The following is a 43657-nucleotide window of genomic DNA, read 5'->3' on the forward strand; positions in this document are numbered from 1 at the left end:
GTGCCTTTTTACTTTCACACAAACATTCTTCTTTGGCCCTTATCTTAGTCCCGTGGCCTTTCGGCAATATCGATGAGATACGACCTTTGGACACTGCAACATCACATATTTCCGCCCTCTCGCGATCTCCATCCAGTACTACAGCATCCCTAAAAACTATGTCAGCTTCTAAGCAACTTGCGACATCTGGGCTGTAAGTCGTCATTCTTCCCACCTTCCAAGATATTGCTCTTGTTCGGGAGTCATCCCTTCCAGTCTAATACCTAAAGCTTCTAGCTTATAGGAAGCCACTGCCCTGTCTATCTCGGAAGGAACTGGGTAAAGTCCCGGTTCGAGATCGTTCTCATGAATATAAAGAACCGATAATAGCTGAAGTGCAAAGGATAGATCCATGATTTCGATGGGATGGCCATCTCCACCGGCAAGGTTTACCAGCCTTCCCTCGACCAACAGATGCAAAGATCTCCCATCATGGGTCGTGTATGTCGTTACGCCGGGGCGCGTTATTGACTTTTTAGCCGCTATTTCACCCAAATCTATACAGGATATCTCGACGTCGAAGTGACCTGCATTTGCCAAAATTGCTCCATTTTTCATGACGGCAAAATGCTCTTTTCTGATCACATTAATGTTTCCCGTGGTAGTTACGAATATGTCCCCTGTTCGGGCTGCAGTAGCCATGTCGGTTACGTTGAAACCATCCATATAAGCCTCTAAAGCTCTATGGGGATCCGATTCGACAATCGTCACTCGCGCTCCAAGCCCCGATGCCCTGGAGGCTACCCCCCTGCCGCACCATCCGTACCCGCATACGACGACTTCCTTTCCGGCAATCAACATATTGGTCAGCCTGCATATTGCATCCCATACAGATTGGCCTGTTCCGTATCGGTTATCAAAGAGATGTTTGCTCAACGCATCATTGACCGCTAGCATGGGAAAAGCCAGGATCCCCTCATTTGACATCGCCTTCAGCCTCTTAATTCCCGTAGTTGTCTCCTCGCAACCGCCCTTTATATAAGGCAGGAGATCGGATCGCTCCTTGTGAATAAGCGTCACCAAATCTCCTCCATCATCTATTAGTATTTGTGGAGACCAGGCAAGCAGGGCATGCAGGTTACCATAATATTCGTCCCTTGTCATTCCGTGCCAGCTGTAAACCCTTATGCCGTTGGCGACCAGCGCTGCGCAAATATCGTCCTGTGTTGACAGGGGATTGCTCCCGGCAGCCATGACTTCGGCACCTAAAGCCTTAAGAGCCCTCAGAAGACACGCGGTCTTCGCCTCAAGATGCAGGCAGGCAGCAACCTTGACACCGTTTAAGTGGCGTTCTGGTTTAAATTTCTCTTGAAGAAGCTTTAAAACAGGCATAAAATTCCACGCCCATGCAATCTTTATTTTGCCTTGGTCTGCCAAAGCTGGATTTGCTATTCGGTATTCCTCCATAATATTTATCCGCCTCCCAGATTTGTTATTTCGTTGCAGATTCTAACGTCCCTTTCTTCATTTTCCAATCGACTCTTCGGCCTTCTTTATATCTTCCAAACACAAAGATTTGGAAGCCGCTTCAAGTATCGATCTTTCATAAGGTTTCTCTAGTATACCAACTTCTGTTACTATGCCAGAAATCATGTCGTTTGGAGTAATGTCGAAGGCAGGATTCCATACGGAAATATCATCGAGGAAGATTTTTGCACCGCCAAAGGAACGCACCTCTTCGGGTTTTCTTTCTTCTATCGGTATGGCTTCCCCATCGACCAAGTCCATATCTATGGTGCTCCTTGGAGCTGCCACATAAAAAGGAATTCCGTGATGACGACATAAAAGGGCCAGATTATAGGTACCTATCTTATTTGCCGTATCGCCATTTGATGCTATTCTGTCAGCACCCACTATTACAAGATCCACTCCACCCTTCTTCATCAAAAAGGCTGCCATGTTGTCGCATATCACAGTTACATCCAGACCTTCCGTCCATAGCTCCCAAGCCGACAACCTGGCTCCTTGGAGCAAAGGCCTTGTTTCGTCACAGTAAACCCTTACATCTTTTCCTATAGCCTTGCCCATTTTTATGATTCCAAGAGCTGTGCCCACAGCGCCAGTGGCAAGGGATCCTGCATTACAATGCGTTAGAACATTACATCGTTCAGGCAAAAGGTTTTGACCGTAAAAGGCGATTAAGTTCTCTATCTGTATTTCTTCTTGATGAATTTTGTTAGCTGTTTCAAGCAAATGATCTTTTAGCTTTGCTTCGACCGATTCGCTGCTCGAGCATTTGCAATCTGTCGCCTTTAAAAAACTTGCCGTTGCCTCCTCCATTTTCTTAAGAGCCCAAAACAGATTCACTGCAGTGGGTCTGGTCTTGGAAAGGCGCTCAATAGCACTTTGAACCCCACAAATTCCCCCTTCGGCAGCCAGAACCACTCCATAACCTGCTGCTATCCCTATTGCCGGTGCCCCTCTAACTATCATGTCTTCAATGGCTTCGGCAACATCTATGTAGTTTACGCATTTAACGTAAGATATTTCAAACGGTATTTTTCTTTGATCCAATAGATATAATGAGCCGTTCTCCCACTTTATTGGCTCGGGCGTTGACAATTGAAGTCACTCCTTGTTTTTAAATTGTTATTCTTCTTTAAAATAGATGGATATTATCTCAGCATTGGCCCTTCCGTCTATCATGCAGAGGGAAACTTCATCTCCAATTGCAACCTGAGATAGAGAGACAACTGTTTCGCCATCTTTGGAAAGGCAAGTTATCCACCCTCTAGAAAGACATTTTAAAGGTGACAAAGCGTCCAAAGAAGCCGCTGCGTGAGTCAGTCGCTCTTTCAAAGAGGATATAATCTTGTTCAAGTTCATTGAAAGATTTTGGGTAAGCCGCGCTATCTCAATACCGGCGGGATGAAGATAGAGGTTTTTAAGTATGTTTTGTAATCTAGCCAACTGTCTTTCGCACAAATTAGATTCCTGTTGGCATTTATGTAAAACAAGAGAGAACAGCCTGGCCTTCATGTGCCTTATTTGTTTATAAAGCTCTATGCGATCGGGAAAGACGTTTTCTGCGGCCGCCGAAGGCGTAGGAGCACGCATATCGGCAGCTAAATCGGACAACGTCCAGTCGATTTCATGACCTACCCCTGTGACGACCGGAAAAGGGCAGGCCCTAATGCTTCGCACTACTCTCTCGTCATCGAAGGGAGTCAGATCGTCCCGGCTTCCTCCTCCTCTGACCAAAAGCAGGATATCCAGCTCTTTCGTTGCAGCCAATTGCATTGCCCTAACTATATCCTGTGGGGCTTCTATTCCCTGTACCAACGTAGGAAACACGTATATTCGACATTGAGGAAAACGTTTTTTTGCGACCTTAATGACATCCTTTACAGCAGCACCAGTTTGCGAGGTCACAACTCCAACCTTGTTCGGATAAGGAGGCAACTTTCTTTTGACTCGAGGATCAAACAAGCCTTCCTTCTCCAGCCTTTTTTTCAATTCTTCCTTTGCCCTTGTTTGAGCTCCCTTTCCCAGAGGAAGGATATTTCGAGCATATAACTGATATGCACCTTGAGGTGGATAAAGACCAATGTACCCCTGCACTATCACCTCATCGCCTGCCTGAGGCCAAAGGGGAATATAGTTAGCATTGCTTTTAAACATCACGCAAGATAATCTGGATTGTTTGCTCCCGATCGAAAAATATACGTGGCCGCTATTATGTCTTTTGATTTCGATTATTTCTCCTTTAACGGCAACGTTCCGGAGAATCGGATCCTTTTCGATCAGATCCTTTATATAAAATGTTAGTTCATCTACAGTTATTACATTAGATGTCTTTGGCAAATTGTTAAGCAGAGGCATTTCCCTCGACATCTTTGCCATCTCCTTCGACTTCGGCAATGGATCTAACAATCTTGCCCAATACGCCGTTAACAAAACGTCCCGAATCCTCAGTCCCAAAGCGTTTAGCCAATTCTATAGCTTCCGAAATGGCTACGGGTATGGGAACGACCTTGCTATAGACGCCCTCGAACAATGCCAATCTTATAGCCTCAAGATCGACGGTAACCATTCGTTCAGGTCGCCATCCAATTATATGCATCCTTATTAAATTATCAATTTCAACCCTCTTTTCCCATATCTCCTTGACAAGCCAAATTGCATAATTCACGACCTCTTCCGATTCTCCATCGAAAGGAAAAAGTGCCATGGCTTCGTCGGGCGTTTGGTCATTTCTAAAATCTAGTGCATACAACAATTGTAAAGCTATTTCTCTCGCTCTTCGACGTTGCTGTTGAAGCAAAGACAAGCTATCTTGCCTCCCGTCTTAGTGTCTTCTGTCCATAATAGATGAAAAAAGATCGCTTAATTTACCGCTTATTACTAAACCGGCAATTCCCCATCCTATGAAACCGAATAAAATACAAAGGCCCAGGCCTTTTAAACCAAGTTGCGATATACCTGCTATGATTGCAACCACAGATCCCCAAAAAATTGGATATTTTCTGAGCCTATTCATCAATGCAGGGGCATCGAAGCTTTCTTCTTTAGACGTCCATGAAATCTTTACTTTCAAGCCCAGAGGGGCAAAAAGGTTAACAAGTTTATCCTGCAGCTCCTTCTTAACTGCGAGATCTCCGGAATGCGGAGAGACTACGATGACGTTAGCAACATTGTCATCTCCTTGCAACGTAGCCTCTCTTGCTTTATATTCCGGCGGCATTACAGTATTTGCCAAGGAAGTAATGGCCTCTTTCGATAGCCAGAGTTCCCCTAATTTGCCCCTACGCCACAGATATTCCATATCTTATATGGCTCCTTTTAAATATTTAATTTAATCTGCAAATCCAAGTACCCTGTATCGAAGTTGTTGCTATTGTATACTATCCCCATATTGATCCAGTTGCTTATTTTCCGCAAAATGGATTCCCTGCACATGGACATTCACTGCTTTAACGATATAACCAGTATAATTTTCGATCTGGTTTTTTATGGCCTCTTGCACGTCCCAAGCTATATCAGGGATTCTTAATCCATACTTGACCGATATATACGTATCAACCACTACCTCGTTTGGAGTGCCTTCTTCGATGGTTATCTTAACTCCGCTAGTTGGCCTTCGCCCCAAGCGCAGATTAGCCACCAATCCAGAACTGGCGGGCAAAACGCCGGAGACGCTTTTTAGAGCCTCAATAGCCATTTGTGATATTACCTCTTCCGCAATAACTACTTCGCCCTGGGGTTGCGCTTCCTCCAAAACTGGCTCTTCCTGAGCCGTTTCTTCTTCAATTTCATACTCATTGACATTCTGAATTTCGTCATCGTATGAGTCTTTATCGGTGCCTTCCTGCAATTCGCTTAAATATTTCTCTCTTTCTTCGTCCATAACTATATCCCTCCTTATTTATTTAACCCATCAGGGTCGATCGAAAGGCCGCAATTGGGACATATTAGGAATTCGTTTTCATCAAGAAGCATTGGATTAAACATGAACACCTGCTCACATCCGGGACAGCTCATCGATTCATAATAATCAGGCTCCACGTCTTCCGCATCTGCATCTTCTTCAAAGTATTCATATAAGGCATCAACTGCTTCCTCTAAATTATTCAAATCCATATCGAACTCGGAACAAAGGGATGTAAGTTTTTCGATCTTTTCATCTTGATTTTTAATTTTTACGTGTAAAGATTCTATTTCATTCAAAAGAGCATCGAGCAGATCTATCCAAGCTTTTTTTACGTCTTTACATGTCTCCGGCACGGAGATTTCCGATAACAACATTTGCATTCTTCGAGCCTTTTCTTCTAAATTCAAGGCTATACCCCCTTGCTCTTATCGCGTTCCAAATATTCGCCTGTACGGGTATCTATAAGCACGACATCTCCAACCTCGACAAACATTGGAACAGTAACAGTCAGACCAGTCTCCAGAGTCGCCGGCTTTCCTCCCCCTGAAACGGTATCGCCCTTATAACCTGGAGGAGTATCGACAACTTTCAAGGCGACAGTATTCGGAAGATCCACTCCAACTACATTGCCTTCATAAAGCCTCAATGTAACCTCTAAATTATCGCTCAAATACATCGCCTTGTCACCAAGCAGTGTGGAAGGAATATATATCTGATCGTAATTTTCCAAATCCATGAAGACGTAGTTATCTCCTTCTTTATATATGTATTGGGCCTCCCTTTCGTCAAAGACAACCCTCTCAAACCTTTCTCCAGCTCTAAAAGAGGTTTCGATTATCGTTCCGGAATATATGTTTTTAAGCTTCGTCCTGACGATTGCCCCTCCTCGGCCCATTTTATGATGCTGATAGTCTACAATTTCCCAAATGCTGTCTTCCCACTTTATCATCATTCCCTGTCTAAAGCTATTGGTGTCTACAATTTGTGCCATACGCTATCCTCCTAATGTTCGGTTTAGAGTTTTATTAATTTTATCTTATATGTGTTTTACGCATTGTCAAGATATAATAATCTATAACAACTCTCTGATGATTGCACTTACCTTCTCTATGCTAAAATCATCCCTATCTATTTGCTCAACCACCTTTCCTTTTTTAAATATCACAATTCCGTTAGGAGTTCCTGCTATTCCCACGTCGGCCTCCTTGGCTTCCCGCGGTCCGTTTACCTCGCATCCCATAACGGCAACGATCAAACCATCCGGAAGCCCCTTTAATAAGGGGCTTATGTCTTCCACAATTTTAGCTACATCTAAATGCTTTCTTCCGCACGTAGGACACGAAATGATCTCTACTCCCTTTTTTCTCAATCCCAGGGACCTAAGCAAGGCGTAACCGGCCTTTGCTTCTTCTACGGCCGGAGCGGACAAACTTATCCTCATCGTGTCCCCAAGGCCTTGCGTCAGAAGCAATGCCATACCTGCAGCCGATTTGACCAACCCATCGGGCATTACTCCAGCTTCCGTGATCCCGATATGAAGGGGGTATTTGGGAAAATGCTTGGAAAGCAATAAATTTGCGTTGACCGTTTCGGTTATGGATGTGGATTTACAAGAAAGAATGATATCTTCAAATCCCATGTCCTCAAGCATTTGAAGCTGCTCCTTAACGGCCAAAAAAAGAGCTTTAGCCTTATTTCCGTAAGACTGTCTCATTTGGACATTGCTTAACGAACCGCTGTTCGATCCTATCCTTATAACGGCTTTTCTCTCCCTTGCCAAGTTGACTATATCAACGAGGCCCTCCTTCGGCATATTTCCAGGGTTAATCCTAATAGCCATACAACCGGTCTCAAGCGCTGCAAGAGCTAGCTTGAAATCGAAATGAATATCAGCCATTATCGGCACTTTCGAGAATTGCAAAATATCCCTAAGGTATGGAAGGCAATTAATATTAGGGAAAGCCACGCGAAGAAGTTCACACCCCTCTTCAGCCAGCGAATCTATCTCCTTTCTACATGCTTCTACATCGGTAATCGGAGTTTTGAGCATACTCTCCACTCGGACGGGAAAACCGCTCCCTATGATTAGGTTTCCTATAGCAACCCTCTTCCGTAGTGTTGACATTTGGATCACCTGCTAAATATCCTAGTTATGTCTTGCCATGTAATTAATGCTATTAAGGCGAGAAGCACCATCATTCCTATAAAGTGTACTTTTTGTTCGATGTATTCGGGAACTTTCTTACGAAAGATCATTTCGATGGTGACGAAAAGCAACCTACCACCATCAAGAGCCGGAAAGGGAATTAGGTTGAATAAACCCAAGTTTAAGTTGATTATTCCCAGGAAAAATAAAAATGTCCATACTCCGCTTTTTGCTGCCTCGCCCGCCATTTCCGCTATCCCAACTGGCCCGGTAACATCTATCTTCTGCCCGCCAAATACCCAATTTACAAGGGCGCTGAAAATGTTTTTCGTCATCTCCCATAAATATTTTAGCGAGTATTGAATGGCGGAGAGCCCTTCGTATTTTATCTGCCCAGGTTTTATCCCCAATATATAAGCTCCGGTGACAGGATCGGGTTTTAGCAATACATTCCGAAAGACGAGCCGTCCCACTTCCGGGCGCTCCACTTCGATCGTTACCGGATTGTCTGCGTTGCTCTTTAAAGTTGTGGCCATTTCCAACCAAGTTGTAACTTTTTTGTCGTTTATAGACGTTATCGTATCTCCCGGTAGAAGCCCTATCGACTCTGCAGGATAACCGGGCATGAGCTCGCCGATTCTGGCGTGTTCCATGTCTAGCACTCCATGGCCCCAGAGGAAGAGGGTGGCAATAACAATTGCGAGTAAAATGTTGATTATGGATCCGGCCGCCAAAATAAGCCATCTTCGTGCGGGGCTTTTGGCGCTAAAGCTCCTTTCAGGATCTTCAACTTCTCCCTCCACAGCCTCTCCCATCCCAGCTAACCGCACAAAACCGCCTATGGGAAATACCCTTATAGACCAGAGCGTTTCCCCTTTTCTTTTTCTATATATCGCAGGGCCCATGCCAAAGGCAAATTCATGGACCTGAACTCCCAGCAACCTGGCCGAAATAAAGTGTCCAAATTCATGGGAAACTACGCACACACCTATTACTATTATGAAAGAAACAAGGGCAAACATTAAATTTTTATCTCCTTTCGCTAAAAAGGCGACATAGTTCTCTAGCTATACGTCGACCAAATTCAACAAGAGAAATCGCTTCTTCCAAGCCGTTTAAATTTGACGGTCCATTATAAGACAAAAGAGCTTTTTCCAACAGAGGGAAAATATCAACTATAGAAATTTTTCCTTTTACAAAGGCTTCAACGGCAACTTCATCGGCGCCGACAATTATGGGCGGATAGGCATTCCCCATCTGCAACGCCCTCCTTGCCAGGGAGTAACATGGAAATTTATTTTCATCCAGTCGTAAAAAATCCAATTTCCATTTCTCAGTGATGGCCAATCTATGGAATAGATGCCCTATCTTTAAACGTTTTGGGTATGAAAGGGCAAAGGATATTGGAATCCTCATATCGGGCTCACTTAAAAACATCTTCACACTCCCGTCGCTAAACCTCACACAGCCGTGTGCAAGGGAGTCGGGCTGAACTACTGCATTTATCTTTTCGATTGGCAGGGCAAAAAGATAACTTGCCTCCATTACCTCAAATCCTTTGTTAAGTAACGTGGCACTATCTACGGTAATCTTCGAGCCCATGCTCCAAGTAGGGTGTTTTAATGCCCTTGAGGGTGTGGCCAGCTTCATTTCTTCATAGGAAGAGTGCAGAAAGGGACCTCCGGAGGCCGTTAGTATAATCTCCTCGATCTCATTCAAGTCTTCTCCAAGCAAGCACTGCCAAACTGCATTATGTTCGCTGTCTATGGGACGCAGGGGATCTGCAAGGGATGCTTTTTCCATTATCCAGGGACCGGCGACTATCAAGCTTTCTTTATTGGCCAATGATACTTCTATCTTTCGATCTAAAGATGCCGATAAAGCTGCTATGGCTTCCGTTCCGGAAGAAGCAAAAACAATGTGATCCATCCCTTCATCTATAAGCTGCATCAGTCCTTCATGTCCAACTAAAACCTTTACGCTTTCGTCATATAAAGCGAAATTCGATGCAGCGACATCGTCGTAGATCACTACGTATTTAGGCTTAAATTCATCGACAAGTTTTTTAAGCTCCTTGATATTAGACCTCACTGCCAAGGCTCTGACGTCAAACTCTTCCGGAAACCGTCTGCAAACATCTAATGTAGCCCTTCCAATGGATCCCGTAGCACCAATGACAGCTAATCTTTTTTGGCTCAATTTAATATCACCTCAAAGGCCAGAAAGATCAATGTTGAGTTAATCAAAATGCTGTCAAACCTATCCAAGAAACCTCCATGTCCAGGTATGAGAGAGCCGCTGTCTTTAGCACCCGCCTCTCTCTTGAAAAGGGATTCGAAAAGATCCCCTACTTGACCCGCAACGCCAACCATTGCCCCCAACAAAATCCACGGCACAGGGGGTATTTTATAATAATATGAAATGATAGCAGCACATAAAATGCTTCCCGAAAGACCTCCTATGAACCCCTCCAGTGTCTTTTTAGGGCTTATGTAAGGAGCAAAAGGTGTTCTTCCGAATTTACTGCCAATTAAGTAAGCAAACACATCGCAGCTCCAGGTGCATAAAAAAAGAGAAAACAATAATTGTATACCTATAGGCCTCTGTCTAAGTAGGACCAGGAAAGACCATGGAAGGACAACCAACATGAGGCCGCTTAACACTCCCCCTACGTTTAAGAGTGCATAGCTTTTATTTATAGTGATTTTCCTGATTAATTCGATAGCCAACACGACGTACGATTGTAAAATGAGCAATAATGTAAGGGCCGTAAAGGAACACCCTTTATAGGCCAAATATATCGCTATCGCTCCTGCGATCAAGCCTATGCCCTTGGATATATGAGAGAAACTGGAGAAAAGTCCGTAATATTCCCATAAAGAAACCAAGGCGATCGCTGAGGCTATCAGAAGCCAAAAAATCCCACCGATATGGATTCCCCCAAGTATGCAAGCAACTATTACGATGCCACTAATTGCGCGTTTTTTTAGTTCTCCCATTTATGATCTGATTCCTCCGTAACGTCTCTCTCTCCTCTGATATTCTTCGACAGCTTCACGTAATTTGCCCTCATCGAATTCAGGCCAAAGGCAATCGGTAAAATAAAGTTCGCTATAAGAAGACTGCCAAAGCCAGAAATTGCTCAACCTCTTCTCTCCGCTAGTCCTAATTATTAAATCAGGATCGGGAACATCGGGAAGGTAAAGATAGCCTCTAAAACACTCCTCATCGATCTCCAAGACATCGTCGCAGTCTGTTTTGGCAGCCAAAATTTTATTTACGGCATCTATGATTTCCTGCCTTCCGCCGTAATTTAAGCACAGGATGAGATCCAGTTTATCTCCTACTTCCGTCTCTTTCTCGGCCCAAAGGGCCAAATCCCTCAGATCCTCCGGAAGTTTATCTATGCGTCCGGAAAAGCGAAGGCGAATGTTTTCTTCTACAAGCCTTTTGACCTTGCATTTAATGTAATATCTGAAAAGCCCAAATAGGCCTAAAACCTCTCCCTTGGGACGTCTCCAATTTTCAGTAGAAAAAGCAAAAAGGGACAGATACCGTATACCCATTTCAATAGCAGCCATTACAGTCTTCTCCACGGCCTTTACTCCTGCGTAGTGCCCCATTATCCTGGGTAAATGCCGCTGTTTCGCCCACCGCCCGTTGCCATCCATAATTATGGCAACATGAGAAGGCATTATTGCTTCGCCGCTTGCCTTATCTCGTCCCACCGAGCTTTTACCTCCTGGATATCTTGCCACGTCAAATGCCTAGGACTGCCGACCTTGCGCGATTGATTTCTGAGCAGGTAGCTGGGATGAAACATTGGCATAAGTTTAATCCCATACCAATCGAACCACTTTCCCCTAAGCTGTGTAATCCCTTCGTGCGTAGTCTTAAGCAACCACTTGGTTGGCGTATTCCCTAAAGTAACCAAAATTTTCGGCTGTACTAAGGAAATTTGAGCAAAAAGATAATCGTTACATGCCGAACACTCCTCAACTGTGGGAACTCTGTTTTGGGGAGGCCTGCACTTGACGACGTTTGTGATATAAACTTCACTCCTATCGATGCCTGCTGCAGCGAAGATCTGATTCAACAACTGTCCGGCCTTTCCAACGAAAGGCAAGCCCTGTAAATCTTCGTCAGCTCCAGGCCCTTCTCCGACGAACATCAGTTCGGTTTTTTTCGATCCCTCCCCGAATACGCTTTGAGTCCTGTTTTCCGAGAGAGGACATTTTCTACATTCCTTGACTTTTTCTTCAAGAATTTTCCAAGTTTCGTCTACTTTTTTGTCGATCTCCTTCCCAGATAAAAGATAGAGAGTTTCAGACATCGCTTTTCCTCCATCCTTCGATCAAAATGTCAATTTCACCCAAATCCAATCCAGTCAAAAATGGCAAAACCGAAAAAATTCTACGTTGCACCTTTCGGCCGACTTCAATGAATTTGTATTTGCCAATAGACACAACTAAAGAGACGTTTAGGGATACCTTTCCATCGTTGTCAGACTTTACTCTTACCTCTTTAACTTCACACACCTGTGCTCCAAGAGAGGCCACTCGTCTAACAATTTGTTCTATAGCTAAAGGCCCTACCTCGACTTCTCCATAGTAACTAAAAGGAGGTCTGACTATCGTTTTCTCCGCGTCATCCGATCCTCGCATATGAGAGGACCAAAAGGTCTTAAGTCGACCCACCACCTTGCCCGCGAAATTTCTTCTCACCTGGACATACGTTACTGGAATAACATGTTGTCGTTTTACACGACGTTCCCTTAAGGCCTGTTCAATTTCCTCCTTTGTGGCGATTTCCTCGATGTAGATATAACGCTCTGGATTGGGCAACGAAAGTTGTTTGCTAATTTTTAAAGCCATGCCAGGCGATGTAGCGACAATCAATATGGTGCCGGGTGCAGATTTTTCCAGGACCCTTACGACCTGATCCCTATGATCGGAAAACTCGAACAAAGCCCTTCTAATCGCTCTGACCTGATTTTGTTCGGTCTTGGCACTTTTACCGCACAATATTTTCCCATTTTTTATTAAAAGCCCGTCATCAATTATGTACTCTGCCCCGAATTGTCTCGCTATAAAGTGCGCTCTCTGGCTTTTGCCAGTCCCTGCGGGACCTATAAAGGCAAGTACTTTAAACTCTGTCGCCAAGTCTTCTCATCAACTTTCTTAAAGTACTTATAAATTGTTCGTTTTCCTCAGGTAACCCGATAGACACGCGTAAATACCCCTGCAGACCCAAATCACTTGCTGGACGAACAATTATGCCCTCTTTCAAAAGTTCGTTAAACATCTTTTGCTCGTCATTGACTTTTATCAGAATAAAGTTTGTAACCGTTTCTCTAACCTCCATGCCCATATTTACAAGGGCACGTGTAACTTTTTCCTTTTCAAGCAAAGTCAACTCCCGGATCTTCTCAACGTAATTGTCTTCTTTTAAGGCTGCAATGGCAGCAGCTTGAGCTATAGAGTTGACGTCGAAAACGCGCCTTACCTTAGCGTAGGCATTCGTGATGGGTTTGGGGACGATACCATATCCGACTCTCAACCCGGCCAAACCGAAAATCTTGGAAAAGGTCCTCAGTATCACGACATTTCCAATTTCGTGAAAAAGCTCTATGCCAGAAAGATATTCGGGGTCTGTAACGAATTCAGCATATGCTTCGTCCACTACCAGCAAAATGTTCCGTCTATTAAGGAATGAAGAAAGAACCAGCATATCATTCCGCGGTAAGAAAAGGCCTGTAGGGTTATTGGGATCGCATAATACCAACAATTTTGTTTTCTCCGTACAGGCTTCCATGATATCGGTGACGCTAATTCTCATATCGTGGTCTACGGGAACTTCTACACAATTAGCTCCACATGCCGATGCAGCTAACTTGTAAAGGGGGTATGTCGGTTTGGAGATTACAATTTCGTCATCTTCCTCGAGCAGTGCTTGAAAAAGCGCGAAGGTAACGCCCTCGGTGCCAGCGCCGACAATTACTTCCTGCACGGAAACGCCTAATTTTCTGGCAATTGCCTTTCTAAGGGAATAAGCCTCAGCGTCTGGATATCTGTTTAGCATTTTAGAAGCTTCGTCGATTGCACTTAGAACGCTATCCGGAAGAGGCCACGGGTTCTCGTTAGAACAAAGTCTCACTACGCGAGTTAAACCCAATTCACGCTTTAATTCCTCTATCGACTTTCCTGGTTTATAGGGTTCAACGTCGGCAATTGACCTACGAATGAAATTTTCTAACCACATGATAACATCTCCTACCGTTTTGCTTTTTATTGTTTTCTCTCTTTAATTTTATCCTTTCCCTCATGGACCTCTGCGCCGAGAAGGATCAATTTTTCGGCCATATTCTCATAACCCCTGTAGAGATGATGAACATCGTAAACAACGGTTTCACCCTCGGCCGCCAACCCTGCGAGAACTAAAGCCGCTCCTCCACGCAAGTCTGTTGCATATACCTCAGCGCCAATTAACGAAGATTGCCCGTGTATAATAGCGGTATTACCTTGGAGTTCAATTTGAGCACCCATCTTTTGCAGTTCGCTGGCGTGGAGAAAGCGGGATTCAAAAATAGTTTCATAAATTACACTCGTACCCTCTGCCAGTGAAAGCAAGGCCATCATCTGCGGTTGCAGATCCGTGGAAAAGCCCGGATAGGGCATAGTCTTAACCGTAAGACCCCTTGGACGGTCTGGAGAGTTGACTCGCAATTCGTTTTCTTTGTTTATCACTTCTATTCCGGCTTCATCAAGCTTAGCCAGGAGAGCGTTTAGGTGTTCGGCAATCACACCTTTTACAGTGACATCTCCTCGGGTAATTGCCCCAGCCAAAAGGTATGTTGCCGCTTCAATACGATCAGGTATAATATCGATGGTTGCGGGGTTCAATTCCTTTTGCCCTCTGACGCGCAATATCCCGGTACCCTCTCCTTCTATGGCAGCACCCATGGACTTTAAAGCTCTGACAAGGTTGTCAATTTCGGGCTCCCTTGCGGCGTTTTCGATCAGCGTTTCCCCTTTTGCCAAAACAGCCGCCATGAGAAGATTTTCAGTGGCACCGACGGAAGGAAAATCGAGATAAATCCTTGCTCCAACCAATTTATCGGCCCTGGCAATTACTGCTCCTTTATCAAGCTCTATTTGCGCACCCATCTTAGAAAGACCCTTAAAGTGCAGGTCCATGGGTCTGCTACCTATAGCGCACCCGCCCGGAAGGGGCAAAATCACTCTTCCACATCGAGCAAGTAGAGGGCCCAAGACCAAAGAGGAAGCTCTCATCTTTCTGACAAGAGATGACGGTGTTTCCCAAGCTGGTTCGCCTTCAATTTCTATCGTCATCGTATGATCGTCGCGTTTGATAACTGCTCCTAAACTGACGAGCAAATCGCTCATCGTTTGCACGTCCAGCAATTTGGGCACATTTCGAAGATGCACTTCACCATTATCCAACAAAAGCGCGGCAGCCATGACCGGCAGGGCCGCATTTTTTGAACCCTGGACCTTTACCTTCCCTTTAAGAGGGGTTCCCCCATTTATCTTCAAAAAACCGGATTCTTGATTAGTCTTCACTTTCTCTCACTCCCTAAATCAATACTTACCAGTTTTTATGTAATTACTCAAGACATCAACTATGATTTCGGCTGCTCTTCCCTCTCCGAAAGGAGAGCCCGCTTTTGCAAGAATGCTTGCTTTGAATTTATCATCCCGCAATATTTTAAGCGATAGCTCGATAATTTTGGACGGTTCCCTGCCGGCCAGCACCGCGGTCCCCGAGCTCACCGCTTCAGGCCTTTCCGTAACATCCCTAAGAATTATTACGGGCTTTTTAAGGGTCGTCGCTTCCTCTTGGATACCACCGCTATCAGTCAATATCAAAGAGCTTCTATCCATTGTCCACACAAAATCATCGTATTCCATTGCATCGCATAAAATCACTCTCGAATGGCATCCCAAATATTTTTGCCATATTTCACGAACCAAGGGATTTTTATGCATTGGTACGACAACATAAAGTTCCGGCAAATCATCTAATATCTTCGTTAAAGCTTTACAAATAGCTTCGAGAGGTTCACCCCATGATTCTCTTCTGTGAACGGTGGCAAGTAACATCGGAGCACCGGTCGGCAATTTGTCCAATGAAAACTTTGGGGGCCTTGCGGCCTTTTTTACAGCCATAAGAGCATCCACCACTGTATTCCCTGTAACCCATATTCTCGATGGATCGCAGCCATCGTTGATGAGGTTCTCCCTTGCCAATTTCGTTGGGGCAAACCAAAATGTAGCGAGCTTATCGGTCATTACCCTATTGGCTTCCTCAGGGAACGGCAAATACATATTGCCGCTTCTGAGTCCCGCTTCGACGTGGCCTATTTTAACTTTTCTGTAAAAAGCCGCTAGGGCCGATGCAAAAGTTGTCGTAGTATCTCCGTGCACCAAAACGACTTCCGGTCTTATATCATCTAGGACCTCCCCCACCTTCGTCAGCACAGATGACGTGATGTAATCTAGGCTTTGTTTTTCCTTCATGATGGATAAATTACAATTTGGCACAATATTGAACACTTTTAATGCTTGAGTTAAAAGGTCTGTATGCTGTCCTGTTGCCAGAACATAATAGGGCATATCACGCTCTTTCAATTTCATTATAACAGGAGCCATCTTTATGGCTTCCGGACGAGTGCCTATTATACAGCAAATTAAAGACATTGCGACAACCTCCATGCACAAGAGATACTCCGACTAAAAATACCGGGTTAAAAAAACCTTATGCTTATAAACAGCATTGCTAAATGGAAAGACACCATTAAGACTAACACAAAAGGAGGCGTGAACCCTCTCCGATGGAGACGATGATGTATATGCCCCTTATCGGGGCAAAAGGGAGAGACACCTTTCACAGTTCTTCGCAGTATAGCAAAGCACATGTCAATAAAGGGAATACCCCCGGCAAAGGCCAAAAATAAGCAAAGAGGTATAAAGGATTGTGTCAAAGGTGTATACGAAAATATCGAATACAATAAAATAGAGGCATGAAAAAACCCAAGAAGCGTACTGCCCCCATCCCCTAAAAAAGTCCTTGCTTCGGGGAAATTCCAAGGGAGGATCCCAATAGCGATGCCAAAGCCAAAAGCCCAAAAGATATTGTGGAAGACGACCATAAACATGCATGAACTTGCCGCGAATATGACCAAAACCAAACCATTCATGCCGTCGATCATATTATATGCACTTATCATGGCGGCAATCCACAAAGATGCGGTAAGCCAACCCCATAGGGGAAAATTGCCACTTTTGTACAGAGGAATTAAAGCTACTATTGAAGCAGTAATATGGACTAAAAGCCTAACTTTTGGAGATAGGCTTCTCATATCGTCCAGATATCCGACTAAAAATGTCGCGCTGGCACACCACGCAAAAAACGAAGGATCAAATTCAAAATGATCCCTCGCAAACAAAAGAAACAGAAGCAGACCGCTCCATAAGACGATGCCCCCACCGCGTGGCGTAACTTCTTTGTGGAGCTTTCTGGATTCGGGCATATCCAAAATACGATATCTAAAAGAGAGGGGAATGGAGATCTTTGTAATCCCCCATCCCCACATAAAGGACAAAAAAGCATAGAGGACCATTTCACTGCTCATAATGCAATTATCAGTTATTTTGTTCCGAATAAACGATCACCGGCATCGCCCAATCCGGGCAATATATAGCCGTGTTCGTCCAAGCGATCATCCAACGCAGCCATGTAGATGTCGACATCCGGATGAGCTTCCTTTACTTTCTGCAGACCTTCGGGTGCACCTATCAGACATACCAATGAAACTTTTTTACCTCCCCTTCTTTTTACTAAATCGATCGCCAAAACAGAAGAACCTCCAGTGGCCAGCATAGGATCGACAATGAGAATGTCCCTCTCTTCTATATCACCGGGCAACTTGCAATAATATTCAACAGGTTGAAGCGTCGCTGGATCTCTATATACCCCGATATGGCCTACTTTTGCGTTGGGTATCAGCTTAAGAATGCCTTGAACCATCCCGAGCCCTGCCCTTAAAACGGGTACAACTGCCATTTTTTTACCGGAAATAGTCTTGGCACGTGTCTTCGCCAGAGGTGTTTCGACCTCTATCTCCTCGACAGGAAGATCTCTTGTTATTTCATAAACCATTAAACCGGCTATTTCTTCTACTAACTCCCTGAACTCTTTAACGCTTGTCGAGGTATTCCTAATAATTCCTAATTTATGCTGTATCAGCGGATGATCCATTATCACCAGTCGCCCCTTCGAATGGCTACCCTTTCCCTCGATATCCTTGTTTTCATAGGCCCTTATTTTTTCAATGCGCCTAAAATGCCGACCGCCTTCAAAGGGTGTATCAAGCCACACTTCTACCATTTCCATTGCCTGCTCGACGCTTACAACCCTTCCTCCAAGGACGAGGATATTAGCATTATTATGGAGGCGACTCATCTTAGCCATAAAGCTGTCGGTACAAAGAGCGGCATATGCTCCCCGTACTTTATTTGCAGCTATTGACATGCCTATGCCGGTTCCACAGGACAATATTCCACGATCGCACTTGCCGGCAGCAACCATTTCGGCTGCCTTTATCCCGATATCAGAATAATCTACAGGCTCATCGTCTGAACCGACACCCAAATCGATAACATCTATATCCCTTTTAAAAAGATATTCCTTAGCTGCGTTCTTCAAAGCACATCCCGCATGATCGGCTCCGAGGACTATTTTCACGTTATAACCCCCTTGAGAATATTTCGCCTAAAATCTTTCCCGCTACTGTATATGGATCGATACTACGAGAGGCAAGAGATCGGATCAGATTGTCATCACAATTTTCTTTCCATTTCTCTTCAACTACTTTCGCGATTTCTCTTCTTAAGATTTCTTCAACTTCCATCTTTATTCTCGATATAAATCTCTTTTTGCCTTCTTCGCTCTCGGATAAATATTTTTTATGGTCCGCTAAAGCTTTACAGAGAGCATCTATACCTTCTCCCCTTTCCGCCACGGTCTTTACAATTGGCGGTCTCCATGCTTTACTGCCATAAAGGTCAAGCATTATGTTAACTTCGGCTTCCAGCCTGTCGGCACCGTCGCGATCTGCCTTATTGATCACAAATATATCCGCAATTTCCATTATACCCGCCTTCATAACCTGAACATCGTCGCCCATACCCGGAACGAGGAGCAGGCAAACCGTATCCGCTATCTTTACTATATCAACCTCAGATTGTCCCACTCCCACGGTCTCGATAAAGATGACGTCCTTGCCACAGGCATCCAGTATCATGGCAGCTTCATAGGCTGCCCTGCTCAGACCCCCTAACGATCCCCTTGTGCCCATGCTCCGGATAAAGACATCGGTCTCAAGGGCATGACTTTGCATCCTTAGCCTATCGCCCAATATTGCACCGCCGCTAAAGGGACTCGTAGGATCCACTGCTATAACACCGATCTTTTTCTCCATTCTTTTTAGGTTATCTATCAACTTGTCCAGCAAGGTGCTCTTGCCTGCACCCGGGCTTCCCGTAACTCCAATTATATGAGCTTTCCCCGTATGGGCATATAAATTAGCCATTATCTGGCTAGCAAAGGGCGATTCGTTTTCAACAAGCGAGATCAGTCGCGCAATAGCTCTATGATCTCCCTCTAAAGCCTTCTCGACAAGATGATCCATTGATAAACCTCCAATCAATCTTATTGACAATTTATTTTTAGTTAATAATCCGATAAAAGTCTATTGGGGTCCAATCCCTGAAGGGAATGCCTCCTACATTACCAAAGCCTGCCAATAACGGCTCAAAGGTCATCTCTTTGAACAATGCATTTCTTTCAGGCAACATTACAAGCAGCTCTCCCTGAAGACCAATTTGTTCTATCGATTTCTCCCTTTGAAAGGGATAAAAATAAATTTTGCCTCCCGATACATAGGAAAGCATTATCAAACTCAGCGGCAAAGGGCCATCTTTCATAAGTAAATCCACCGCAATCCCTTCCCTCAAACAAAACCCAGCCAACATTAACACAAAATCATCACTTATTCCAGAAACGATGGGGTTTTGCTCGATGACGAGCCTTGAAGGCCAGGCATCATTTGTATGATAAATCCCCCTCATAAATTTTTCGTAATCCCCTAACTCAGTAACATTGACTACGCTCCCCATTTTAACGTGGGTTGTCTTTTCCCACTTGGTGGGAAGAATCATTTCCCCAAATGCGGCCGCTAAAAACGGTGGATCTTCTCCGTATTTATCTAGAACAGGCACATTTAAACCTGCTTTAAAGCGAATGACGCTTAAGTCTGCGACGCCTTTGCTTTTATTGATAAAATTTGCAAAAGCCATAAGGTCAGTCAATTCCGGTGTTATCCGTATCGAATAATGACAACAACTCCTTTTCGGGAAAATCTTGATGAAGAGCATTATCTAATATTTATTATAGATATTCCGGCAAAGGCGTAAAAACCCATGATCGCCGATGCGGCCAAAGTGAACCCCAGAAGGACACGTAAGTAAAAAACCCATAAAGTACCGCCGGGCCATTTCTTTGAAGTTATATTGTTTATAATCCTTGCTATCATCAAAGAGACCATAAAAAGAGCCAATGCTAATAGGGCTTGAACGTTTACATCCGGAATAGAGTCAAACATAGTATAAATATACACCTCTGCTTTTTAAAGTTTTAAGGTTGTCCCTTTGAATGCTTCTCATAAATCAGCTTTATAATAGCATTTCCCATGAAAATTCTGTCGGGCCTTGAATAAGTACAGGCAATAATGACAAAGGAAAAGAGTAGCGATGATGACGATCAAGAAAATTATAATCTGGCGTGCAAGGCTATCGCGATGTTTTCTCGCTTTTTCCTTCATTATCCCATCACCCTATAAAAATAGAGGGAGCTTTTCTCCCTCTATTTTACAATAATCTTAATTATAAATTAAAATTACGACCACGTTTGGGGGTACTTCATGACATATAACAATATATTACATAAATACAACAACCATGTCAGCCTGCTTTAATTTAAAAGACCTTCAAGGTTCTCATCGGAATCGGCCGATTTATTTTTGTTTATCTGCCTTAGAACCTCAACCGCTATCTCTAAAGCTCTCTTGCCATCAGCAATACCGACCATCGGCTGTCTTCCTTCCTTGACACAAGATATGAAATGTTGCAATTCCATCTTCAGAGGTTCGTGTTTCGGGAAGACGGGATGCTCAATTACCTCCATTAATCCCATGCCATTATTCCTAATGCATCTATGAATGGAAACATCTTGAGTTTCGTAGTTTAAGGTTATGTAACGCTCTCTTTCCATAATCTCCAACGTCCTTAGCCTCTTTTCGGAAGCCCTGCTGACCAGTATATGAGATATTGCCCCATTCTTAAACGTAAGATGAGCCGAGGCTATGTCTTCATGCTCTGTAAAGACGGATCTTCCATAGGCCGAAATTTCGCTTATCTCACTACCAACCAACGATAAAATTATATCAATGTCATGGATCATCAAATCTAAAACAACGCCGACATCCGCAACCCTGGAAGAAAAGGGACCCAGCCTTCTAGTTTGAATATAAAGAGGAGGTTTACAAATTCCCCTGACGTACTGAACTGCGCTGTTAAAGCGCTCAATATGTCCTACTTGTAAAACGAGGTTTTTTTGAGCTGCCAATTTGAGCAACTCCTCTGCCTCATCGACTGTCTTCGTAACAGGTTTTTCTATGAGCACGTGAATGCCTCTTTCCATTACCTTTTTGGCCACTTCGTAATGAGCAACCGTAGGCACAACAATGCTCAAAGCATCTGGGCGAGCTTTCTCCAGGAATTCATCTAAATCACTAAAATAAGGCACTTGTAACATCTCGCCAACGGAGACAGCTCTCTGATCGTCTATGTCCATAACCCCGGCAAGCCTGGTTTCCAGCAACTCCGAATATATTCTGGCGTGGTGATATCCCAGATGTCCCACCCCAATGACGCCTACCCGCAACGCATTCATGATCTTCACCTCTTAAATCGCATATACACTTAATATTTAAAATTCCTCTTAATTATTATCACTTGATATGAACTATTTTGGCATTCCTTAAAGATCAGATCTCAAAATCTTTTTTATCGCCCCTATAAGGTAGAGGCTGCCGCAAATCGCGATATAACTGGAATGGCCATTAACTGCTTCGCACAGAGCCGTATTTAATTCTGGTTCGTCCCCTATAAAGGCTTTGGTAAAGATATTTCTTGCTATATCCGCCAAAGCATGTGAAGACTCGCTTCTGTCCAGTTGAGGCACCTGTGTGCATACAATCTTCTCGATGGGCAGATTGCATAGTTTCTTTAATGTTTCCCGGATATCTTTGTCCTTCATCATTGCCGTCACAAAGGTAATATTTTCATGAGGACACAAAACTTGTTTAAGCGATTGCGCAAAGACTGCCATTCCTTCCGGGTTGTGCGCACCATCCAGTATTAATACTTTTCCATTTTTTAACCTTATAATTTCAAAGCGGCCGGGCCATGAAACAGAGAGCAATCCCGATCTGATCGTTTTATCGGATATTCCTGGAAAGACATCTTTTAAAAGAAGAGCCACAAAGACAGCTAATGCTGTATTGCTGATTTGATAAGCAGCTGTAAGCTTCGTTTCAAGGGAATCGAAAAAGTATCCCTTGGATGTCCAAAAGTCATAAATAACGCCATCCAAAGAAAAATGTGCGGGTTTGACTAAACATTCTCTTGAGAAAATGTGTCCCTCGGAAATCATCTTTGCGCAGCTATCAATAAACAGTTTTTCCAGACCGAAGTCTCCACCCACATAGATTGCCCTTTTCCCTGGCCTGATTACGGAAAACTTCTCCTTCGCTATTTGGGAAATAGTGTCTCCTAAAAAATTCGTATGATCCAGCGAAATAGAGGTAATCACTGAAAGTATAACTTCTCCCAGAAGATTCGTGGCATCGAGCCTTCCACCCATTCCTGCTTCTACAACGGCTACATCGACCTTTTCTTCGGATAAAATTAAGAAAGCCACGGCCGTCATAAGCTCAAAAGCAGTCGGAGGCGTCTCGGCGATGAAATTTTCCCTTAGCACCAATTTTACCTTTTGCCATGTTTCCATCCACCTTTGCGGACTTACAATCTTGCCTTCAATTTTCAGGCGCTCGCCCATGTGCAACAGGTGAGGGCTAGTATATAGCGCAGTTTTAAGACCCGATGAAGACAAGATACTCGCAATAGTCGATGCAGTAGAGCCTTTGCCGTTAGTACCGACTATATGAATGGCCTTGAAAGCTCTTTGAGGATTACCCAGCAAACCGAGGCACTTAGCCATCCGAGATAAGCCCGGGCGAATGCCCGGGCTTGCACTATTTAAAATGTCTTGTTCCAAAAGGTCAAAGGCTTCGGCATTTTCTTTATCGACCATCCGCTTCCTCCGAGCTGCGCTCAAGAGATGCAATATTATCGTCGATCCTCTTCATGCGTTCCCTGGCCTTCTTTAACCTATTTTGCTCCTTTTCGACAACTTCCTGCGGCGCCTTCTGCAGGAAGGACTCATTAGAAAGCTTCGAAAGGCTTTTTTGTTCCTCCAAAAGCAACCCTTCTTTTTCTTTTCGCAATCTCTCTATTTCCGAAGAAATGTCAATAATATCGCCCACGATCAGATAGACATTACACCAGGGCAATACAGAAACCAGTGAGCCACCAGGCCTCCTCGACTCGAAACTTATCTCTCCTACCTTGGACATCAATCTAATTATATCTTCATTTTCAGCTAACACTTCAAGAACAGATCTATCCGTTGGATTGATCATTAAGTGAGGAACCACGACCTGGGGTGTGAGGTTAGCCTCGGCTCTCAGGTTTCTTATCGAACGTATGGTTTCCTGAAGGACAAAAATATTCTTTTCTAACGACTTCTTTGTCGTATCATCGAACATCTCCTCCGTACCGGGCCAAGGCTCTTCTTCGATTGACATTTGACTGAAACCGAAGGAATGCCACAACTCTTCAGTTATGAAGGGAATAAAGGGATGGAGAAGCAGGAGAACCTTTTTGAAAACATAATAAAGCACCTTTTGCGAAGCGATCTTTCTTTTGCTCCCCTCGTCTCCCTTTAAAGCCGGTTTCGACATCTCTATGTACCAGTCACAGAGCTCTCCCCACACGAAGTCATAAAGTATTTTGCTTGCTTCGCCGAAAAAATATCCTTCTATCAAGTCTGTAACTTCTTTAGTCACCTGATTAACGCGCATGACGATCCATCTATCGTGAAGCCTCAAAGAATCGTCGAATTCCATGGTCCGACTTTCATCAAAATCGCCCAAATTCATCAAAGCAAAACGGGCAGCATTCCAAATCTTATTCATGAAATGCCTGCAGGATTCGATCTTCTGGGTGCTCAAAAATATATCACGGCCTTGTACTGTCAACGATGATAAGGTAAATCTCAAGGAATCAGCCCCATATTTATTTATTATGTCTACAGGATCTATGACGTTGCCTTTGGATTTGCTCATTTTTTGACCCTTTTCATCACGGACCAAAGCGTGAATATAAACGTCTTTGAAGGGCACGTCATCCATAAATTTAAGGCCCATCATTATCATTCTTGCCACCCAGAAAAATATTATGTCAAAGCCGGTAACCAACAATGAAGTCGGATAAAAATATGTGAGCTCTGGAGTTTGTTCAGGCCACCCCATAGTGGAAAAGGGCCAAAGAGCGCTCGAAAACCATGTATCTAAAACATCTTCGTCCTGCACAATGGCTCTTGAGCCACAATTTTCGCACTCCACCGGATCAATTTCCGACACTGTTATGTGATTGCAGTCCAGACAGGTCCAAGCCGGTATTCTATGCCCCCACCACAACTGTCTCGAGATACACCAGTCGCGTATATTCTCCATCCACTGATAATAAGTATTCACCCAGCGCTCAGGTATCCAACGAATTTTGCCTTCTTTTACGACCTCAATGGCCCTTTTTGCCAAAGGCTCGGTGCGGACGAACCACTGTTCCGAAAGATAGGGCTCTAAAATTGTATTGCATCTATAACAATGACCGACGGCATGCTCGTATTCCTCGATCTTTATCAACAAACCTGCAGCCTCTATGTCTCTTACGATTGCTTCTCTGGCATCAAATCTGTTCATTCCTTTATAACGACCGGCATTTTCATTCATGAAACCATCGGCATTTATTACCTGGATTGGTTCCAGATCATGCCGCTGCCCTACCAAAAAGTCGTTGGGGTCGTGGGCAGGCGTTATCTTAACCATTCCGGTTCCAAAGGATGGATCGACCATCTGGTCCTTTATTACGGGCACAATTCTGTCTACTATGGGAACTCTAACCTTTTTTCCAATGTACTTTGCGTTATTTGAATCATCAGGATGAACTGCTATGGCGACATCTCCTAAAATTGTCTCCGGACGTGTAGTAGCAACGACCAGAAATCCATCTTTTTCCACAAAGGGGTAAGCTACGTAATAGAGCTTCCCCTTTTCCGTTGTATGTTCTACCTCCAGATCCGAAAGTGCCGTGTGACAGCGAGGGCACCAATTTATGATATATTTGCCCTTGTATATAAGCCCTTCTTTATACAAACGGACGAATACAGCCCTGACAGCTTTAGATAAACCTTCATCCATTGTGAAGCGCTCTCTATCCCAGTCGCAAGAGGCACCAAGTCTTTTTAATTGCGAGATGATTCTGCCGCCATATTCGGATTTCCATTCCCATACCTTCTCCAGAAAGGCCTCTCTGGTCATATCCTTTCTATCTATACCCTTTTTGGCCAATTCTCTCTCCACAACATTTTGCGTGGCAATGCCGGCGTGGTCCGTCCCCGGTATCCACATCACGTTAAACCCCTTCATTCGCTTGTAGCGACATACAATGTCCTGTAGGGTATTGTTCAATGCATGCCCCATGTGAAGCGAGCCTGTAACATTGGGCGGTGGTATCACTATGCTGAAGGGTTCTTTGGTTTCGTCGACTTCAGCATGGAATAATCCGCGATCCTGCCACCAGTCATACCATTTTCGCTCCAGTTCTTCGGGTTCGTATTCCTTCGAAACAAGTTTGTCGTCGACAGGCATTTATTTAGTCTCCCCCTATAGGTTCGAGTTTACGATGTGTCATCGCACGAATTTCTCTAAGCCACTTCCTCATCCCTTGATATGTAAATAGGAGATGCTCCTTCTAAAACGCACTCGCCTGTAATCTTCACCTTAGCTACTTCGCCTGCAATATTGGGTAATTCATACATAATATCAAGCATGAGGTTTTCCATTATTGACCTTAATCCTCTAGCTCCCGTTTTTCTCTCTTGAGCTTGATGGGCAATCGCTTTTAGGGCAGCTTCGGTAAACTCCAACTCCACGCCTTCATAGCTGAAAAGCTCTTGATATTGCTTTACCAGGGAATTTTTGGGTTCCAACAGGATATGCACCAAAGATTCTTCGTGCAGGCCCTCGAGAGGGACGATTACGGGAATTCTCCCTATGAATTCAGGAATAAACCCATACATCATCAGATCTTCGGGCTGGACTTCCTTCAAAATTTTCCAAGAGGCTTCCACTTTCTTGCCTATAATATCTCCACCGAAACCTATAACTCTTTTGTTGATCCTCTTGGCTATTATGTTTTCGATTCCATCAAAGGCACCGCCACAAATGAATAGGATGTTGGATGTATCGACTTGAATGAAATCTTGGTAGGGATGCTTTCTGCCACCCTTTGGAGGAACATTCGATACCGTTCCTTCCAAAAGGCGAAGAAGGCCTTGCTGCACGCCCTCTCCTGAGACGTCTCTAGTTATCGATGGAGAATAGCTCTTGCGGGCAATTTTATCTATCTCGTCTATGTAGACAATCCCTCTTTCAGCCAGCGCTACATCGTAATCGCAGCTTTGCAACAACCTCACTAATATGTTTTCCACGTCCTCACCAACATAGCCCGCCTCTGTCAAAGTAGTAGCATCAGCAATAGCAAAGGGCACATTCAGCATTTGAGCCAAAGTTTGTGCCAACAGAGTCTTACCGCAGCCAGTGGGACCTAAAAGAAGGATATTACTTTTCTGGACTTCAACGTCGTCTTTGCCCTTTTTGCCCTTAAAAATACGCTTATAGTGATTGTGGACAGCCACAGAAAGAACCTTCTTGGCGTACTCCTGCCCGACGACATATTGGTCCAGATATGATTTTATTTCACTTGGTTTGGGCAATACAAAATTCTGAGTCATATCCCTGTTTTTACAATCTATGCTGTGCAGGATTCCTCTCTCTTCGTTCAATATAATATTACATAGGTGTATGCATTCGTTGCAAATACAGACTCCCGGCCCCGTTATAATCTTCTTGACATCTTCCTGATCCTTTCCACAGAAGGAACAGCGCAAGCCCTTCTTTCTAGGATCCTTTTCGTTGCTTTTCGACATATCCTCTTATTTCCTCCTTGGGCTCTTATAAAATATTATTGCATCTTACCAAATTATAAGGTCCTTATAAACAAACGAGAGAGCTCACCTTTGCTCCCTCGCATGTTTATAAGCAAGATTACACCGATAAACTATCTTTTTTCTATGACTTTGTCAACTATTCCGTAGGCCAGAGCTTCCTCTGCGGACATAAAGAAATCACGATCGGTATCCTTGGCAACCTTTTCGATATCCTGATTCGTATGATAGGCTATTATCTCATTTAGCCTGTCCCTTATCTTCTTGATCTCCTTGGCATGAATTTCGATATCCGTAGCCTGACCTTGTACTCCTCCCAAGGGCTGATGAAGCATAACCCTAGAATTTGGAAGAGCTATTCTCTTCCCCTTCGCACCTGCAGCCAAAAGCACTGCCGCCATGCTCGCAGCCTGACCAACACATATGGTCGACACGGGGCATTTAATGTATTGCATGGTGTCGTATATTCCCAACCCGGCGGTCACGGAACCACCGGGACTGTTTATATAAAGGTTTATATCCTTATCTGGGTCCTCGCTTTCGAGGAATAACATTTGAGCTACTACCAGATTTGCGAGATGCTCTTCTATCACATCTCCTAAAAATATTATCCTGTCTTTTAACAGCCTGCTATATATATCGTAGGCTCTTTCCCCTCTACCCGTCTGTTCTATTACTATCGGTACCAACATCTTCATGACCTCCTCTTACATCGTTACCATCGTCTTGTAACGCTTTTTCAGGCTCCTCTTCAACTTTTTCTTGGATTTCCTCCTGAACTGCCTCGACCTTGCCCTGATTATTCATAATAACCTTCAGAGCTTCTTCGTATTCCTCTCTCTCGAGCTCTTTAACCTTTACATGGTCTAAGATTTTGCCCAATGTCTTCTCAGCCATAATATCATAGCTCAATCTATACAATCTGTCCTGGTCGGAGGCTATAAATGAAGATAGCTTCTCGGCACTTATGTTATATGCACCTGCCATCCTTTCCACATATGCTTTGATATCTTCTGGGTTTACTTTGATCTCAAAACGTTTAGTAAGCTCCTCCAAGACTAATGAATTCATGACTCTTTTGTAAGCCTTTTCGCGTAACCTGTTTTTATATTCATCAAGATCCATTCCGGATTGTTTTACATATTCTTCAAAGGTCATCTCACCAGCCTGCTTTATTTTCTCTTCTTCTTCGTGGAGCAGGCTGTGAAATTCTCTCTCAACCATGCTTTCGGGAACTTCGATCTTCGCTTGATTTACAATTTGCTGTAATGCTAGATTGATTGCCTCATTTTTAGACCTGTTTTCCAGATTTTTTATCAACTGTTCTTTAATTTCTGCCCTAAACTCTTCTAAATTTTTGCCTTCCGCACCTACTTTTTTCAAAAACTCCTCGTCCAGCTCCGGAAGGACTTTTTTCTTTATGCCCTTTATTTCCATCGAATACTTAATACGCTTTCCAGACAAATTGCTGCCATCTTCCGGATGAGTGACTGTAGTCGTAACGGTGTTGCCAACATTCTGGCCAATCAGATCTTTCTTTACGTTTTCGTCCAAATAAGGAACCGAAAGGTCTATCATATCTTCCATCTCTTTGCCTTCGAAGTCGAATTTCTCAGCATCATCGTTATCTTCCCGTTCAACTTCGGCAATGGCGTTAACTACAACAGTATCTCCTTCATCAATTGGCCTATCTTCGTTGACTTCGACGTATTCGGCATTTCGCTCCCGCAAATCATTGATGACTTCATCGACCATTTCATCAGTCACCGTTGCCTTCAATTTTGGCACTTCGATTTGGTTCAAATCGGGCAATTCGATCTCGGGCATAACTTCGTATTCTATCTCTAAAACGAGCGGTTCGCCTTCTTTTAATTCGCCAATTGATTTTATCTTAGGCTCAGCCACCAATTCGAGCTCGTATTCATCCCGAATTTGCTCTATAATTTCAGGAATAAGGTTTTCTAATGCCTCTCTATATAATCTTTCCCTGCCAAAATAGAGTTCGATGACATTACGCGGAACCCTTCCCTTTCTAAAACCCTTTATATTGGCCTTGTGACTGATCTCTTTGACCACATCCTGAACTGCTTTCTCAAACCTCTCTGCCTCAATTTCCGCTTTTATTTTAACGATATTTTTCTCCTGAGATATAAGCTCAGACCTCATTGCCACCAAACCCCTTTCTTCGACATGAAAAAGCCTCGGTGCCAAACATACACCGAGGTCGCACTTATGTTCTTCTGGTGCGAGAGGTGGGATTTGAACCCACACGGCCGAAGCCACGGGATCCTAAGTCCCGCGTGTCTACCGTTCCACCACTCTCGCCCCTTAAACAAACATTTAAGGCGGGTTGCAAACTTAAATTTTAAAAACCCACCAAACATCCAAACTGCCACGACACATCTTCGCGCGATCCTCGTCGCTAGCGTATATTACCATGCCCTTAATTTGAAAGTCAATGCCGATTTGACTTTAACTGTCTCAAAGGACACAAACAAAAGACATTGCTCGCACATCGCATTAACATCTTGCAAGCAATGTCTTTTTATTTTTTATAATGGGCCAAATAGTCGGCAAACTTAAATATAATGGTGGGCCGTACAGGAATCGAACCTGTAACCCCAGGATTAAGAGTCCCGTGCTCTGCCAGTTGAGCTAACGGCCCACATATATAGTCTTTTCCATGGCGCGCCCGGCAGGATTTGAACCCGCGACCAACGGATCCGAAGTCCGCCGCTCTGTCCACTGAGCTACGGGCGCTTACGCTTTATAACCAAGCGGCAATAGGAAAGTTATCACAGCTTGGCCAAATAGTCAACAGGTTTTCGGCTCTATTTCAAAGAGTACTAAAAAAGCTCCTGAGATGAGGACGCCAGCAGCTTTCTTTGAAAGAGTAAAATAATATATTGCATTTTAACCCCGGCCAATCTTACTAACTCTGCAACATCTGAATATTTAAGGACTCCCCTTAATTTTACATCGGTTACCTGGCAATCTTTAAAGGGAAGAGACAATTTTAAAGTTGCCCTCTCCCCTGTTTTTTAAAATAATTTATTTAGTCCCTCGCACGGAGGAATGGCCTATATACCTCAGCATCCTCCGGGAGGCGTAGGTTGCTGGGTCTTGGAGTCACCTGGGGATCTTTTTTGTTCTTCAACGAATTGCCATACTTTACCAACCATATCCGGGCTCGGCTTCAAGGTAGAACATCCCGGCCTCCAATCAGATGGCGTAACCTCTTTAGCAGATGTAGACCTTATGTGCTGAAGAGCCTGAATGCGACGAATAATTTCATCCACACTTCTTCCGCATGGAGCCGGAAGTATGTCTATGCATTGAAGTATGCCATCGGGATCAATTATGAATGTTCCGCGGATGTCGATGCCGTCAGCCTCGCTATAGACCCCAAATTTTTCTCCGATCCTGCCGCCTGCGTCAAATAACATTGGGAAGGGCACTCCCCTGGGAACTGCTTTAGAAATTTCTTGCTCAACCCATACTTTATGAACCCAAGGCGAATCTACGCTTATACCGTATACTACAGCCCCCAGGGCCTCAAATTCATCGTACCTCTCGGCAACCGCCGAGATTTCGGTTGTTCACACGAAAGTAAAATCGCCGGGGTAGAAGAATAACACTAACCACTTTCCCTTGGCCTCGGCATGCGATACTTCCCTGATATTACCCCTATCAAAAGCCATTGCTTTAAATTCCGGGACCGGACATCCTATCTTTGCTTCCACTGTTTCATCCCTCCCATTTTGTTATCAATCTCTGTTTTTAAGTTAAATATATTCTAAAACGATTTTAAATAAGAAGCAAGTTGCATACTTTATACTTGTCGCTATATTCAAATAATCCATCATCTACCCTTGCTGACATATTTTAAACCATTAGATTGCACTCAACGCAGACAACATGAAGCGATCATTTGATTACATCAGAAATCTCAAACAGATTTTAGCGTGTATAAGCGGCATTCCATCACGGCTTTTGCTCCAAATCGCCATTATGTCGTGTCCCAAATTTCCCATGAATTTTTTTAAAGAACTAAATATTGCTTAACCAAATTTCCAGAGCTATAATCGGGGATCAAAACGGGTTATACCCTAATACGAATCCTGATATTTTATTTACAATGCTCAAATTAAGCTGAAATGGGGGATACTATAATTGAAATTACAAACATTCCTTAAAGGAGTGCGTGACGAAACGCCACTCCTCCTTGCCGTCATGCCCTTCGGGGTTATATACGGTATTATGGCATTAGAGGCCGGCTTAACCAGGTTTCAGGCTCAGTCAATGTCCTACATCATATTTGGCGGTTCTTCGCAATTTGTGGCAAGCAAGTTATTTGCCGAATCCGCTCCCTGGTCGATAATCGTATTAACTGTGGTCATTGTGAACTTGCGACACCTGCTATACAGCGCCTCGGTGGCACCCTACCTAAAAGAACTTCCCCTGGGATGGAAGGCGACGCTCTCCTATCTGCTGACGGATGAAGCTTATGCCGTAACTATAAATTACTATCAAAAAAGACCTGACGACAGATACGGCCATCTTTACTTTTTAGGTGCGGGGCTGATTCTGTGGTTAACATGGCAGATGAGCACAGCAGCCGGGATTTACTTGGGAAAGATGCTCCCATCAAATTGGCCGCTGGATTTCTTTCTACCCCTAACCTTCATAGCCATCCTTGTTCCCTCTTTGAATAACTTTCCCGCCATAGCTGTTGCATTGACGGCCGGAATATGTTCGATCTTTTTTTACGGATTCCCCTATAAATTAGGATTGATTGCCGCTGCCTTAGCCGGTATGACCACAGGCTTTATTATAGACACGAGGAGGCGCAGGGCATGAATGTATGGCTGGTCTTGCTTCTGGGAGGAATTTTCACCTATCTTACACGAGCATTCTTCATATTTCTTTTTGGCCTTTGGGAAATACCTTCTTGGGTAAAAGAGTTTTTGCGCTTTGTGCCTCCAGCCGTTCTGTCGGCTCTTGTTGTTCCCGAATTATTTGTGCAATCGGGAAAGGTTTTTATTTCCCTCGAAAATGTCAGGCTATTGGCAGGCATTGCCGCCATATTTACCGCACTGCTTACCAAAAATACCCTTTTGACAATACTGACGGGAATCGTCTTTGTGTTTATCTTTAACACATTTTAAAAATCGTGATATCATAATCAATCAATACAAACCATTGGTTTTGTCATGCAAAATAAAAGAAGGTTAATGTTATTTATTACTTCATTTTGAGACTATCTCCTTGATCCTATCATCATCAAGACTAAAAGGCGCCCTGACGATCAATTTAGCATCGTCCGTCATTTGCAAAGCTATCATCTTTCTTTTCGTTCGGATTATTTTCTCGATCTGCACGTCCATGGGCTTCATTTTATTTTTCTCCATACATGTGATAAGCAAGCTCAATCAATTTCTACGCTATTTGGTTTTTCGGTACGAGCAAAATGTCTTTTATTTCTTCTTCCAGGTATTGATCCAGGTATTGTTTAACTTTATTCGCCGTTTTATTTCCCTGCTCTCCTCCAGCTTTGGCTATTTTGCTTTCCAGCTCCTCTATAACTATCACGACAATTAGCTATAAAAAAAATCCCGACGCTTCAAAAAACCAGTCGGGAGCATAAAAATGGGGTGAGCGAGGGGACTTGAACCCCCAACCCCTGGAGCCACAGTCCAGTGCTCTGACCTATTGAGCTACGCTCACCATCTCTTTGCGGTATTCATATTTTTCGTTTCTTGGCGTGCCCGGGGAGACTCGAACTCCCGACCTTTGGATCCGGAGTCCAACGCTCTATCCACTGAGCTACGGGCACCTGTTCCGTTTGCCCATATAATATAACCAATTAAGCACGATTGCGCAAGTACTTGCCTTGGGATCTTAAGCTTAAGGAATCGTCTTAATTTATCCCCTTAAACCTCACAATAGTAACACCATATCCGCCTTCTCCCGGGCCTCCGAGGCGATATTCCTCGACATAGGGCAGCCTTCTGCATAAGTCGTGGACTTCGCGGCGCAATATTCCTTCCCCCCGCCCATGTATAATTGTGACTTCCCTGTATCCCGCTCTGAAAGCTTTATCCAAATAGGCCTCCACCATTGGCATAGCCTCATCGACAGTCATTCCTCTTATCATTATTGAGCTGGAGACATTTTGCGGCCTTTCGACGCTGATCTTTATGGAAGGTTTATCCTTCCTTTCTTCCTCCTCCTCCAACACCTTTAACCTCTTAAGAGGAACATCCAAACGGATAGGCCCCGCTTGAATTGTGGCTTTATCATTATCCACCTTTTCTATAATTCCACTGGCATTCGTCCCAAGGACTTTAACTTTATCCCCCGTTTTTGGTACCTTACCCTCAGATATCGAAGACTTTTCTTCGATACGAGCAGCTTCCCGCTCTTCGATTACTCTCAATATATCATCGGTTCGTTTTTTAAAACTTGAGAAAGTCCTGTGTGCTTCTTTCGAACTTGCTGTCTTGCTTATTTCTTTAAGAAGCAACTTAGCTGATTCCTGAGCTTCTTTTATCAGCCGCTTAGCCTTTTGTTCCGCCTCAGCTATAATACCCTCCCGCTTCTCCTCTAAGGCGGCTAATTTTCTATCGAGCTCTCTTTTGACAGCCTGGACTTCGGCCCTTTCTCTGGCAAGTTCTCTCGCCTTTTCCTCTAGATCTGACAGCTTTGCCCTTAAATTAGATACGAGCTTTTCCAGCGAGGTATCGCTGGTCTTTAGCTCTCTTTTGGCTATCTCAAGAACGTCTTCGGGCATGCCCAATCTTCTTGCTATCAAGAGAGCGTTACTTTGCCCCGGGATTCCGAGGAGCAATTTATATTTGGGCATAAGGGTTTCCGGGTCAAAATCTACGCTGGCCGTTTCGACATTTGGCGTCGTTAGGGCATACCTTTTTATAGAGTTATGATGGGTCGTGGCCAACAGAGAAGATCCGCGTTTCAAAAAAGTTTCAAGTATTGCTATTCCAAGGGCTGCCCCCTCTTCCGGATCTGTCCCCGCTCCAAGTTCGTCTATCAGAAAAAGAGAGGTGTCGTCAGCCTGATCGAGCATTTCAATTATGCGCTTTATATGACCGCTAAAGGTCGATAGATTTTGTTCGATGCTTTGCTCATCGCCGATATCGGCTTCAACGCGAGAAAATTGACCGACTCGAGAGCCTCCTTTTACAGGAATGGGAAGCCCGCACCAAGCAAGATATATGCAGAGTCCCACCGTCTTCAACGCAACGGTTTTCCCGCCCGTGTTGGGCCCCGTTATGACTAGGGCTTTAAAATTCCTCCCACAATGCACATCAATAGGGACTGCCTTGACACCTAACAGTGGATGCCGTGCATTGATGAGATAAAAACCGCTTTTATCTTCTACTTCAGGAAAGGTCCAGTCGTTTTTTTGAAGAAAATAATATATACCCCACATCATATCGAATTGTCCAACCAGATCTTGAGCCCTTGTTATGGCTTTTTCTCTTGAAATGAGCATGCTCGTAAGTTTTTGACATATTCGACGCTCTTCACGCCTCTCGTCTTCTAATAGCATGGCAATCCTGTTATTCACGGCGACTAATGAGTGAGGTTCCATGTAAAGGGAATTACCTGAGCTTGAATAGTCTACAAATACACCCGGGAAGGAAGATGCGCTTTCTTTTCTGACCAACAAAACATAACGGCCATTGCGCAAAGCAATTACCTGGTCTTGAAGTTTAGAGGAGAGGGACGGATCAGATATTATATTTTGACCTATTGCTCTGGCCTGTCTTTTGGCTGACTCCAGCTCCCTCCTTATCTCGGCAAGTTTCGCTGAGGCACTGTCATATAACCTTCCATCTTCATCCAAAACGGACAGGGCCTGTTCTTCATCGCTGAAGTCGCCAAGTTCGCCGGCTTTTTCGGCCAATCTATCGTAGCCCTCTCTCAAAAAACTAGGGCTCAAATTTTTGATCTTCACGACAAGGCTGATCAAAAACTTAAAGGGCAAAAGCTCTTCGCCAAAAAGAATCCCCTTTGATTTTCCCTCTTCCAAAAGGCCATCAAGGGAAATTAAACGATCATCCCATGGGAAATCGCCCTTTGTGTCAATATATCGCTCAAATTCTCTGAACAAATTTTGTCTATCGTTGAGTCCATTTACATTTTGGGAAGGCTGGACACTTTTCAGATAATTTTTTCCAAGTTCGGTACGAACATATTTATCGTAAAATTTTAATATCTTATGGATTTCAAGAAGCTGTATAGTTTGATTGCCGGATATCATTACACACGTACCTTTGCTATAAGATTTGGAAGGGAAATATGATTTATTATTCCTTTATTGAAAAGCCAGGAACTAACGTAACTCCACAGATCGCCCGCAAATGTCATGGCCTTGCTTTGATACATCCAAGACATTTCGGAATTTCCCAAATAGCTAGATGCCATTTCAAAGGCTAGATAAATTAGAATTAGTATTACCGAAGCTTTCGCAAAACCGCAAAAAGCCCCAATAACCTTATCTACCAACGAAAGATGCCCAAAGTAAACGATTTTTCTGACCAGCCTACCTATCAAGGATACCACTAAATTGGCAACCAAAAAAATTGCCACTATCGCAATCACATAGGCAATTACATCGTTTATTCCGAGCTTAAATTTTAAGAAACCTGCAAGATCAGGGGAATACTTCCAAAGCAGGACAAAGCCGGCTAGAGTACCCAGTAGACCAGAAAGTTCGTTTACTAATCCACGGGCAAAGCCTTTAAACATAAAAAAGATCATTATCAGAAGAGCCAAAAAATCAGCAATTATTGAAACATTGAGGGTCATTTAACTCACCACTTATCCTTCCGTATCCTTCAAAGCATCCTGCAGTCGCCTTTCGAGAAAGACCATATTATAGGCCAAATGCAACGATGTCAACAAAAACCGCTCTTCTTGGCCTAAGCGATTAGAAGTCTGTGAAAAGGCCTCCTGAAGTATTTCAACAACCCTCTTGGTCGTCTCGTCATCCAGGCTGGTCTTTATGTTATAATGCCTTCCCCCCAGGTTTAATTCAAGGGTCCTTTTATCTTCATCCATTCCCACTTTTATCAAACCTGCTTTTCTGTATTATTACTCATGTTTTCATGGGGCATCCCCAGCGAAACAGACAATTTCTGATGTAACCTTGATAACTTTTCCTCGTATTCCGACCTTTCTTTTTTAAACCTCATCAGTTCTCTCTCCATCGTCTCTATTTGACGCTGGTGCTCTTTTTTCAGTCGTATTATTTCCAAATCCTTCTCCTGCAATTGTTCCTTTATGGTCTCGACCTGCTTAGAGAGCCTTTCGTTTTCTTCTCTGGTTGCCGAGAACTTCTCGCACAAGGTATCGATCATCTGTTCGATCTTCTCTAAAGCCTGCATGCTGCTCTCACCATCCTTATCTCAGTTTTAGTCCCTTGGACTCAATTTGGGACCTAAGTTTGGTGTGAAGTTCGTCAACCTCCTCATCGCTCAACGTTTTGTCGGGGTGGCGATATTCCAGAGTAAAAGAAAGACTGCGATGTCCTTCGGGAATGTTTTTGCCCTTATATATATCAAACAATCGGATCGAGATCACCAAATCCGAAGAAAGATCGCCAATGAGCTCACCGATTTCTTTGACCGTAACGTCTTCAGGAACTATCAAAGATATGTCCCTATAGACGGAAGGAAATCTGTGGACTTCTCCAAACCTGGGAGGTTTAGCCATCAAAAAGGGTTCGAAGGTAACCTCGAAAACATAAAGCGATGCGGGTAATTCAAGGCGGCGTTCAATAGATGGTTTGATCTTAGCCATAAAACCTATCTTACGTCCGTCGGATATAACATCAGCCGTCTGACCGGCATGTCCAAAGGGCTCGCTACCGGGAAGAACGTCAAATTTAAGCCTAAAAGCATCTGCTAAGGCGAGTATATCACCTTTCATAGTGAAAAAATCATCCCTAACTGCATCTTTATAGGGGGACCTGTAGTCCTTGCCCAAGAATATTGCACCCGCTATGTGCTTTTCTTCTATCAGATTCGCACCCTCTCTGAGAAAGACATTTCCAATCTCAAAAATCCTAACGGGGAAGCGCCAACCCTTTCTCAAATTATCGCATATTACATTTACCATTCCGGGCAGCAGGAAGGTCCTTAAAAGGGATTGATCCATACTCAAAGGATTCGCCAAGGCAAAGGGATTGGCCCGACTGTCTGAAGCGGGTATAGACAAATCCGCAATGAATTTAGGCGAGATAAAGCTATAGTTCAGTATTTCAATATAACCCCTTGCCATTAATGTTTCTCTGATCTTTCTCTCGGTTCGGGATTCAAGTCCTATGGTCGCCGAATCGTGAATCCTGCCCGGAAGGCGAGCCGGCAGCTCATCGTAACCCTTAATCCTGGCCACTTCTTCTATCAGGTCTTCCTCTATTTCCACGTCCATTCTATAGCCAGGAACTTTGTAGATGGCTTTTTCCTCTGAAGAAGACTTAACCTCAAACCCAAGGGGCATAAGTATACTGGAAGCCTCCGACAAGTCCCCGGCGCCTGTATATGTTTTTAATTTTTTTGCCGTTAGAGGCACGAATTTCTCTACAGGAGCGGCATCTCCCTCCCGGATAACGGATGTATAAACTTTGCCGCACTTCCACTTCTTCATCAGATCCAATGCACAGGACAAGGCCAACGGCGCTTTAGCTTTATCCACTCCTCTTGCATAACGATAAGCTGCTTCGCTGTTTATGCCAAGGCGTCTCGCCGTTGTGCTTATTCGAGCCGGCAGGAAATGTGCCGATTCTATCAGTATTCGCCTCGTATTTTCGTCTATTTCGCTGTTGGCGCCTCCCATCACTCCCGCCAATCCGATGGGCAGCCCTCCGCTTGTTATCAAAAGATCGTCCGAAGACAACATGTGCTCCCTACCGTCTAATGTGGTGATCTTTTCGCCATTGCGTGATGACCTCACGGTTATCTCCGGCGCCGGAAGTTTGTCCAAATCAAAGGCGTGCAACGGTTGCCCCAACAACAACATCACGTAATTGGTTACGTCGACCACGTTACTGATTGGACGAACCCCGCATAATGCCAGCCTAACGCGGCACTTAATAGGAGAAGGTGCTATCTCAAGCTCTTCGGCAAAGCCCAAACAATATAAGGGACATCCCGAATCTTCTAAAGTAACCCCCTCGAAACTTACCGGCCAATCAAAAGGCTCTGTAGTGGAAGAAAAATTTAATTCTTTTAAGCGGGACCCGGTAGACAAAGCATGAGCTTCCCTAGCCATACCAACCATGCTCAGTAAGTCGCCTCTGTTCGGCGTTACGGACACATCTAAAACCACGTCCTTTATCCCGAGCCAGGAAGCAGCATCTCCGCCTAAGGGCGCATCTTGGGGAAGGATTAAAATACCCTCTTCTTGCGACAACAAAGGAAGTCCGATTTCATCGGCAGAAAGCATCATGCCGAAACTTTTCACTCCATCAAATTCCTCTATTCCGAGAACAGAACCGTCGGCTATAGTGGCGCCCGGAGGAGCGTAGGGCACGATGTCCCCTTCTTTTACGTTTTGGGCTCCCGTAACGCAGATTGCCCTTTCATCTCCCCAAACCAACGTGACCACCTGTAAGTTTTTTCTCTCACGATGGGGGGCCATTTCCAACACCTTGGCAATAATGACGCCGTCGAGCTTTTGTGCTGTATAGGACAAGTTCTCTACTTCTGCACCAGCCATTGTCAATTTTTCGGCTAAATCATTGACATTTATCTGAAGATCAACGAGTTCTGTCAACCAATTCCAAGATACAAGCACTAATTAACACCCCCTGCGAGAAAAGCAATATCACCGGAAAACAATATTCTTAAATCGCTTAAACTGTATTTCAGCATAGCCACCCTGTCTATTCCCAATCCCCAGGCAAAGCCGTTATAAACTTCGGGGTCAATACCGCCCGCCCGAAGAACCTTGGGATGCACCATTCCCATTCCGCATATTTCAAGCCAGCCCGTACCCTTGCATATCCTGCAGGCAGGATCTTCGCCCGAACATGCAATACATTCGACATCCATCTCTAAAGACGGTTCCGTAAAGGGAAAATAGCTTGCCCTGAACCTTGACTTTAAGGGTCTTCCAAAAACCTTATCTATGAAATGGACCATGCATCCCTTCAAATCCGATATCGATACATCCTCATCGATCAAAAGCCCTTCCAATTGATGAAACATAGGCGAATGAGTGGGATCGCTGTCTCTTCTGTAAACCTTGCCCGGACAGACTATCCTCAGCGGTGCCCCATACTTCAGCATGGACCTCACTTGGACAGGAGAGGTATGGGTTCTCAGCAGAAGCTCATTGCCCTGAAGATAAAAAGTATCCTGCATATCCCTTGCCGGATGATGGGGTGGAATATTAAGAGCCTCGAAATTATGAAAATCATCTTCAACCTCAGGTCCTAGCGCTACGGAAAAACCAAGCCCTACAAATATATCCATGAGTTCGTGCATGACTTCAACGACAGGATGAAAACCGCCCCAAGGCCTGCCTTTTGGCGGTTGAGTGACGTCAATGGCATCTTTTCTCTCCTGTTCCCGCTCCTCCAAAAGAGCAAGCTCTTCCATTCGCCTTTTAAGCATGTCTTCAATGGTTGACTTTAAGTCATTAATTGCCTTACCCATGGCAGGCCGATCCTCTGGTGGGAGGGTTCCCAAACTCTTCAACATTTGGGTAACTATTCCCTTTCTTCCTAAATACCGAATTCGAAGCTCGTTCAGGTCTTCCGACCTTTTGGTAAGTTTCAACTCTTTTATAAAGGCATTTTTAACATCTTCGATGTCATTAGTTTTCGGATTCACCATTTTCCCTCCTTACCAGACTGGCATATTGTCGTTAAATTAAAGGCTCTTGAGCTTATCAATGTCTTCGCGTTCTCCGATGACTGTAAGAACGTCCCCCTGCTGAAAAACGGTATCGGGGCTAGGAATCAATTTTGTCCCCTTTCGTTCTAGTAACAATACAGTTAAATTATATCTCTGTCTGAAGTTCAGTTCCGCCAAGGTTTTCCCCCACATCTCTTCCTTCGCTTCAATGGAGCCTACCAAATAGGAACTGCCGGGCAACGCAGCAAATTCGCTAAGCCAGGGGAAAACAATGTTTTCGGCAATCCTGATGCCCATATCCCTCTCTGGAAATATGACCCTGTGTGCTCCCACCTGCGCAAGCACTCTGGCATGAAGTGAGCTTTGTGCCCTAGCTATGATATGTTTGACGTCCAGACCTCTCAATATGGAGGTGGCCAATATGCTAGCTTCGATGTTCTCTCCTATAGCTACGATAGCGACGTTGGCCTCTTTTGCTCCAACTTTAATCATAGCTTCCTCGTCTGTAGCATCGACCTGCGCAGCCAAATCCACTATATCGGCAACTTCCTCGACGCGGTGCATATTTCGATCAACGGCCACAACCTCCTGTTTTAGGGCAACAAGCCTGCGACAAACGGATTGTCCAAACCTTCCCAGACCAATTACGATCACTGTATTCTTGTCATTCATAATATCTTAGCACCTCTTTAACCGATGGGGATGTATGCGCGAGGCAGGTTAATGTTTTCCTTTTCTCGCTTCTTAAACACCCCGTACATGAAGGTTATAAGTCCAACTCGTCCCCAAAACATCAGTATTACTAACACTACTTTTCCCGTAGGCGATAGATGTGGCGTTATTCCTAACGACAACCCCACGGTTCCCAAAGCCGATACCACTTCAAAAAGGATCTGGTCGAAGGAAAAAGGCTCAAAGAGGGACAGAAGAACTACGCTGACAAAGATAGTCGTTAAATATAGGGTTATCAAAGTAGTGGTGTTAACGATCAGATCAGATGAAATAGACTGATTAAAAAGAAAGGGTTTTTTGCCCCTCAAATTTGATTTAACGGTACACCACAAAATTCCAGCCGTCGTCGTCTTAATGCCCCCTCCTGTAGAAGCAGGCGATGCACCGATAATCATGAGAAGAACGACTATAATGTACCCTGCTTTGGAAAAGTTAGACGGACTAATTGTATCAAAACCGGCTGTCCTTGGAGTTACTGCCATAAAGAGAGCATTCCACAGCTTTAATGGGAGGTTATACTCTGCAAACGCCCCCTTCCATTCGACAAAAAGAATTAAAAGGAAACCAAATATTATCAACATCGAAGTGGTCGATAAAACCAGTTTAGCGTAAGGCGATAACCTTTTACGGGATTTCGCTTTGGAAACCCATTCCATGTAAAAGGGAAACCCTAACCCTCCTAATATTACAAGAAACATTATAGCTCCAGGTATCATAAAGCTGTTGCTATAGCTTTCCAAATTATTTGAAAATAATGAAAAACCGGCATTGCAAAAGGCGCTGATACTATGGAATGCAGCTGTGAAGAGTGCTTCTTTATGAGACATTTCCTCTGAGAATTTAATAAAGAGAGGGACGAAACCGATGGCTTCAAATAATACCGTAACCTTTAGGATCTGAATCAACAGTTTGACTGCCCCGGAAGGATACTCCAGGCCCTTTTCTTTTATAAAATAAAATCGCTGCCGTATCCCAATCCGCTGCCCCATTAAAAAGGGCACAATAGTCATCGCAGTCATTATCCCCAGACCGCCAAGCTGAATAAGAGCCATTACGACAATTTGGGACATAAGCGTCAAATCGCTACCGGTATCGACAACGATCAGGCCCGTAACACAAACGGCAGATGTTGCGGTAAAAAGCGCATTTATCAAAGAAATGGGCTCTTGGGATAAATTAAAAAGCCATATCAAAAGGGTCCCCACCGCTATGAGCGATAGGAACCCGAACACTATAGTTTTTTCAACCTTGAGAGAACTATAGGTTTTGATATCTATCGGACCAGCGCCTCCTTTGCTTTTTCAACCAGCTGTCCGAAGGCTTCGATATCCGATACGGCAAGTTCTGCTAGCATTTTGCGATTGATCTCGATGCCGGATTTGCGCAACCCGCTTATAAAGGTGCTGTAGTTCATACCATACACGTGAGCTCCAGCGTTTATTCGCATAATCCAAAGTTTCCTGAAATCGCGTTTTCTGTTGCGTCTGTCCCTGTAAGCATAGCTCAAGGACCTGAGCATTGCTTCTCTTGCTCTTTTAAATACATTCTTTCTGCGGCCGTAATATCCTTTGGTCAGCTTAAATAGCTTGGCCCTTTTATTTTTAGTGGCAGTTCCACCTTTTACTCTGGGCATTATCTTTCACTCCTTATTTAAATCTTGCAATTAATTGGAATAGGGCATTAACTGTTTAATTTTTCTGGCAAATGCCTCATCGAGGTAGCCCTTTTGTTTTAATGCTCTAATGCGTTTTTGATTCTTCTTTCGAAGCAAGTGCCCCCGGTTGACTTTTTTGTAAGCCACTTTTCCGGTAGCTGTTATTTTAAATCTTTTCTTAGCTCCGCTGTGAGTTTTGATTTTTGGCATTGCCATTCCTCCCTTTTGGTTTCATGAATGTAGAAATCAGCTTTGAGACTGCGTATCTTTCGCTGCCTTGCTCTCTGACTTTTGCAGAATAGGTGCCAGCATCATGCGCATATAACGGCCTTCCATCTTCGGGTCCGAATCAGCTTTTCCCAAGCCTTCACAGTCCTTCTTCACCCTTTCGAGCACCTCTCTGCCCTTATCCAAGAAGGCCATCTCTCTGCCGCGGAAAAATATGGACACTTTAACCCTATGGCCACTACCCAAAAAATCCTTGATGGCCTTAACTTTGAAATTATAATCGTGCTCATCGATCTTCGGACGCATTTTTATTTCCTTGACCGTCTGAACTTTCTGTTTTTTGCGAGCCTCTTTGTCTCTTTTTTGTTGTTGATATTTGTATTTGCCGTAATCCATGATCCTACATACGGGAGGATTCGCCTGAGGAGCAACTTCCACCAAGTCCAATCCTCTCGTCTCGGCCATCTCCAGAGCCTGTTGGATGGGAACTACCCCTACCTTGGATCCATCGGCATCGATCAGCAAGACCTCAGAAACCCTTATCTCCTCATTTACCCTTGGTTCGTTTACTTTCGCTATAACTGGTCACCTCCACAATAAAATAGGGACTGGCAAACAACGCCCAGTCCCTCACAGTCTCTGTAGCAGTCAAACACTACCTGCTACTAACTTTCAGACTTAACCCGAAAGGCAACTTTCGCGCCACCAGGTGAGAGGGCGGGCCCTCTGCTTATCGCAATACGAAACGTTTTTGCAATATATCACGAAAATTGCTCGAAAGCAAGCAGTCTATGGCTCTATAATCTTTAGTGTGGAATTTGGCTTTGAAAATATAATGGTGGTAAGAACCAACCAAACCCATTAAGAAAGGAGGCTCTTACCACCATGGCCAATGGCCATAATAATAATATCACCAAAATGCTCGGACTTAAAGGCTTCAAGATATCGGATACGCGTGAAGAAGAGGATGCTTTTGTGATTGAGGTGCAAGTTAGACCCGACAGGACAGCAGTTTGTCCCGAGTGTAACTCAAAAGATTTCTACAGGCACGGCAAAGCCAAACCAAGGAAGGTGCTGCACACGTTAATCAACGGAAAGAAAGTATATCT

General features: G+C 44.1%; 47 protein-coding genes and 5 tRNA genes (1 of these 52 running past the window's edge). 3 read left to right on the top strand and 49 right to left on the bottom strand.

Translation table 11 applies throughout. The annotated features are described in order from the left end of the window. From BLU12_RS07840 to prxU, 34 genes are all read right to left on the bottom strand, one after another. Nucleotides 1-205, bottom strand: the 5' portion of a protein-coding gene (locus tag BLU12_RS07840) for an amidohydrolase (RefSeq protein WP_091461848.1). 1130 nt of this gene lie to the left of the window's left edge; the window shows 205 of its 1335 coding nt (coding positions 1-205); its start codon is at nt 203-205; the stop codon falls past the left edge of the window. Then, nucleotides 202-1446, bottom strand: coding sequence for an adenosylhomocysteinase (locus tag BLU12_RS07845; protein WP_091461850.1), 1245 nt, complete (start codon nt 1444-1446; stop codon nt 202-204). The genes BLU12_RS07840 and BLU12_RS07845 overlap by 4 nt, the downstream gene beginning before the upstream one ends. A 57-nt stretch (nt 1447-1503) precedes the next feature. Next, nucleotides 1504-2601 (bottom strand): S-methyl-5-thioribose-1-phosphate isomerase, encoded by a 1098-nt coding sequence (gene mtnA / locus BLU12_RS07850; protein ID WP_091461852.1) that lies wholly within the window; start codon nt 2599-2601, stop codon nt 1504-1506. Nucleotides 2602-2628: 27 nt separating this feature from the next. After that, nucleotides 2629-3873, bottom strand: coding sequence for an exodeoxyribonuclease VII large subunit (gene xseA / locus BLU12_RS07855; RefSeq protein WP_234945561.1), 1245 nt, complete (start codon nt 3871-3873; stop codon nt 2629-2631). Further along, entirely contained in the window at nt 3848-4309 is a 462-nt protein-coding gene (nusB, locus tag BLU12_RS07860; RefSeq protein WP_200778738.1) for a transcription antitermination factor NusB, read from the bottom strand. The genes xseA and nusB overlap by 26 nt, the downstream gene beginning before the upstream one ends. An 18-nt stretch (nt 4310-4327) precedes the next feature. Further along, nucleotides 4328-4804: a hypothetical protein gene (locus BLU12_RS07865; protein WP_091461853.1), complete on the bottom strand. Its 477-nt coding sequence runs from the start codon at nt 4802-4804 to the stop codon at nt 4328-4330. A gap of 69 nt (nt 4805-4873) precedes the next feature. Beyond that, entirely contained in the window at nt 4874-5386 is a 513-nt protein-coding gene (locus BLU12_RS07870; protein ID WP_091461854.1) for an Asp23/Gls24 family envelope stress response protein, read from the bottom strand. Nucleotides 5387-5400: 14 nt separating this feature from the next. Continuing rightward, nucleotides 5401-5817 carry a hypothetical protein gene (locus BLU12_RS07875; RefSeq protein WP_091461855.1) on the bottom strand — a complete coding sequence of 139 codons (417 nt, stop codon included), beginning with the start codon at nt 5815-5817 and terminating at the stop codon, nt 5401-5403. 2 nt (nt 5818-5819) lie between these two features. Continuing rightward, entirely contained in the window at nt 5820-6401 is a 582-nt protein-coding gene (efp, locus tag BLU12_RS07880) for an elongation factor P (protein ID WP_091461856.1), read from the bottom strand. An 81-nt stretch (nt 6402-6482) separates the two neighbouring features. Further along, entirely contained in the window at nt 6483-7535 is a 1053-nt protein-coding gene (gene ispG, locus BLU12_RS07885; protein ID WP_234945562.1) for a flavodoxin-dependent (E)-4-hydroxy-3-methylbut-2-enyl-diphosphate synthase, read from the bottom strand. A 5-nt stretch (nt 7536-7540) separates the two neighbouring features. Continuing rightward, entirely contained in the window at nt 7541-8578 is a 1038-nt protein-coding gene (rseP, locus tag BLU12_RS07890) for an RIP metalloprotease RseP (RefSeq protein WP_091461859.1), read from the bottom strand. A 7-nt stretch (nt 8579-8585) separates the two neighbouring features. Then, on the bottom strand, nt 8586-9755 hold the full coding sequence (dxr, locus tag BLU12_RS07895) for a 1-deoxy-D-xylulose-5-phosphate reductoisomerase (protein ID WP_091461860.1): 1170 nt from the start codon (nt 9753-9755) through the stop codon (nt 8586-8588). Further along, the gene (locus BLU12_RS07900; RefSeq protein ID WP_091461862.1) at nt 9752-10555 is read right to left on the bottom strand and encodes a phosphatidate cytidylyltransferase; all 804 of its coding nucleotides are present in this window, start codon (nt 10553-10555) and stop codon (nt 9752-9754) included. The genes dxr and BLU12_RS07900 overlap by 4 nt, the downstream gene beginning before the upstream one ends. Further along, on the bottom strand, nt 10556-11251 hold the full coding sequence (uppS, locus tag BLU12_RS07905) for a polyprenyl diphosphate synthase (RefSeq protein WP_091461917.1): 696 nt from the start codon (nt 11249-11251) through the stop codon (nt 10556-10558). Further along, the gene (locus BLU12_RS07910; RefSeq protein WP_091461863.1) at nt 11251-11889 is read right to left on the bottom strand and encodes a uracil-DNA glycosylase; all 639 of its coding nucleotides are present in this window, start codon (nt 11887-11889) and stop codon (nt 11251-11253) included. Before BLU12_RS07910 ends, uppS begins: the two co-directional genes overlap by 1 nt. Beyond that, a complete protein-coding gene (locus BLU12_RS07915; protein ID WP_091461865.1) occupies nt 11882-12718 on the bottom strand; it encodes an Asp23/Gls24 family envelope stress response protein in 837 nt (278 codons plus the stop codon). Before BLU12_RS07915 ends, BLU12_RS07910 begins: the two co-directional genes overlap by 8 nt. Then, entirely contained in the window at nt 12702-13817 is a 1116-nt protein-coding gene (gene hisC / locus BLU12_RS07920) for a histidinol-phosphate transaminase (protein ID WP_057940932.1), read from the bottom strand. The genes BLU12_RS07915 and hisC overlap by 17 nt, the downstream gene beginning before the upstream one ends. A 26-nt stretch (nt 13818-13843) precedes the next feature. Beyond that, nucleotides 13844-15139 carry a UDP-N-acetylglucosamine 1-carboxyvinyltransferase gene (murA, locus tag BLU12_RS07925; RefSeq protein WP_091461866.1) on the bottom strand — a complete coding sequence of 432 codons (1296 nt, stop codon included), beginning with the start codon at nt 15137-15139 and terminating at the stop codon, nt 13844-13846. Between the two features lie 18 nt (nt 15140-15157). After that, nucleotides 15158-16276 carry a non-hydrolyzing UDP-N-acetylglucosamine 2-epimerase gene (gene wecB, locus BLU12_RS07930; RefSeq protein WP_234945563.1) on the bottom strand — a complete coding sequence of 373 codons (1119 nt, stop codon included), beginning with the start codon at nt 16274-16276 and terminating at the stop codon, nt 15158-15160. A gap of 47 nt (nt 16277-16323) precedes the next feature. Beyond that, nucleotides 16324-17211: a glycosyltransferase family 4 protein gene (locus tag BLU12_RS07935; protein WP_234945564.1), complete on the bottom strand. Its 888-nt coding sequence runs from the start codon at nt 17209-17211 to the stop codon at nt 16324-16326. Between the two features lie 14 nt (nt 17212-17225). Continuing rightward, the gene (upp, locus tag BLU12_RS07940) at nt 17226-18323 is read right to left on the bottom strand and encodes a uracil phosphoribosyltransferase (RefSeq protein ID WP_091461871.1); all 1098 of its coding nucleotides are present in this window, start codon (nt 18321-18323) and stop codon (nt 17226-17228) included. A 1-nt stretch (nt 18324) separates the two neighbouring features. Continuing rightward, the gene (gene meaB / locus BLU12_RS07945) at nt 18325-19269 is read right to left on the bottom strand and encodes a methylmalonyl Co-A mutase-associated GTPase MeaB (protein WP_091461873.1); all 945 of its coding nucleotides are present in this window, start codon (nt 19267-19269) and stop codon (nt 18325-18327) included. Nucleotides 19270-19306: 37 nt separating this feature from the next. Next, a complete protein-coding gene (locus BLU12_RS07950; protein WP_200778739.1) occupies nt 19307-19858 on the bottom strand; it encodes a hypothetical protein in 552 nt (183 codons plus the stop codon). A 155-nt stretch (nt 19859-20013) separates the two neighbouring features. Continuing rightward, a complete protein-coding gene (locus tag BLU12_RS07955; RefSeq protein WP_091461874.1) occupies nt 20014-20241 on the bottom strand; it encodes a flagellar biosynthesis protein FliR in 228 nt (75 codons plus the stop codon). A 368-nt stretch (nt 20242-20609) separates the two neighbouring features. Beyond that, complete coding sequence (locus BLU12_RS07965; RefSeq protein WP_057940924.1) at nt 20610-21590, bottom strand: Gfo/Idh/MocA family protein; 981 nt, start codon at nt 21588-21590, stop codon at nt 20610-20612. An 87-nt stretch (nt 21591-21677) separates the two neighbouring features. Beyond that, entirely contained in the window at nt 21678-23012 is a 1335-nt protein-coding gene (locus tag BLU12_RS07970; protein ID WP_091461876.1) for a bifunctional folylpolyglutamate synthase/dihydrofolate synthase, read from the bottom strand. Next, complete coding sequence (locus tag BLU12_RS07975) at nt 23002-25689, bottom strand: valine--tRNA ligase (protein WP_091461877.1); 2688 nt, start codon at nt 25687-25689, stop codon at nt 23002-23004. Before BLU12_RS07975 ends, BLU12_RS07970 begins: the two co-directional genes overlap by 11 nt. Before the next feature lie 56 nt (nt 25690-25745). Further along, nucleotides 25746-27029 (bottom strand): ATP-dependent Clp protease ATP-binding subunit ClpX, encoded by a 1284-nt coding sequence (gene clpX, locus BLU12_RS07980; protein ID WP_009201203.1) that lies wholly within the window; start codon nt 27027-27029, stop codon nt 25746-25748. A gap of 131 nt (nt 27030-27160) precedes the next feature. Next, the gene (gene clpP / locus BLU12_RS07985) at nt 27161-27739 is read right to left on the bottom strand and encodes an ATP-dependent Clp endopeptidase proteolytic subunit ClpP (protein ID WP_165588964.1); all 579 of its coding nucleotides are present in this window, start codon (nt 27737-27739) and stop codon (nt 27161-27163) included. Then, nucleotides 27705-29213 carry a trigger factor gene (tig, locus tag BLU12_RS07990; protein ID WP_159428518.1) on the bottom strand — a complete coding sequence of 503 codons (1509 nt, stop codon included), beginning with the start codon at nt 29211-29213 and terminating at the stop codon, nt 27705-27707. The genes clpP and tig overlap by 35 nt, the downstream gene beginning before the upstream one ends. 75 nt (nt 29214-29288) lie before the next feature. After that, nucleotides 29289-29372, bottom strand: a tRNA-Leu gene (locus tag BLU12_RS07995). Nucleotides 29373-29636: 264 nt separating this feature from the next. Then, nucleotides 29637-29712: transfer RNA gene (locus BLU12_RS08000), tRNA-Lys, on the bottom strand. Between the two features lie 19 nt (nt 29713-29731). Beyond that, nucleotides 29732-29807, bottom strand: a tRNA-Arg gene (locus BLU12_RS08005). A gap of 329 nt (nt 29808-30136) precedes the next feature. Continuing rightward, nucleotides 30137-30790 (bottom strand): thioredoxin-dependent peroxiredoxin, encoded by a 654-nt coding sequence (prxU, locus tag BLU12_RS08010; RefSeq protein WP_268753516.1) that lies wholly within the window; start codon nt 30788-30790, stop codon nt 30137-30139. Between the two features lie 430 nt (nt 30791-31220). Between prxU and BLU12_RS08020 the strand changes: the two genes are divergently transcribed. Both BLU12_RS08020 and BLU12_RS08025 read left to right on the top strand, forming a co-directional pair. Further along, nucleotides 31221-31907 (top strand): AzlC family ABC transporter permease, encoded by a 687-nt coding sequence (locus tag BLU12_RS08020; RefSeq protein ID WP_091461883.1) that lies wholly within the window; start codon nt 31221-31223, stop codon nt 31905-31907. Further along, entirely contained in the window at nt 31904-32215 is a 312-nt protein-coding gene (locus BLU12_RS08025; protein ID WP_091461884.1) for an AzlD domain-containing protein, read from the top strand. Before BLU12_RS08020 ends, BLU12_RS08025 begins: the two co-directional genes overlap by 4 nt. An 81-nt stretch (nt 32216-32296) precedes the next feature. Here the strand turns inward: BLU12_RS08025 and BLU12_RS10020 are convergent, their stop codons facing one another. The 15 genes from BLU12_RS10020 to infC all read right to left on the bottom strand — a co-directional run bounded on the left by BLU12_RS10020 (nt 32297) and on the right by infC (nt 43073). Continuing rightward, nucleotides 32297-32443 (bottom strand): hypothetical protein, encoded by a 147-nt coding sequence (locus BLU12_RS10020; RefSeq protein WP_200778740.1) that lies wholly within the window; start codon nt 32441-32443, stop codon nt 32297-32299. A 43-nt stretch (nt 32444-32486) separates the two neighbouring features. Then, nucleotides 32487-32639: a hypothetical protein gene (locus tag BLU12_RS09980; RefSeq protein ID WP_159428519.1), complete on the bottom strand. Its 153-nt coding sequence runs from the start codon at nt 32637-32639 to the stop codon at nt 32487-32489. A 58-nt stretch (nt 32640-32697) separates the two neighbouring features. After that, a tRNA-His gene (locus tag BLU12_RS08030) sits at nt 32698-32774 on the bottom strand. Nucleotides 32775-32807: 33 nt separating this feature from the next. Next, nucleotides 32808-32883: transfer RNA gene (locus tag BLU12_RS08035), tRNA-Arg, on the bottom strand. Between the two features lie 84 nt (nt 32884-32967). Beyond that, nucleotides 32968-35334, bottom strand: coding sequence for an endonuclease MutS2 (locus tag BLU12_RS08040; protein ID WP_091461886.1), 2367 nt, complete (start codon nt 35332-35334; stop codon nt 32968-32970). After that, entirely contained in the window at nt 35334-35882 is a 549-nt protein-coding gene (locus BLU12_RS08045) for a CvpA family protein (protein ID WP_091461888.1), read from the bottom strand. The genes BLU12_RS08040 and BLU12_RS08045 overlap by 1 nt, the downstream gene beginning before the upstream one ends. A gap of 12 nt (nt 35883-35894) precedes the next feature. Further along, nucleotides 35895-36134: a cell division protein ZapA gene (locus BLU12_RS08050; RefSeq protein ID WP_234945569.1), complete on the bottom strand. Its 240-nt coding sequence runs from the start codon at nt 36132-36134 to the stop codon at nt 35895-35897. Between the two features lie 11 nt (nt 36135-36145). Next, complete coding sequence (locus BLU12_RS08055; protein ID WP_091461891.1) at nt 36146-36460, bottom strand: hypothetical protein; 315 nt, start codon at nt 36458-36460, stop codon at nt 36146-36148. Between the two features lie 16 nt (nt 36461-36476). Then, on the bottom strand, nt 36477-38870 hold the full coding sequence (gene pheT, locus BLU12_RS08060; protein ID WP_091461893.1) for a phenylalanine--tRNA ligase subunit beta: 2394 nt from the start codon (nt 38868-38870) through the stop codon (nt 36477-36479). Beyond that, nucleotides 38870-39913, bottom strand: a complete 1044-nt coding sequence (pheS, locus tag BLU12_RS08065) for a phenylalanine--tRNA ligase subunit alpha (protein ID WP_091461894.1) — start codon at nt 39911-39913, stop codon at nt 38870-38872. Before pheS ends, pheT begins: the two co-directional genes overlap by 1 nt. Nucleotides 39914-39949: 36 nt before the next feature. Continuing rightward, on the bottom strand, nt 39950-40606 hold the full coding sequence (locus BLU12_RS08070) for a potassium channel family protein (protein WP_091461896.1): 657 nt from the start codon (nt 40604-40606) through the stop codon (nt 39950-39952). A gap of 17 nt (nt 40607-40623) precedes the next feature. After that, complete coding sequence (locus BLU12_RS08075; RefSeq protein WP_091461897.1) at nt 40624-41898, bottom strand: TrkH family potassium uptake protein; 1275 nt, start codon at nt 41896-41898, stop codon at nt 40624-40626. A gap of 41 nt (nt 41899-41939) precedes the next feature. Further along, nucleotides 41940-42299 (bottom strand): 50S ribosomal protein L20, encoded by a 360-nt coding sequence (gene rplT, locus BLU12_RS08080; RefSeq protein ID WP_009201219.1) that lies wholly within the window; start codon nt 42297-42299, stop codon nt 41940-41942. Between the two features lie 30 nt (nt 42300-42329). Continuing rightward, complete coding sequence (rpmI, locus tag BLU12_RS08085) at nt 42330-42530, bottom strand: 50S ribosomal protein L35 (protein ID WP_040348064.1); 201 nt, start codon at nt 42528-42530, stop codon at nt 42330-42332. A gap of 36 nt (nt 42531-42566) precedes the next feature. Beyond that, nucleotides 42567-43073, bottom strand: coding sequence for a translation initiation factor IF-3 (gene infC / locus BLU12_RS08090; RefSeq protein ID WP_234945566.1), 507 nt, complete (start codon nt 43071-43073; stop codon nt 42567-42569). Nucleotides 43074-43433: 360 nt separating this feature from the next. Here infC and BLU12_RS08095 point away from each other — a divergent pair. After that, nucleotides 43434-43657, top strand: a 224-nt coding sequence (locus tag BLU12_RS08095; RefSeq protein ID WP_143270390.1) for a transposase family protein, incomplete at its 3' end; no start/stop codon positions are given.

It is taken from the genome of Acetomicrobium thermoterrenum DSM 13490 (assembly GCF_900107215.1).
GTDB classification, from domain to species: domain Bacteria; phylum Synergistota; class Synergistia; order Synergistales; family Acetomicrobiaceae; genus Acetomicrobium; species Acetomicrobium thermoterrenum.

What these genes read in the sequence shown, in the direction of transcription:
- BLU12_RS07900 (WP_091461862.1), bottom strand. Translation starts at nt 10,555, where the DNA reads ATGGGAGAACTAAAAAAACGCGCAATTAGTGGCATCGTAATAGTTGCT.
- uppS (WP_091461917.1), bottom strand. Translation starts at nt 11,251, where the DNA reads ATGCCTTCTCATGTTGCCATAATTATGGATGGCAACGGGCGGTGGGCG.
- xseA (WP_234945561.1), bottom strand. Translation starts at nt 3,873, where the DNA reads ATGTCGAGGGAAATGCCTCTGCTTAACAATTTGCCAAAGACATCTAAT.
- clpP (WP_165588964.1), bottom strand. Translation starts at nt 27,739, where the DNA reads ATGTTGGTACCGATAGTAATAGAACAGACGGGTAGAGGGGAAAGAGCC.
- BLU12_RS07870 (WP_091461854.1), bottom strand. Translation starts at nt 5,386, where the DNA reads ATGGACGAAGAAAGAGAGAAATATTTAAGCGAATTGCAGGAAGGCACC.
- BLU12_RS07975 (WP_091461877.1), bottom strand. Translation starts at nt 25,689, where the DNA reads ATGCCTGTCGACGACAAACTTGTTTCGAAGGAATACGAACCCGAAGAA.
- rpmI (WP_040348064.1), bottom strand. Translation starts at nt 42,530, where the DNA reads ATGCCAAAAATCAAAACTCACAGCGGAGCTAAGAAAAGATTTAAAATA.
- ispG (WP_234945562.1), bottom strand. Translation starts at nt 7,535, where the DNA reads ATGTCAACACTACGGAAGAGGGTTGCTATAGGAAACCTAATCATAGGG.
- BLU12_RS07970 (WP_091461876.1), bottom strand. Translation starts at nt 23,012, where the DNA reads ATGGTCGATAAAGAAAATGCCGAAGCCTTTGACCTTTTGGAACAAGAC.
- BLU12_RS07865 (WP_091461853.1), bottom strand. Translation starts at nt 4,804, where the DNA reads ATGGAATATCTGTGGCGTAGGGGCAAATTAGGGGAACTCTGGCTATCG.
- meaB (WP_091461873.1), bottom strand. Translation starts at nt 19,269, where the DNA reads ATGGATCATCTTGTCGAGAAGGCTTTAGAGGGAGATCATAGAGCTATT.
- hisC (WP_057940932.1), bottom strand. Translation starts at nt 13,817, where the DNA reads ATGTGGTTAGAAAATTTCATTCGTAGGTCAATTGCCGACGTTGAACCC.
- clpX (WP_009201203.1), bottom strand. Translation starts at nt 27,029, where the DNA reads ATGTCGAAAAGCAACGAAAAGGATCCTAGAAAGAAGGGCTTGCGCTGT.
- BLU12_RS08040 (WP_091461886.1), bottom strand. Translation starts at nt 35,334, where the DNA reads ATGATATCCGGCAATCAAACTATACAGCTTCTTGAAATCCATAAGATA.
- tig (WP_159428518.1), bottom strand. Translation starts at nt 29,213, where the DNA reads ATGAGGTCTGAGCTTATATCTCAGGAGAAAAATATCGTTAAAATAAAA.
- rplT (WP_009201219.1), bottom strand. Translation starts at nt 42,299, where the DNA reads ATGCCCAGAGTAAAAGGTGGAACTGCCACTAAAAATAAAAGGGCCAAG.
- BLU12_RS08070 (WP_091461896.1), bottom strand. Translation starts at nt 40,606, where the DNA reads ATGAATGACAAGAATACAGTGATCGTAATTGGTCTGGGAAGGTTTGGA.
- rseP (WP_091461859.1), bottom strand. Translation starts at nt 8,578, where the DNA reads ATGTTTGCCCTTGTTTCTTTCATAATAGTAATAGGTGTGTGCGTAGTT.
- wecB (WP_234945563.1), bottom strand. Translation starts at nt 16,276, where the DNA reads ATGTCTTTAATTTGCTGTATAATAGGCACTCGTCCGGAAGCCATAAAG.
- BLU12_RS07935 (WP_234945564.1), bottom strand. Translation starts at nt 17,211, where the DNA reads ATGAGCAGTGAAATGGTCCTCTATGCTTTTTTGTCCTTTATGTGGGGA.
- BLU12_RS08025 (WP_091461884.1), top strand. Translation starts at nt 31,904, where the DNA reads ATGAATGTATGGCTGGTCTTGCTTCTGGGAGGAATTTTCACCTATCTT.
- BLU12_RS08050 (WP_234945569.1), bottom strand. Translation starts at nt 36,134, where the DNA reads ATGGATGAAGATAAAAGGACCCTTGAATTAAACCTGGGGGGAAGGCAT.
- BLU12_RS07955 (WP_091461874.1), bottom strand. Translation starts at nt 20,241, where the DNA reads ATGTTTGACTCTATTCCGGATGTAAACGTTCAAGCCCTATTAGCATTG.
- BLU12_RS07845 (WP_091461850.1), bottom strand. Translation starts at nt 1,446, where the DNA reads ATGGAGGAATACCGAATAGCAAATCCAGCTTTGGCAGACCAAGGCAAA.
- efp (WP_091461856.1), bottom strand. Translation starts at nt 6,401, where the DNA reads ATGGCACAAATTGTAGACACCAATAGCTTTAGACAGGGAATGATGATA.
- BLU12_RS07965 (WP_057940924.1), bottom strand. Translation starts at nt 21,590, where the DNA reads ATGAATGCGTTGCGGGTAGGCGTCATTGGGGTGGGACATCTGGGATAT.
- BLU12_RS08045 (WP_091461888.1), bottom strand. Translation starts at nt 35,882, where the DNA reads ATGACCCTCAATGTTTCAATAATTGCTGATTTTTTGGCTCTTCTGATA.
- BLU12_RS08055 (WP_091461891.1), bottom strand. Translation starts at nt 36,460, where the DNA reads ATGCAGGCTTTAGAGAAGATCGAACAGATGATCGATACCTTGTGCGAG.
- BLU12_RS07910 (WP_091461863.1), bottom strand. Translation starts at nt 11,889, where the DNA reads ATGTCTGAAACTCTCTATCTTTTATCTGGGAAGGAGATCGACAAAAAA.
- pheS (WP_091461894.1), bottom strand. Translation starts at nt 39,913, where the DNA reads ATGGTGAATCCGAAAACTAATGACATCGAAGATGTTAAAAATGCCTTT.
- BLU12_RS10020 (WP_200778740.1), bottom strand. Translation starts at nt 32,443, where the DNA reads ATGAAGCCCATGGACGTGCAGATCGAGAAAATAATCCGAACGAAAAGA.